60 protein-coding genes, 2 tRNA genes and 1 riboswitch (2 of these 63 running past the window's edge) are annotated in these 54774 nt (G+C 70.8%); of the genes, 38 read left to right on the plus strand and 24 right to left on the minus strand.

Going from position 1 to position 54774, the window contains the following annotated elements; translation table 11 throughout:
• From mnmA to IT072_RS09500, 11 genes are all read left to right on the plus strand, one after another.
• On the plus strand, nucleotides 1-969 hold the 3' portion of the coding sequence (gene mnmA / locus IT072_RS09450) for a tRNA 2-thiouridine(34) synthase MnmA (RefSeq protein WP_223360702.1). It extends 132 nt beyond the left edge of the window; the window shows 969 of its 1101 coding nt (coding positions 133-1101); its start codon lies off the left edge, out of view; its stop codon occupies nucleotides 967-969.
• A gap of 46 nt (nucleotides 970-1015) precedes the next feature.
• Entirely contained in the window at nucleotides 1016-3403 is a 2388-nt protein-coding gene (ligA, locus tag IT072_RS09455) for an NAD-dependent DNA ligase LigA (RefSeq protein WP_223360703.1), read from the plus strand.
• Between the two features lie 231 nt (nucleotides 3404-3634).
• The gene (locus IT072_RS09460; RefSeq protein WP_223360704.1) at nucleotides 3635-4864 is read left to right on the plus strand and encodes an alpha/beta hydrolase; all 1230 of its coding nucleotides are present in this window, start codon (nucleotides 3635-3637) and stop codon (nucleotides 4862-4864) included.
• Nucleotides 4865-4891: 27 nt separating this feature from the next.
• The gene (locus tag IT072_RS09465) at nucleotides 4892-6643 is read left to right on the plus strand and encodes an alkaline phosphatase family protein (protein ID WP_223360705.1); all 1752 of its coding nucleotides are present in this window, start codon (nucleotides 4892-4894) and stop codon (nucleotides 6641-6643) included.
• 62 nt (nucleotides 6644-6705) lie between these two features.
• Entirely contained in the window at nucleotides 6706-7002 is a 297-nt protein-coding gene (gene gatC / locus IT072_RS09470; RefSeq protein WP_223360706.1) for an Asp-tRNA(Asn)/Glu-tRNA(Gln) amidotransferase subunit GatC, read from the plus strand.
• A gap of 2 nt (nucleotides 7003-7004) precedes the next feature.
• Nucleotides 7005-8552, plus strand: a complete 1548-nt coding sequence (gene gatA / locus IT072_RS09475) for an Asp-tRNA(Asn)/Glu-tRNA(Gln) amidotransferase subunit GatA (RefSeq protein WP_223360707.1) — start codon at nucleotides 7005-7007, stop codon at nucleotides 8550-8552.
• Entirely contained in the window at nucleotides 8552-10051 is a 1500-nt protein-coding gene (gene gatB, locus IT072_RS09480; RefSeq protein ID WP_223360708.1) for an Asp-tRNA(Asn)/Glu-tRNA(Gln) amidotransferase subunit GatB, read from the plus strand. Before gatA ends, gatB begins: the two co-directional genes overlap by 1 nt.
• Before the next feature lie 105 nt (nucleotides 10052-10156).
• Nucleotides 10157-10714, plus strand: a complete 558-nt coding sequence (locus IT072_RS09485) for a YbaK/EbsC family protein (RefSeq protein WP_223360709.1) — start codon at nucleotides 10157-10159, stop codon at nucleotides 10712-10714.
• On the plus strand, nucleotides 10711-11628 hold the full coding sequence (locus tag IT072_RS09490) for an oxygenase MpaB family protein (RefSeq protein ID WP_223360710.1): 918 nt from the start codon (nucleotides 10711-10713) through the stop codon (nucleotides 11626-11628). Before IT072_RS09485 ends, IT072_RS09490 begins: the two co-directional genes overlap by 4 nt.
• Before the next feature lie 81 nt (nucleotides 11629-11709).
• Nucleotides 11710-13443 carry an APC family permease gene (locus tag IT072_RS09495; protein WP_223360711.1) on the plus strand — a complete coding sequence of 578 codons (1734 nt, stop codon included), beginning with the start codon at nucleotides 11710-11712 and terminating at the stop codon, nucleotides 13441-13443.
• Between the two features lie 53 nt (nucleotides 13444-13496).
• A complete protein-coding gene (locus IT072_RS09500) occupies nucleotides 13497-13931 on the plus strand; it encodes a PaaI family thioesterase (protein ID WP_223360939.1) in 435 nt (144 codons plus the stop codon).
• Between the two features lie 24 nt (nucleotides 13932-13955).
• On the opposite strand, the gene IT072_RS09505 is transcribed toward IT072_RS09500, so the two are convergent.
• Together IT072_RS09505 and IT072_RS09510 are read right to left on the minus strand one after the other, a co-directional pair.
• Nucleotides 13956-15680 (minus strand): long-chain-fatty-acid--CoA ligase, encoded by a 1725-nt coding sequence (locus IT072_RS09505; protein WP_223360712.1) that lies wholly within the window; start codon nucleotides 15678-15680, stop codon nucleotides 13956-13958.
• Complete coding sequence (locus IT072_RS09510; protein ID WP_223360713.1) at nucleotides 15649-16314, minus strand: SDR family oxidoreductase; 666 nt, start codon at nucleotides 16312-16314, stop codon at nucleotides 15649-15651. Before IT072_RS09510 ends, IT072_RS09505 begins: the two co-directional genes overlap by 32 nt.
• 85 nt (nucleotides 16315-16399) lie before the next feature.
• Here IT072_RS09510 and IT072_RS09515 point away from each other — a divergent pair, with 85 nt between their 5' ends.
• The 7 genes from IT072_RS09515 to IT072_RS09545 all read left to right on the plus strand — a co-directional run bounded on the left by IT072_RS09515 (nucleotide 16400) and on the right by IT072_RS09545 (nucleotide 21107).
• Nucleotides 16400-16705, plus strand: coding sequence for a DUF6412 domain-containing protein (locus tag IT072_RS09515; RefSeq protein WP_223360714.1), 306 nt, complete (start codon nucleotides 16400-16402; stop codon nucleotides 16703-16705).
• Between the two features lie 68 nt (nucleotides 16706-16773).
• A complete protein-coding gene (locus IT072_RS09520; protein ID WP_223360715.1) occupies nucleotides 16774-17547 on the plus strand; it encodes a YidC/Oxa1 family membrane protein insertase in 774 nt (257 codons plus the stop codon).
• Nucleotides 17548-17561: 14 nt separating this feature from the next.
• On the plus strand, nucleotides 17562-18092 hold the full coding sequence (locus tag IT072_RS09525; protein WP_223360716.1) for a GNAT family N-acetyltransferase: 531 nt from the start codon (nucleotides 17562-17564) through the stop codon (nucleotides 18090-18092).
• Complete coding sequence (locus IT072_RS09530; RefSeq protein ID WP_223360717.1) at nucleotides 18067-18393, plus strand: hypothetical protein; 327 nt, start codon at nucleotides 18067-18069, stop codon at nucleotides 18391-18393. The genes IT072_RS09525 and IT072_RS09530 overlap by 26 nt, the downstream gene beginning before the upstream one ends.
• Before the next feature lie 88 nt (nucleotides 18394-18481).
• Entirely contained in the window at nucleotides 18482-19807 is a 1326-nt protein-coding gene (locus IT072_RS09535; RefSeq protein ID WP_223360718.1) for an MFS transporter, read from the plus strand.
• Nucleotides 19808-19818: 11 nt separating this feature from the next.
• Complete coding sequence (locus IT072_RS09540) at nucleotides 19819-20388, plus strand: DUF1697 domain-containing protein (protein ID WP_223360719.1); 570 nt, start codon at nucleotides 19819-19821, stop codon at nucleotides 20386-20388.
• A gap of 50 nt (nucleotides 20389-20438) precedes the next feature.
• Nucleotides 20439-21107 (plus strand): hypothetical protein, encoded by a 669-nt coding sequence (locus IT072_RS09545; RefSeq protein ID WP_223360720.1) that lies wholly within the window; start codon nucleotides 20439-20441, stop codon nucleotides 21105-21107.
• A gap of 42 nt (nucleotides 21108-21149) precedes the next feature.
• Here IT072_RS09545 and IT072_RS09550 read toward each other — a convergent pair whose 3' ends face one another.
• Nucleotides 21150-22154, minus strand: coding sequence for an aldo/keto reductase family protein (locus IT072_RS09550; RefSeq protein ID WP_223360721.1), 1005 nt, complete (start codon nucleotides 22152-22154; stop codon nucleotides 21150-21152).
• 56 nt (nucleotides 22155-22210) lie between these two features.
• Between IT072_RS09550 and IT072_RS09555 the strand changes: the two genes are divergently transcribed.
• The gene (locus IT072_RS09555) at nucleotides 22211-23485 is read left to right on the plus strand and encodes a DNA polymerase IV (RefSeq protein WP_223360722.1); all 1275 of its coding nucleotides are present in this window, start codon (nucleotides 22211-22213) and stop codon (nucleotides 23483-23485) included.
• A 3-nt stretch (nucleotides 23486-23488) separates the two neighbouring features.
• Here the strand turns inward: IT072_RS09555 and IT072_RS09560 are convergent, their stop codons facing one another.
• Together IT072_RS09560 and IT072_RS09565 are read right to left on the minus strand one after the other, a co-directional pair.
• Nucleotides 23489-23764, minus strand: coding sequence for a hypothetical protein (locus IT072_RS09560; RefSeq protein ID WP_223360723.1), 276 nt, complete (start codon nucleotides 23762-23764; stop codon nucleotides 23489-23491).
• A gap of 699 nt (nucleotides 23765-24463) precedes the next feature.
• The gene (locus IT072_RS09565) at nucleotides 24464-25381 is read right to left on the minus strand and encodes an endonuclease/exonuclease/phosphatase family protein (RefSeq protein ID WP_223360724.1); all 918 of its coding nucleotides are present in this window, start codon (nucleotides 25379-25381) and stop codon (nucleotides 24464-24466) included.
• 105 nt (nucleotides 25382-25486) lie between these two features.
• On the opposite strand from IT072_RS09565, the gene IT072_RS09570 reads away from it, so the two are divergent.
• The 6 genes from IT072_RS09570 to IT072_RS09595 all read left to right on the plus strand — a co-directional run bounded on the left by IT072_RS09570 (nucleotide 25487) and on the right by IT072_RS09595 (nucleotide 29797).
• Nucleotides 25487-25813: a GerW family sporulation protein gene (locus IT072_RS09570; protein ID WP_223360725.1), complete on the plus strand. Its 327-nt coding sequence runs from the start codon at nucleotides 25487-25489 to the stop codon at nucleotides 25811-25813.
• 46 nt (nucleotides 25814-25859) lie between these two features.
• A riboswitch (TPP riboswitch) is annotated at nucleotides 25860-25970 on the plus strand.
• A 35-nt stretch (nucleotides 25971-26005) separates the two neighbouring features.
• Nucleotides 26006-26626, plus strand: coding sequence for an ECF transporter S component (locus IT072_RS09575; RefSeq protein ID WP_223360726.1), 621 nt, complete (start codon nucleotides 26006-26008; stop codon nucleotides 26624-26626).
• Between the two features lie 2 nt (nucleotides 26627-26628).
• A complete protein-coding gene (locus IT072_RS09580; RefSeq protein ID WP_223360940.1) occupies nucleotides 26629-28155 on the plus strand; it encodes an ABC transporter ATP-binding protein in 1527 nt (508 codons plus the stop codon).
• On the plus strand, nucleotides 28152-28931 hold the full coding sequence (locus IT072_RS09585; RefSeq protein ID WP_223360727.1) for an energy-coupling factor transporter transmembrane component T family protein: 780 nt from the start codon (nucleotides 28152-28154) through the stop codon (nucleotides 28929-28931). Before IT072_RS09580 ends, IT072_RS09585 begins: the two co-directional genes overlap by 4 nt.
• Nucleotides 28915-29520 carry an ATP-binding protein gene (locus tag IT072_RS09590; protein WP_223360728.1) on the plus strand — a complete coding sequence of 202 codons (606 nt, stop codon included), beginning with the start codon at nucleotides 28915-28917 and terminating at the stop codon, nucleotides 29518-29520. The genes IT072_RS09585 and IT072_RS09590 overlap by 17 nt, the downstream gene beginning before the upstream one ends.
• Before the next feature lie 10 nt (nucleotides 29521-29530).
• Entirely contained in the window at nucleotides 29531-29797 is a 267-nt protein-coding gene (locus IT072_RS09595; protein WP_223360729.1) for a hypothetical protein, read from the plus strand.
• 40 nt (nucleotides 29798-29837) lie between these two features.
• Here IT072_RS09595 and IT072_RS09600 read toward each other — a convergent pair whose 3' ends face one another.
• The 4 genes from IT072_RS09600 to IT072_RS09615 all read right to left on the minus strand — a co-directional run bounded on the left by IT072_RS09600 (nucleotide 29838) and on the right by IT072_RS09615 (nucleotide 33637).
• Nucleotides 29838-30191 carry a metallopeptidase family protein gene (locus IT072_RS09600; RefSeq protein WP_374758243.1) on the minus strand — a complete coding sequence of 118 codons (354 nt, stop codon included), beginning with the start codon at nucleotides 30189-30191 and terminating at the stop codon, nucleotides 29838-29840.
• Between the two features lie 2 nt (nucleotides 30192-30193).
• Nucleotides 30194-31258 (minus strand): hypothetical protein, encoded by a 1065-nt coding sequence (locus tag IT072_RS09605; RefSeq protein WP_223360730.1) that lies wholly within the window; start codon nucleotides 31256-31258, stop codon nucleotides 30194-30196.
• A gap of 39 nt (nucleotides 31259-31297) precedes the next feature.
• On the minus strand, nucleotides 31298-32068 hold the full coding sequence (locus IT072_RS09610; protein WP_223360731.1) for a hypothetical protein: 771 nt from the start codon (nucleotides 32066-32068) through the stop codon (nucleotides 31298-31300).
• 318 nt (nucleotides 32069-32386) lie between these two features.
• Complete coding sequence (locus IT072_RS09615) at nucleotides 32387-33637, minus strand: MFS transporter (protein ID WP_223360732.1); 1251 nt, start codon at nucleotides 33635-33637, stop codon at nucleotides 32387-32389.
• 75 nt (nucleotides 33638-33712) lie between these two features.
• On the opposite strand from IT072_RS09615, the gene IT072_RS09620 reads away from it, so the two are divergent.
• The gene (locus tag IT072_RS09620; RefSeq protein WP_223360733.1) at nucleotides 33713-34255 is read left to right on the plus strand and encodes an ArsR/SmtB family transcription factor; all 543 of its coding nucleotides are present in this window, start codon (nucleotides 33713-33715) and stop codon (nucleotides 34253-34255) included.
• A gap of 168 nt (nucleotides 34256-34423) precedes the next feature.
• Here the strand turns inward: IT072_RS09620 and IT072_RS09625 are convergent.
• From IT072_RS09625 to IT072_RS09635, 3 genes are all read right to left on the minus strand, one after another.
• Nucleotides 34424-34499 (minus strand) — tRNA-His (locus IT072_RS09625).
• 48 nt (nucleotides 34500-34547) lie between these two features.
• The gene (gene orn, locus IT072_RS09630; RefSeq protein WP_223360734.1) at nucleotides 34548-35171 is read right to left on the minus strand and encodes an oligoribonuclease; all 624 of its coding nucleotides are present in this window, start codon (nucleotides 35169-35171) and stop codon (nucleotides 34548-34550) included.
• Nucleotides 35172-35181: 10 nt separating this feature from the next.
• Complete coding sequence (locus tag IT072_RS09635) at nucleotides 35182-35994, minus strand: SGNH/GDSL hydrolase family protein (protein WP_223360735.1); 813 nt, start codon at nucleotides 35992-35994, stop codon at nucleotides 35182-35184.
• Between the two features lie 95 nt (nucleotides 35995-36089).
• On the opposite strand from IT072_RS09635, the gene IT072_RS09640 reads away from it, so the two are divergent.
• A complete protein-coding gene (locus IT072_RS09640) occupies nucleotides 36090-36392 on the plus strand; it encodes a glutaredoxin family protein (RefSeq protein ID WP_223360736.1) in 303 nt (100 codons plus the stop codon).
• Between the two features lie 110 nt (nucleotides 36393-36502).
• Here the strand turns inward: IT072_RS09640 and IT072_RS09645 are convergent, their stop codons facing one another.
• The gene (locus IT072_RS09645; RefSeq protein WP_223360737.1) at nucleotides 36503-36970 is read right to left on the minus strand and encodes a MarR family winged helix-turn-helix transcriptional regulator; all 468 of its coding nucleotides are present in this window, start codon (nucleotides 36968-36970) and stop codon (nucleotides 36503-36505) included.
• Between the two features lie 78 nt (nucleotides 36971-37048).
• Here IT072_RS09645 and IT072_RS09650 point away from each other — a divergent pair, with 78 nt between their 5' ends.
• On the plus strand, nucleotides 37049-37699 hold the full coding sequence (locus tag IT072_RS09650) for an NADPH-dependent FMN reductase (RefSeq protein WP_223360738.1): 651 nt from the start codon (nucleotides 37049-37051) through the stop codon (nucleotides 37697-37699).
• Nucleotides 37700-37701: 2 nt separating this feature from the next.
• On the plus strand, nucleotides 37702-38007 hold the full coding sequence (locus IT072_RS09655) for a putative quinol monooxygenase (protein WP_223360739.1): 306 nt from the start codon (nucleotides 37702-37704) through the stop codon (nucleotides 38005-38007).
• Nucleotides 38008-38132: 125 nt separating this feature from the next.
• Here the strand turns inward: IT072_RS09655 and IT072_RS09660 are convergent.
• Both IT072_RS09660 and IT072_RS09665 read right to left on the minus strand, forming a co-directional pair.
• Nucleotides 38133-38205, minus strand: a tRNA-Arg gene (locus tag IT072_RS09660).
• A 63-nt stretch (nucleotides 38206-38268) separates the two neighbouring features.
• A complete protein-coding gene (locus tag IT072_RS09665; protein WP_223360942.1) occupies nucleotides 38269-39573 on the minus strand; it encodes an MFS transporter in 1305 nt (434 codons plus the stop codon).
• A 170-nt stretch (nucleotides 39574-39743) separates the two neighbouring features.
• On the opposite strand from IT072_RS09665, the gene IT072_RS09670 reads away from it, so the two are divergent.
• Complete coding sequence (locus tag IT072_RS09670; protein ID WP_223360740.1) at nucleotides 39744-40598, plus strand: LysR substrate-binding domain-containing protein; 855 nt, start codon at nucleotides 39744-39746, stop codon at nucleotides 40596-40598.
• A gap of 12 nt (nucleotides 40599-40610) precedes the next feature.
• On the opposite strand, the gene IT072_RS09675 is transcribed toward IT072_RS09670, so the two are convergent.
• Entirely contained in the window at nucleotides 40611-41828 is a 1218-nt protein-coding gene (locus IT072_RS09675; RefSeq protein WP_223360741.1) for a cation:proton antiporter, read from the minus strand.
• Nucleotides 41829-41908: 80 nt separating this feature from the next.
• Between IT072_RS09675 and nadE the strand changes: the two genes are divergently transcribed.
• Nucleotides 41909-42751 carry an ammonia-dependent NAD(+) synthetase gene (gene nadE, locus IT072_RS09680; RefSeq protein WP_223360742.1) on the plus strand — a complete coding sequence of 281 codons (843 nt, stop codon included), beginning with the start codon at nucleotides 41909-41911 and terminating at the stop codon, nucleotides 42749-42751.
• Between the two features lie 97 nt (nucleotides 42752-42848).
• Here nadE and IT072_RS09685 read toward each other — a convergent pair whose 3' ends face one another.
• On the minus strand, nucleotides 42849-43538 hold the full coding sequence (locus tag IT072_RS09685) for a hypothetical protein (protein ID WP_223360743.1): 690 nt from the start codon (nucleotides 43536-43538) through the stop codon (nucleotides 42849-42851).
• A 181-nt stretch (nucleotides 43539-43719) separates the two neighbouring features.
• On the opposite strand from IT072_RS09685, the gene IT072_RS09690 reads away from it, so the two are divergent.
• The 4 genes from IT072_RS09690 to IT072_RS09705 all read left to right on the plus strand — a co-directional run bounded on the left by IT072_RS09690 (nucleotide 43720) and on the right by IT072_RS09705 (nucleotide 46852).
• A complete protein-coding gene (locus IT072_RS09690; RefSeq protein WP_223360744.1) occupies nucleotides 43720-44076 on the plus strand; it encodes a single-stranded DNA-binding protein in 357 nt (118 codons plus the stop codon).
• Nucleotides 44077-44086: 10 nt separating this feature from the next.
• The gene (locus tag IT072_RS09695; protein ID WP_223360745.1) at nucleotides 44087-44572 is read left to right on the plus strand and encodes a DUF6993 domain-containing protein; all 486 of its coding nucleotides are present in this window, start codon (nucleotides 44087-44089) and stop codon (nucleotides 44570-44572) included.
• Between the two features lie 101 nt (nucleotides 44573-44673).
• Nucleotides 44674-46356 carry an energy-dependent translational throttle protein EttA gene (gene ettA, locus IT072_RS09700; protein WP_223360746.1) on the plus strand — a complete coding sequence of 561 codons (1683 nt, stop codon included), beginning with the start codon at nucleotides 44674-44676 and terminating at the stop codon, nucleotides 46354-46356.
• 19 nt (nucleotides 46357-46375) lie between these two features.
• Nucleotides 46376-46852 carry an acyl-CoA thioesterase gene (locus tag IT072_RS09705; protein WP_223360747.1) on the plus strand — a complete coding sequence of 159 codons (477 nt, stop codon included), beginning with the start codon at nucleotides 46376-46378 and terminating at the stop codon, nucleotides 46850-46852.
• 36 nt (nucleotides 46853-46888) lie between these two features.
• Here IT072_RS09705 and IT072_RS09710 read toward each other — a convergent pair whose 3' ends face one another.
• Together IT072_RS09710 and IT072_RS09715 are read right to left on the minus strand one after the other, a co-directional pair.
• Complete coding sequence (locus tag IT072_RS09710; RefSeq protein ID WP_223360748.1) at nucleotides 46889-47410, minus strand: DUF2231 domain-containing protein; 522 nt, start codon at nucleotides 47408-47410, stop codon at nucleotides 46889-46891.
• Nucleotides 47411-47432: 22 nt separating this feature from the next.
• On the minus strand, nucleotides 47433-47882 hold the full coding sequence (locus IT072_RS09715) for a QcrA and Rieske domain-containing protein (RefSeq protein WP_223360749.1): 450 nt from the start codon (nucleotides 47880-47882) through the stop codon (nucleotides 47433-47435).
• Nucleotides 47883-48023: 141 nt separating this feature from the next.
• Between IT072_RS09715 and IT072_RS09720 the strand changes: the two genes are divergently transcribed.
• Together IT072_RS09720 and IT072_RS09725 are read left to right on the plus strand one after the other, a co-directional pair.
• On the plus strand, nucleotides 48024-48536 hold the full coding sequence (locus IT072_RS09720) for a sigma-70 family RNA polymerase sigma factor (protein WP_223360750.1): 513 nt from the start codon (nucleotides 48024-48026) through the stop codon (nucleotides 48534-48536).
• Complete coding sequence (locus IT072_RS09725; RefSeq protein ID WP_223360751.1) at nucleotides 48533-49231, plus strand: anti-sigma factor family protein; 699 nt, start codon at nucleotides 48533-48535, stop codon at nucleotides 49229-49231. Before IT072_RS09720 ends, IT072_RS09725 begins: the two co-directional genes overlap by 4 nt.
• 12 nt (nucleotides 49232-49243) lie before the next feature.
• Here the strand turns inward: IT072_RS09725 and IT072_RS09730 are convergent, their stop codons facing one another.
• On the minus strand, nucleotides 49244-50119 hold the full coding sequence (locus IT072_RS09730) for an acyl-CoA thioesterase (protein WP_223360752.1): 876 nt from the start codon (nucleotides 50117-50119) through the stop codon (nucleotides 49244-49246).
• Between the two features lie 39 nt (nucleotides 50120-50158).
• On the opposite strand from IT072_RS09730, the gene IT072_RS09735 reads away from it, so the two are divergent.
• Nucleotides 50159-50845, plus strand: a complete 687-nt coding sequence (locus IT072_RS09735; RefSeq protein WP_223360753.1) for a hypothetical protein — start codon at nucleotides 50159-50161, stop codon at nucleotides 50843-50845.
• Between the two features lie 25 nt (nucleotides 50846-50870).
• Here the strand turns inward: IT072_RS09735 and IT072_RS09740 are convergent, their stop codons facing one another.
• The 4 genes in view from IT072_RS09740 to IT072_RS09755 are tightly spaced (at most 43 nt apart) and all read right to left on the minus strand, a layout consistent with a single transcriptional unit that may run on beyond the window.
• Nucleotides 50871-52520, minus strand: a complete 1650-nt coding sequence (locus tag IT072_RS09740) for an FAD-binding dehydrogenase (protein ID WP_223360754.1) — start codon at nucleotides 52518-52520, stop codon at nucleotides 50871-50873.
• A gap of 33 nt (nucleotides 52521-52553) precedes the next feature.
• The gene (locus IT072_RS09745) at nucleotides 52554-52961 is read right to left on the minus strand and encodes a globin (protein ID WP_223360755.1); all 408 of its coding nucleotides are present in this window, start codon (nucleotides 52959-52961) and stop codon (nucleotides 52554-52556) included.
• Nucleotide 52962: 1 nt separating this feature from the next.
• On the minus strand, nucleotides 52963-54189 hold the full coding sequence (locus IT072_RS09750) for a mechanosensitive ion channel domain-containing protein (RefSeq protein WP_223360756.1): 1227 nt from the start codon (nucleotides 54187-54189) through the stop codon (nucleotides 52963-52965).
• Between the two features lie 43 nt (nucleotides 54190-54232).
• Nucleotides 54233-54774 carry the 3' portion of a response regulator gene (locus IT072_RS09755; RefSeq protein WP_223360757.1) on the minus strand. Its footprint extends 136 nt past the window's final position, so 542 of the gene's 678 nt are visible here — the last part of the coding sequence; the start codon falls outside the window, past its right edge; it ends in the stop codon at nucleotides 54233-54235.

A 54774-nucleotide genomic window follows, 5' to 3' on the forward strand; every position in this document is an offset into this window, starting at 1 on the left:
AGCCGCGGGTGCTGCACCATCGAGGACTCGATGGACGCGCAGCGCGCTGCGAACATCATCGGGATCCCGTACTACGTGTGGGACTTCTCCGAGCGCTTCAAGCTCGACGTCGTCGACGACTTCATCGCCGAGTACGCCGCGGGCCGCACGCCGAACCCCTGCATGCGCTGCAACGAGCGCATCAAGTTCGCCGCGCTGCTCGAGAAGGCGCTCGACCTCGGGTTCGACGCCGTGTGCACCGGGCACTACGCGGCCGTCGTCACCGACGAGCACGGCAATCGCGAGCTGCACCGCGCGAGCGCGTGGGCGAAGGACCAGTCGTACGTGCTCGGCGTGCTCACCGCCGACCAGCTGGCCCACGCGATGTTCCCCCTCGGAGCCACCCCGTCGAAGGCGGAGGTGCGCGCCGAGGCGGAGGCCCGCGGGCTCAGCGTCGCCAACAAGCCCGACTCGCACGACATCTGCTTCATCCCCGACGGCGACACGCGCGGCTGGCTCGCCGAGCGCGTGGGCGCCGAGCAGGGCGAGATTCTCGACCGCGACGGCAACAGGCTGGGCACGCACGAGGGAGCGCACGCGTTCACCGTGGGGCAGCGCAAGGGCCTGAACATCGGCTACCCGTCGCCGGACGGGCGACCCCGGTTCGTGCTCGAGGTGCGCCCGAAGGACAACACCGTCGTCGTCGGCCCGAAGGAGGCCCTCGACATCGCGGAGATCGCGGGATCGCGCTTCACCTGGGCGGGCCTCCCGCCCGCCGACCCCGGCACGCCCTTCGACTGCGACGTGCAGATCCGAGCCCACGCCGATCCCGTTCCGGCGCGTGCGTGGGTCGCCGGGGGCGAGTTCGTCGTGCGTCCGCTGATCCCGCTGGACGGCGTCGCGCCGGGCCAGACCGCCGTGGTCTACGTCGGCACGCGCGTGCTGGGCCAGACGACGATCGACCGCACGGTCTCCGCCGTCCCCGCTTGAGCGGGAGGCTCGATCGCTGTCGGCGGTCCTCTCTAGAATCGTCAGGGTGAGCGACACCTCTGAGACGAGTGACACCCCCGTCGACCGTGAGCCGGTCGAGTTCGATGGGCTCGATTTCGCTGCGGCGCGGGCCGAGGCGGAGCGGCTGGCCGAGCGCATCGAGGGGGCGCGCGTCGCGTACTACGGCGACGGCGATTCGGCGCTCTCCGACGCCGAGTACGACGCCGACTTCCACCGGCTCGAGGCCATCGAGCGCGCCTTCCCCGAGCTCGCCGGGCAGGACAGCCCCACACAGCAGGTCGGCGCGACCGTCGCCTCCGTCGGCTTCCCCGAGCACGAGCACGCCGAGCGGATGCTCAGCCTCGACAACGTCTTCTCGATCGACGAGTTCCGCGAGTGGGCCGCCAAGACCGCGGCTGCGGCCGGCCGGCCGGTGCGCTGGTTGACCGAGCTCAAGATCGACGGTCTCGCGATCAGCCTCGCCTACCGCGACGGGGTGCTCGAGACCGCGACGACCCGCGGTGACGGCCGGGTCGGCGAGGACATCACGGAGAACGTCGAGTGGATCCCCGCGATCCCGCGCCGCCTGACGGGCTCCGGCTTCCCGCCCTTCTTCGAGGTGCGGGGCGAGGTGTTCCTCGCGACGGCCGACTTCGAGGCGCTGAACGAGCGTCAGCGCGCCCTGCAGACCGCCTTCGAGGCCGAGGAGCGCGCCAAGGGCCGACCGGAGGACAGGATCAAGACGCGGTACCCGGAGTTCGCGAATGCGCGCAACACGGCGGCGGGCAGCCTCCGCCAACGTCGCGAGAACAAGAGCCCCTTCGAACTGGAGCTGATGCGCGAGCGCCTCGGCCGTCTCTCGCTCTACCTGCACGGGATCGGCGCCTGGCAGCATCCCGGCGTCGTCGCGCAGTCGGAGATCTACGACCTGATCGCCGGCTGGGGCCTCCCCGTCTCGCCGCACTCGCGCGTGTTCGACACCGTCGACGACGTCGCCGGGTACATCGCCGACCGCGGAGAGCACCGGCACGACGTCGAGCACGAGATCGACGGGATCGTGGTCAAGGTGGACGAGCTGGAGCTGCACGTCGAGCTCGGCGCGACCAGCCGGGCGCCGCGGTGGGCGATCGCGTACAAATACCCGCCCGAGGAGGTGCACACCACGCTGCTCGACATCGTCGTCGGCGTCGGCCGCACCGGTCGCGCGACGCCGTATGCCGTGATGGAGCCGGTCAAGGTCGCCGGCTCGACGGTGCGCCAGGCGACTCTCCACAACCAGCAGGTCGTGCGGGCGAAGGGCGTGATGATCGGCGACACCGTCGTGCTGCGCAAGGCGGGAGACGTCATCCCCGAGATCCTCGGCGCCGTCGAGCAGCTGCGCGACGGCACGCAGGTCGAGTGGCACATGCCGGAGGTCTGCCCGGAGTGCGGCACTCCGCTGCGGCCGATGAAGGAGGGCGACATCGACCTCCGCTGTCCGAACGCGCAGTCGTGCCCCGCCCAGGTGCGCGGTCGGGTCGAGCACATCGGGTCCCGGGGCGGCCTCGACATCGAGGCGCTGGGTGAGGTCACGGCGGCAGCGCTCACGCAGCCGGTCGTCCCGGCCACTCCGCCGCTGGTGACCGAGGCCCGGCTGTTCGATCTCGACATCGACGAACTCGTGCCCGTCGAGGTGCTCGTCCGTGACTCCGAGACCGGTGAGGTCAAGCTCGACGAAGCCACCGGCGAGCCGATCCGGCGGTCCCCCTTCCAGCGTCTCGGGGCGAAGACCTATCCGCCCGGCACGGAGGAGCTCGACCCGGCCGAGCGCCGTCGGCTCGGCATCCGCAAGGACTACCAGCCCGTTCTGCCGTCGGAGGCCGCGACGAAGCTGCTCGCCGAGCTCGAGCGCGCCAAGACCAAGCCGCTCTGGCGCCTCCTCGTCTCCCTCAACATCCGGCACGTCGGCCCGGTCGCCGCACGCGCGCTCGCCGACTACTTCGGCTCGCTCGACGCGATCCGCGCGGCGACGCGGGAGGAGCTGGCGCAGGTCGACGGAGTGGGCGGCATCATCGCCGACGCCGTCATCGACTGGTTCGGCGTCGACTGGCACGTCGATATCGTCGACCGGTGGACGCGCGCCGGTGTGCAGTTCGCCACCCCGGGCCACCCGGGGCCGGGCGCGGCGGCCGAGGCCGGTGGTGTGCTCGCCGGGCTCACGGTCGTCGCCACCGGCTCGCTCGACGGGTACACGCGCGAGGGGGCCCAGGAGGCGATCATCGCGGCGGGCGGCAAGGCGGCGTCGAGCGTCTCGAAGAAGACCGATTTCGTCGCCGCGGGGCCGGGAGCGGGGTCGAAACTCGCGAAGGCCGAGGAGCTCGGATTGCGCGTGCTCGACGCCGCGCAGTTCCGGATCCTCGTCGAAAAGGGTCCGGACGCGCTCGAAACCGTGTGAATCGGTCAGCCAAAGCGCGGACAGGATTTCAAGTCTCCCCCTGAATCGGGGGTAGAACGTCCTGCCGACGTCCATGTTTTCCCCGATAGCATCGAAGAGTGCGCTCACCCGGTGCGCACTGCAAGGGCTTAGCTCGCTCGCTCTCGGAGGGACCCGGACGGAGTGCTGGTCGGCTTTGCAGCTGTCTCTATCGTTACCTCGGCAGTCTCGGGACTGACCGGGGCCTTCGTCGTGCCCGCAGACAGCGCGCCCGTCTCCGCCGTCTCGACCGTTGCAGCCGTCTCCGCGGCCGGCGTCACCTCCGGTTCCTCCGCGTCGGGCCAGACCGCTGCCGCCGCGGCGGCGAGCACATTCGGCCGCCTCGCCGATGTCAGTGCATCCGCCCTCCCGGCCTACCTGTCCGGCCATCGGGCGGAGATCGACAAGCTCATCTCGGATCCTCCCGCCGCGAGCGACGTCAGCCGCGTCTGGTCCCTGCTCGACAGCAAGCAGCAGGCCGTGCTGCTCTCCGAGACGCCGCACCTCGTCGGCAACCTGGAGGGCGTGCCGTACAGCGTCCGCGGTAAGGCGAACGCGCTCGACCTCTCGCGCACGATCGCGACCGCCACAGCCGACCTCAAGACGGAGCGCGGCAAGACGGAGCGGCTGGCCCTGCAGCGTCAGCTGACCACGCTCGGCAATGTGAAGACGGCGCTGGCGAAGAAGGGCGGTGTGAAGCGCACGCTCGTCTCGCTGGACACCTCCGAGAACGCGAAGGCGGCGATCGTCGTCGGCGACCTCAGCACCGCGAAGTACGTCAGTGTCCTGGTTCCCGGGATGTACATGTCGGTCGGGGAGCAGATCGAGGCGTGGGCGGAGGTCGCGCAGGACCTCCACGATCAGGAGACCGGCTTCCTCAAGCGCCTCCAGGGCCCGCGGGCCGGGTCGACCGTCCCGGGTGTCGCGGTCGTCGCGTGGATCGGCTACCAGACGCCCGTGCTCACGAACATCGGCGGGCTGGAGCTCGCACAGCAGGGCGCCGACAGCCTGGAGCGCACGCTCGAGGGCATCACGAGCCTCCGGGCGGCCGACCCGCCGTACCTCAGCGTGTTCGCCCACTCGTACGGGTCGACGGCCGCGCTGCTCGCGCTCGAGCGCGGCACGGTCGAGGTGGACGCGCTGGCGCTGATGGGTTCGCCCGGGAGCGACGCGCAGTCCGTGAAGGATCTGTCGGTGCGCGACGGCAATGTCTTCGTCGGCGAGGCGCCGATGGACCCGATCGTCGACAGCGCGTTCTTCGGCAGCGACCCCGGATCGTCGTCGTACGGCGCGAAGCGGATGGGCGTCTCCGGTGCCGTCGACCCCCTGACGCATCGCACCCTGGCCGGATCCAGCGGTCACAACGAGTACTTCACGGCGGGGACGGAGTGCATGCGCAACCTCGCGATGATCGGGATCGATCAGGGCCGCCTCGTGCTCTGAGCGATCCGTGCCCGCATAATGGACGGGATGGGATCGGACGACGAGCAGCAGGAGAGGCGCGGGTCGTCGCGCCGCGACTTCCTCAAAGGTGCGGGGCTGGTGGCGGCGGGGGCCGTTGCCGGCGGCGCCGGGGGAGCGGCGGCCGGAGCAGCGTACGCGTCCCGCGCCGTGCCGGGCGAGGCGCCGCGTGCGGAGCCGGGCGAGGAGTTTCCACCGCTGCCGCCCCGGGCGAAGCCGGGCTTCGACCATCTCGTGGTGCTGATGTACGAGAACCGCTCGTTCGACAACCTCCTGGGCTGGCTCTACGACGAGAAGACCCTGCCGGAGGGCAAGCGCTTCGACGGGCTGGCGTTCGGCGAGTACAGCAACCCGGATCCGAACGGCGGTCCGGACATCCCGGTGCACGCCTACGACGGCACCACCGACTTCGTGATGCGGCAGCCGTCCCCGGACCCGGGCGAGGTCTATCCGCACGTCAACACCCAGCTGTTCGGCATCGTCGACCCGCCGTCGAACGCCGACGCGCTGGTGAAGGACATGCAGCCGCCCTACAACGCGCCGCAGCCGGGCCAGAGGCCGACGATGTCCGGCTTCGTGAAGGACTACATCGGAGTGCTGCGCAAAGACACCGGGCAGGAGCCGGGCGTCGACGACTACCGGCGCATCATGGGCGCTTTCACGCCCGACATGCTCCCCGTCTTCTCGACGCTCGCCCGGCAGTTCGCCGTGTACGACGACTGGCATTGCGCCGTGCCGTCGCAGACGTTCTGCAACCGCTCCTTCTTCCACGCCTCCACCTCCCACGGCTACGTCGACAACGGCGGCGACGGCGGGCTCCGCAAGTGGTTCGATCCCGCCAACGACGCGCCGACGATCTTCAACCGGCTGGAGGAGGCAGGGCGTACCTGGCGGGTCTACTACGACGACCGTCAGCTGATCTCGCTCACCGGCTTCATCCACGCCCCGGCGCTCGAGCCGTACTGGCGGACCAATTTCCGCACGATGTCCCACTTCTACAAGGACGTGGCGGAGGGCACCCTGCCCGACTACGCGTTCGTCGAGCCGCGGCTGCTGTACGACCACAACGACATGCATCCGCCGGGCGGCCCGATGACGGAGGAGGACGTCGCGGGCGGCATCGTCGTCGGCGGCGCCATCTCCGACGTGCGTGCGGGCGATCTGCTGCTGCACAACGTGTACTCGGCCATCCGTTCCTCGCGCAGTGCGAAAGGCTCCAACGCGCTCAACACGATGCTGCTGGTCACGTTCGACGAGCACGGCGGCACGTACGACCACGTTCCTCCCGGGCCGGCGACCCCGCCCGACCAGACCGGACCGGGCGAGAACGGCTTCATGTTCGACCGGCTCGGACTGCGCGTCCCCGCCATCGCGATCTCCGCGTACACCGAGCGCGGGTCCATCCTCCACGAGGAGATGCACCACGCGGCCGTGATCGCGACGCTGTGCGAGAAGTACGGGCTCGATAATCTGACCGAGCGCGACCGCGGCGCCCGCACGCTCCGCGACGCCGTCAATCTGTCGACTCCGCGCCAGCCCGGCACCTGGCCGGACACGCACCCGCAGTACCTGCCGTCGAATCCGGAGTCGGACGCCCCGCAGCCGGGTGACCAGGACCGTCCGCTGAGCCCGCCGGGGGTGGGGCTGGTCGGGCTGCTGACGGCGCGCTACGGTCAGCCGGGGGACGGCATCCCGGTCACCTACCAGGAGGCCTACGACGCCGTGCACCGTCTCGGCCTCGGGCTCTTCGGCGAGCAATAGAATCGATACGGGCCGCCGGGCGCACCCGCGGCACCTCACCACACCGATACTCACGGAGACGCATGTCTGAAATCAGCGCAGAACAAGTCGCGCACCTGGCGAACCTCGCCAGGATCGACCTCAGCCAGGAAGAGATCGAGAGCCTCACGAACGAGCTCGGCCAGATCGTGGAGTCGGTCGCCAAGGTGCAGGAGGTCGCCGGGCCGGACGTGCCCGCGACGAGTCACCCGCTGCCTCTGACCAACGTGTTCCGCCGCGACGAGGTCGCGCCCTCGCTGACGGTCGACCAGGCGCTCTCCGGCGCCCCCGCACGCGACGGCGACCGCTTCAAGGTCGCCGCCATCCTGGACGAGGAGTGACCGTGACGGATCTGACCCGGCTCAGCGCCGCCGCCCTGGCCGACCTGCTCACGGCGCGGGAGGTCTCGTCCGTCGAGGCGACGCGCGCGCACCTCGACCGCATCGAGGCCGTCGATGCGGACGTGCACGCCTACCTGCACGTCGCAGGGGAGAAAGCGCTCCGCACCGCCGCCGAGATCGATGGCCGTCGCGCGTCCGGCGACGCCCTCGGGCCGCTCGCCGGTGTGCCGGTCGCGATCAAGGATGTGCTCGCCACCAACGACATGCCGTCGACCTCCGGCTCGAAGATCCTCGAGGGCTGGCTGCCGCCGTACGACGCCACCGTGGTCCGCAAGCTGCGCGAGGCCGACCTGGTTCCGCTCGGCAAGACGAACATGGACGAGTTCGCGATGGGCTCCTCCACCGAGCACTCGGCGTACGGCCCGACCCGCAACCCCTGGGATCTCGAGCGGATCCCGGGCGGATCGGGTGGAGGCTCGGCCGCGGCCGTGGCCGCCTTCGAGGCGCCGTTCGCCCTGGGCTCCGACACGGGAGGCTCGATCCGCCAGCCCGCCGCGGTGACCGGCTCGGTGGGCGTCAAGCCGACCTATGGCGGCGTCAGCCGCTACGGCGCGATCGCGCTGGCGAGCTCGCTCGACCAGGTCGGCCCGGTCTCGCGCACCGTGCTCGACGCCGGTCTGCTGCACGACGTCATCGCCGGGCACGACCCGCTCGACTCCACGTCGCTCACCGACACCTGGCCGTCCATGGCCGCCGCAGCGCGCGCGGGCCTGGCGGACGGCGCCCTGCGCGGCGTGCGCGTCGGCGTCATCACGGAGCTCGCCGGCGAGGGCTTCCAGCCCGGCGTCAAGCAGCGCTTCGACGAGGCGGTCGCGCTCCTGGAGGGTGCCGGCGCCGAGGTCGTCGAGGTGAGCGCCCCGAGCTTCGAGTACGCCGTCGCCGCGTACTATCTCATCCTCCCGGCCGAGGCGTCCAGCAACCTGGCGCGCTTCGACTCCGTGCGCTTCGGCCTCCGTGTCGACCCGCAGGAGGGCCCGGTCACCGTCGAGCGCGTCATGTCCGCCACTCGCGAGGCCGGCTTCGGCCCCGAGGTCAAGCGCCGTATCATCCTCGGCACGTATGCCCTCAGCGCGGGATACTACGACGCCTACTACGGCAGCGCGCAGAAGGTCCGCACGCTGATCCAGCGCGACTTCTCCGCCGCGTTCGAGAAGGTCGACGTGCTCGTCAGCCCGAGCGCCCCGACGACGGCCTTCAAGCTGGGCGAGAAGCTGGCCGACCCGATGGCGATGTACCTCAACGACATCACCACCATCCCGGCCAACCTCGCCGGCGTCCCCGGGATGGGGCTGCCGATCGGTCTCGCGCCGGAGGACGGCCTCCCGGTGGGTATGCAGCTGATGGCGCCGGCCCGTGCCGATGCGCGGCTCTACACGATCGGAGCCGCGCTCGAGCGGCTGCTGGAGCAGAAGTGGGGGCGCACCCTGCTGAGCCAGGCGCCGGACCTGGCCGCCACCGAGATGTTCGCGAGCGAAGAGGGAGCCGTCTGATGGCCGGAACGGAACTGATGGACTTCGACAAAGCCCTCGAGCTGTTCGAGCCGGTGCTCGGCTTCGAGGTGCACGTCGAACTGAACACCAAGACGAAGATGTTCTGCGGCTGCGCGAACGAGTTCGGCTCGGGCGCCAACACCAACACCTGCCCGACGTGCCTCGGGTTGCCCGGCGGACTGCCGCAGGTGAACGAGAAGGCGATCGAGTCGAGCATCCGTCTCGGTCTCGCCCTCGGCTGCGACATCGCCGAGTCGAGCCGCTTCGCGCGCAAGAACTACTTCTACCCGGACACGGCGAAGAACTTCCAGACGTCGCAGTACGACGAGCCGATCGCCCATGACGGGTCGGTCACCATCGAGCTCGAGTCGGGCCGCGAGGTCACGGTGCTCATCGAGCGCGCGCACATGGAGGAGGACGCCGGCAAGCTCACGCACGTCGGCGGAGCCACCGGACGCATCCAGGGCGCCGACTATTCGCTGGTCGACTACAACCGCGGCGGAGTGCCGCTGGTCGAGATCGTCACGCGGATGATCGAGGGCGCCGAGCACGACGCCCCCGAGATCGGCCGCACCTACGTGCGGGCCATCCGCGACATCGTGAAGGCGCTCGGCGTCTCGAACGCGCGCATGGAGGAGGGCAACGTGCGCTGCGACGCCAATGTGTCGCTCCGCCGCCGCGGCTCCGACCAGCTGGGCACGCGCACCGAGACCAAGAACGTCAACTCCCTGCGTTCCGTCGAGCGCGCGGTGCGCTACGAGATCCAGCGCCAGGCGGCGATCCTGGAGGCCGGTGGCACGATCACGCAAGAGACGCGCCACTGGCACGAGGACACGGGCACCACCAGCGCCGGCCGCCCCAAGAGCGACGCCGACGACTACCGGTACTTCCCCGAGCCGGATCTGGTCCCCGTGGCTCCGAGCCGCGAGTGGGTCGAGGAGCTGCGCGGCACCCTGCCCGAGCAGCCTGCGGCCCGCCGCAAGCGTCTCGCGGCCGACTGGGGCTTCACCGCTCTGGAGTTCCAGGACGTGGAGAACGCCGACCTGCTCGACGAGGTCGAGGCGACCGTCGCCGCGGGTGCGACCGCGGCGGCTGCGCGCAAGTGGTGGACCGGCGAGATCGCCCGTCTGGCGAACGCGTCGAACGTCCCGGCGGGAACGCTGGTGAGCCCGGAGCACGTCGCCGAGCTGGCCGGCCTCGTCGAGGCGGGAACGCTCACCGACCGCCTCGCGCGCCAGGTGCTGGAGGGTGTGGTCGCCGGCGAGGGCCGGCCGCAGGAGGTCGTGGACGCCCGCGGACTCGCGGTCGTCTCCGACGACGGCGCGCTCATCGCGGCGATCGACGAGGCGCTGGCCGCTCAGCCGGACGTGCTCGCGAAGATCCGCGACGGCAAGGTGCAGGCCGCCGGCGCCGTCATCGGCGCGGTCATGAAGGCCATGAAAGGCCAGGCCGACGCCGCCCGCGTGCGTGAGCTCGTCCTGGAGCGCTCCGCGCAGTAGGAGGCACGGACCATACCGGCGGAGCCCCGCACGCGCCCAGGTGTGCGGGGCTCCGCCGTGCCCGGCTCAGGGACAGTGCGCAGGTTCGGGCGGCAGAGTGGGCGCATGGGCGTCTTCACTCTGGGTGGGTTGACCTCGGTCCCCGCCGCCTCACGCACCGACCTGCTCGCACCCGCCGTTCTCGACGCGCTGACGGTGCGCGGCCTGCTCGACGACGTGGGAGTGGTCGAGATCGACCCCGGCGTCTCCGACACCGCCGCCACCCGGGAGCGATTCGGCCTGGATGCGGCGACGCTCGCCAATTGCGTGGTCGTCGGCGGCAGACGCGAAGGGGCCGAGCGCATCGCGGCGTGCGTCGTCCTGTCGACGACCCGCGCCGACGTCAACGGCACGGTGAAGCGTCTGCTCGACGTGCGCAAGGCGTCCTTCCTGCCGATGGACCGCGCTGTCGAGCTGACCGGGATGGAGTACGGCGGGATCACCCCCATCGGGCTGCCGGCCGACTGGCCGGTGCTCGTCGACGCGCGCGTCGGGCGGGCGGATGTCGTGATCGTGGGGTCGGGCGTCCGCCGGTCGAAGATCCTCGTGCCCGGACGGCTGCTCGCCGCGCTGCCGCAGGCACGGATCGTCGACGGGCTCGGGACGGAGATCCCGGCAGCATGAGCGGCTTCCTCGCTCCGGTGCGATCGCGCCTGGTCGAGACGCTCGCGGGCCGTTCCGATGTCGTCCCTGAATGGATCCTCCGGCTGGAGGACGGCGACGACGCCGGCTACTTCGGTCCCGGCAGCGCCGCTTGGGTGGTGCACGGCGGGATGCCGACGCTGGTCGCCGGCATCCGCGCGTTGCTGCTGCAAGCCCTCCACCTCGGGGCGCTCGCGGGGGTGCGGGAGTTCTCCCGCTATCGCGAGGATCCGCTCGGCCGGCTGGCCGGGACGATCCGATGGATCCACACCGTGACCTACGGCAGCACCGGGCAGGCGATCGCCGGGTCCGAGATGGTGCGGTCGCTGCACCGCCGCGTGGCGGGCACCTTCGTCGACGGTCACGGCATCACGCGGCCCTATTCGGCCGAGGACCCCGAACTGGCCCGGTGGGTCCACCTGGCCTTCACCGACGCCTTCCTGACCGCGCACGAGAGGTGGGGCGGACCCATCCCGGGCGGCGCCGACGGCTATGTCGCAGAGTGGACGCGCGCCGCCCGGTTGATGGGCGTGGACGACGCGCCGGGCACGGCGGCCGGCCTGCGCTCGGCCATCGGCGCCGTGACGGAGGCGGGCGACCTGCGCGGAGGACCCGAGGTGGACGAGATCGTCCGCTTCATCCGCCGTCCTCCGGTGCGGCGCCTGCTCCGCCCGTCGTACCGGGTGCTGTTCCGTGCCGCCGTCTCGACGCTGGAGCCGCGTCACCGGCAGCTCCTCGGCTTCCCGGAGCGACCCTCCGAGCGCCTGCTCCCGCTCGATCGGGCGACGGCTGCGGTGCTGCGCGGGGCGGGCGGCCTCCTCGGTCCGCAGACCCAGGCGGAGCTCGCCGCCCGCCGCCGTCTGAGCAGACTGTCAGAAGATCGCGGCGACGCGTAGCGACCCGTCGGCTCCGAACGGAGTTACGCTGTCTCCTGCGCCCGCTCGGAGGTGAGCGGACCTCATGTACCGGAGGTGCACATGACCGCGACCGTTCCGCAGAGACCGGACGACATCGAGTCGAAGGGGTTGAAGGACGGCGCGCTCGGACTCGTGTCCAGCGTCGTCGTCGGTGTCGCATCCACGGCCCCGGCCTACAGCTTGGCCGCGAGCCTCGGATTCATCGTCGTCGGCGGCACGCTCGCCGCCGGGGTGAAGGCGCCCGGGATCGTCCTCCTGGCGTTCGTGCCGATGTACCTGATCGCCGTCGCCTACCAGGAGCTCAACAAGGCCGAGCCGGACTGCGGCACCACCTTCACCTGGGCCACCCGGGCGTTCGGACCGGTGACCGGCTGGATGGGCGGATGGGGGATCATCGTCGCGGACGTGATCGTCATGGCCAACCTGGCCCAGATCGCCGGCTCCTACTCGTTCACGTTCGTCGGCAGCTTCGGGCTGCCGGCGGTCTCGGCCCTGGCGTCCAACGTCGTCGCGACGACCATCGCCGGCCTGATCTGGATCGCGCTCATGACGTGGATCTGCTATCGCGGCATCGAGATCTCCGCCCGGCTGCAGTACGTGCTGCTGGGCTTCGAGGTCGTCATCCTGATCTTCTTCGCGGTGTTCGCGCTGGTTCGGGTGTACACGGGCACCGCCGAGCCGTACTCGCTCATCCCGCAATGGGACTGGTTCAATCCGTTCACGCTCGACTTCGCCAAGACCATCGCCCCGGCGATGCTGACGGCGATCTTCATCTACTGGGGCTGGGACACGGCGGTGTCGATCAACGAGGAGACGAAGGACCCGGGCAAGACCCCCGGCCGCGCAGCGGTGATCAGCACCCTGCTGCTGCTCGGCACCTACGCCGTCGTCACCGTCGCGACCGTGGCCTTCGCGGGCGTCGGGGACAAGGGCATCGGCCTCGCGAACCCCGCCAACTCCGGCGACGTCTTCTCGGCCATCGGCCCGACCCTGTTCGGCGGGGGAGTCGTCGGCTCGATCCTGATGGCTCTCCTGGGCTTCTCGATCCTGACCTCCGCCTCGGCGTCCACGCAGACCACGATCCTGCCGACCGCGCGCACCGCGCTCTCGATGGCGGCGTACAAGGCCATCCCGACGCAGTTCGCCCGCATCCACCCGAAGTTCCTCACCCCCACCTGGGCGACGATCGGGATGGGACTCGTCTCGGCGCTCTTCTACCTGATCTTCACCTTCATCAGCTCGTCGCTGCTGAACGCGCTGATCGGCTCCATCGGCTTGATGATCGCCTTCTACTACGGGCTCACCGGGTTCGCCTGCGTGTGGTTCTACCGCAAGACGCTCTTCACCTCCTTCCGCCATGTCGTCATGCGCGGCGTCTTCCCGTTCGTCGGAGGCGTCATGCTGCTGGCGGTGTTCGTCTACGGCCTCATCAGCTTCTCGGCGCCGGACTGGCTGACGGACGACAACGGCAAGAACGTCACGATCTTCGGCATCGGCGCCGAGGCCGTGGTCGGCGTCGGCGGCCTGCTGATCGGCCTCGTGCTGATGGCCATCTGGTGGTGGCGCAAGCCGGACTACTTCCGCGGCAAGACCCTTCCGAAGCGATCGCACGCCCTCGTGCTCGCGCCGGCGGGGGTGCCGACCTTCGGCCTCCCCGACTCGACGCCGGCCCGCACCGTCATCGCGCCCGACCGGTCGAATCTTCCCCCTGGGCAGATCCCGCTCAATGCTGAAACACTGGAGCCGATCGAGCCGACCGACGGCCCGGCGACCCCGCGAGAGGACGGCACGTGACGGAACGCCGGCGCATCGTCGAATGGGAGGACCCGGCGCCGGGAGTGGCGGTGATGCCCACGATGTCGGGGCTCGACTACCTCCGGGCGATGATCGCCGGCGAACTGCCCCCGCCGCCCATCGCGGCGCTGATGCGCATGACCCTCACGCAGGCGGACATCGGAACGGCCACGTTCGTCTGCGAGCCCGACGAGTCGCACTACAACCCCATCGGCACCGTGCACGGCGGCCTCGTGTGCACCCTCCTCGACTCGGTGCTCGGCTGCGCGGTCCAGTCGACGCTGGCCCCGGGGCAGGGCTACACGTCCATCGAGATCAACGTCAACTACCTGCGGCCCGTGCTGGCCGATTCCGGTCCCCTCACCTGCGTCGGCACCGTGACCAAACCCGGCAACCGTGTCGCCTTCGCCGACGGGGTCGTCACCGATCGGGCCGGCAAGGTGGTGGCCACGGCGACCGGCTCGCTGCTGGTGTTCCCGATCGGGTGACCGTGGACGACCCCGGCGCGGCCCCTACCCCAGCAGCTGCTCCCGCACCGCGCGGCGGATGACCTTGCCCACGATGGAGCGTGGGAGGTCGTCGACCTGGACGACGGACTTCGGCACCTTGTACGCGGTCAGAGTGTCGCGCGCGTAGGCGCGGATGGCCGCTTCGTCGAAGGAAGCACCGGGCTCCATGACGACGGCTGCGACGACCTTCTCGCCGCTGTGCGCGTCCGGGAGACCCACCACGGCCACGTCGGCGACGCCCTCGAACGAGCGGAGGGCGTCCTCCACCTCGGTGGGCGCGATATTGAAGCCGCCCGAGATGATGAGCTCCTTGATGCGGTCGACGATGCGGACGAAGCCGTCCTCGTCCATGGTGGCGATGTCCCCGGTGCGGAACCAGCCGTCCGCCGTGAGCACCTTGGCGGTCTCATCCGGCTTGCGCCAGTAGCCCGAGAACACCTGAGGTCCGCGGGCGAGCAGCTCGCCCTCCTCGCCGAACGCGCGATCGGTCTGCGGGTCCTCCGGATCCGCGATGCGCAGCTCGGTGCTGGAGAGAGGGAGCCCGACGGTGCCCGCCTTGCGCCCGTCGCTCACGGGGTTGGCCATGAGCACCGGCGAGCACTCCGAGAGGCCGTAGCCCTCCACGAGGTAGCCTCCGGTGCGCTTCTCCCACTCGCCGACCACATCCTGGGGCAGGGCCATGGCGCCGGAGATGGCGATGTCGATGCCCGCGAGCGAGACCTTCCGCTTGTCGGCGGCCTGGACGAGGCGGTCGTAGATCGGCGGGACGGCCGGGAGGAACGTGGCCGGGCGCTTCTTGACGACATCGAGCACCAGGTCCGGGTCGAACTTCGGGAAGAGCACCAGCCGGGCGCCCATGCTCATCGCGAAGGTGAGGCACAGGGTGAGCCCGTAGGCGTGGAACAGGGGGAGGACCGCGTACACCACGGATCGACCGCGCTCGACGGCGGGGACCCAGGCGCGGGCCTGCGCCGCGTTGACCGTGAGGTTGGCGTGCGAGAGCATCGCGCCCTTCGGCAGCCCGGTCGTCCCGCTGGTGTACTGGATGAGCGCGAGATCGTCCGCCTGCGGCCGCGGCGACGAGGCCTTCAGCTTGCGGCCGGAGAGCAGCTGCTCCCAGGTGACCGTGCCCGAGACCTTGGTCGTCAGAGCCTCCCGGGCCTCGCGGGCCTTACGGACGGGGAGACGCAGGGCGAACCGCTTGCCCGCCGGCATCGCCGTCGTCATGTCGACCGAGATCACGGTGCTGACGCCGAGGTCGGCGGGGAGGTCCTGCACCGTCGCGGCGACCTTGTCCCAGACGATGGCGACGGTCGCGCCGTGGTCCTCGAACTGGTGGCGGAGTTCGCGCGGAGTGTAGAGCGGGTTGTGCTCGATCACAACGGCGCCCAGCCGCAGCGCGGCGTAGAAGGCGACGACGTGCTGCGGGCAGTTCGGCAGCACGAGCGCTACGCGGTCGCCCTTGCGGACGCCGCGCTTGCGGAGACCCTCGGCGGCGCGCGCGATCTGCTCGCCGAGCTCGGCGTACGTCGTGGTCGCGCCGAAGAACTCGAGAGCCACGTGGCTGCCGTAGGTCTTCACGGACTCGTCGATCAGGTGGGCGAGGGAACCGGCGGGGACGTCGACGTCGGCCGGGACGCCGGGCGCGTAGCTCGCGACCCAGGGGCGTTCGCTGTAGATGCTCACGCGCGCAAGCCTACGCGGGCGCGGCGAGGGCCCGTACGGCATCGTCCAGCGGGGTGTCGCCCGAGACGACCTCCCACACCTTCCCGATCGTGCCGGGCTCGGCGAGGCAGGCGGCGATGAGCCGGGCGACGTCCTCGCGTGGGATGCTGCCGCGCTCGACGGACTCGCCGAGCGTCACCCGGCCCGTGCCCTCGTCGAACGTGAGCGCGCCGGGTCGCAGGATGGTCCACTCGAGCCCCGAGCGCCGCAGTGCGTCGTCCGCGTCGCGCTTCGCGTCCACGTAGGCGCGCCAGTCGGGCGCGGCGTCGTCGGCCACCGGGTTGTCGACGCCCCAGGCGGACACCTGGACGAAGCGGCGGATGCCCGCCCTCGCCGCGGCCTCCGCCGACTTCACGGAGCCGAGGTAGTCCACCGTGCGCTTGCGCTCGACGCCCGAGCCGCCTCCCGCGCCGGCCGAGAACACGACCGCGTCGCAGCCCTCGAAGGCCGCAGCGAGCGCGTCGACGTCGGCGGTCTCGATGTCGACCAGCACGCCGTTGCCCCCGAGTCGGTACACGTCCTCCGCGTGTTCGTCGTTGCGCACGACCCCGACGAAGTCGTCCCCCTGGTCGTAGAGCACCCGCATGAGCTGCTGGGCGACTTTTCCGTGGGCACCGACGATCGCTACTCGAGACATGACTCCATCTTGCTCCCTCTCCGGCGGGGTGCGCTCACGGCGAACGTGCACAGACATCCGCGCGGGATTTTGTTAGCGTCGTCACATGTCGGCCGTCCTGGAGCTCCTCGCGCATCTCGTCGCGTCGGCCCTGGGCGTCTCGTGGAGCGTGAGCGGCCCGGCGGGCATCATCGCCGCCGCCGGAGTGGCGGGCGCCATCGGCCTGGTCGCGGCCGTCGCCGCCACGTCGCTGCGTTCCGTCGCCGCCCTCGCCGCCTCGCTGCGCGGGCGCACGGTCTGGTCCCGGCCCGCCGAGCCCGAGGTGGCCGCGCGCGTCGAGAGCGCCTCCCACCCCGACACCGACGGGCGCCCGCGCCCGCGAGCGCCGGGATCCCTCCTGCCGGCCGTGTAGTCGGGGCGTGCTGCCCCTGCACTCGGCCAGACGACTCCACGTCCGTCCGACAGCAGGGAAACACACCCATGGACCTCTTCTCCTGGCCGCCCGTCGCGGCCCTCCTCGACGGGGCGTACCGCCTCGTCACCGGCGTCTCCGACGCCGTCGAACCCTTCGCCGGCACTGCGGCCGGCATCGTCGCGATCATCGTGCTCACGATGCTCGTCCGCGCGATCCTCCTCCCCGTCGGTGTCAGCCAGGTGCGCGCGGAGTATGTGCGCCGCCGGTTGGCGCCGCAGCTCGCCGCCCTCCAGAAGAAGCACGGGGCCGACCGCGAGAAGCTCGCACAGGCGACCGTGGAGCTCTATCGGAGGGAGCGCACGTCGCCCTTCGCCGGGATGCTCCCGCTGCTGGCGCAGATCCCGGTCATCTCCCTCGTGTACGCGGTCTTCACGCACGCGACCATCGCCGGACACCCGAACGAACTGCTGGGGGAACGCGCGTTCGGGGCCCCGCTCGGCACGAGCTTCCTGGGACTGACGGGAGCGGGACCGGTCTGGCCGGCGATGGGTGTCTACCTCGCCGTGCTGGCACTCATCGCGGTCGTGACGACAGTCTCCCGCCGCGTGCTCGCCCTCCCGCAGCCCGAAGGGAGCGCCGCGCCGTCGGGGATGGTGCGCGCGCTGTCCTTCCTGCCCTACGTCACGGTGGTCTTCGCGGCGTTCGTCCCGCTGGCGGCGGCCGTGTACATTCTGACCTCGACGGCGTGGACCGTCGCGGAACGCTGGCTGCTGCGTCGCCTTCTCGACCCCGCGCGCCGTCGACCGGAGGGGACGGCCACGCCATCGACGTCGCACTGACCCCTGTCCCCGAGTTGACGACGGAGCGTCTGCGCCTCGTCCCGCTCGGCCCCGAACACCTCGAGGGGACCTGGGTCGCGCTCCAGGATCCGGAGGTGCTCCGCCTCACGGGCACCCACGCCTCCTTCACCCGCGACGGCGTCGCCGCGTGGCTCGCCGGACTCTCCGCGCGCGACGACCGGGCGGACTGGGCGATCCTCCGCGCGGGCGACGACGAGCACATCGGCGAGGTCGTTCTCAACGATCCGGACGCCGACAACCGCTCCGCCGGATTCCGCATCGCTCTCGGCGCGCCGCGCTGGTTCGGAGCGGGCTACGGGACCGAGGCAACCCGCGCGGTGCTCGCGCACGCCTTCACCACGCTCGGCCTGCACCGGGTCGAGCTGGAGGTCTACGCCTTCAACCCCCGCGCGCAGCGGGCCTACGAGAAGGCCGGATTCGAGCTCGAGGGCCGGCGGCGCGACGCCCTCCGGTGGGACGGCGAATGGGTCGACACGCTCGTGATGGGATGCTTATCGAATGTGGAGACGCAGCAGGAGGACTGACGGTCGCGACGAGTCGGAGGGCGGCGCCGGGGGCGGTGCCGGCGCCCTCGGCGTCGGGGTGCAGGTCTACGTGCGCGAGAGCGATCCGCCCGCCGGCGACGACTGGGTCGGCGAGCCGACGGGCGTGATCGTCGCACCGGGGGAGCGGAGCCTGCGCAGCGTGTCCCTCCCCGCCGACCGCCTGACGACGTGGGTGGTCGCGTTCGGCGAGCCGCAGTATCGGCGCGACGGACGCGGCCCCGTGGAGACGGCGACGATGCCCGCCTCCCGCCTCGTCGCGGCCGAACCCGTCGGTGACTGATCTTCCGTCGACGCCATCTCTCATTGATATTGGATGTCGCCTATAGGATCCGTTATGATCCTGCATACGCAACATCGAAGGAGATGACGTGACGAACGACCACGCCACCGACACGCGCGAGGAGAGCCGCAACCTCCGCCGTACCGCCGTCGCCGGGATCATCGGCAGCACCGTGGAGTATTACGACTTCACCCTCTACGGGCTCGCGGCGGCCCTGGTCTTCGGGCCGCTGTTCTTCCCCGGGCAGGACCCGGCCACCCAGGTCATCAGCTCGCTCCTGACGTTCGCCGTCGGGTACCTCGGCCGCCCCGTCGGAGGCCTGCTCTTCAGCCACTTCGGCGATCGGTTCGGACGCAAGCCCATGCTCGTCGGCACCCTGATCCTCATGGGTGCCGCGACCGTCGCGATCGGTCTGCTGCCGACGTACGGTGCGATCGGGGTGTGGGCGCCGATCCTCCTCGGCGGCTGCCGGGTGCTGCAGGGGATGGGGGCCGGCGCCGAATACGTCGGCGCTCTGGTGATGATGGCGGAGAGCGGTGACCGCCGTCGCTACGGACTGCGCGTCTCGCTGCCCGGAATGGGCGTCTTCGCGGGCATCGTGCTGGCGACCGGAGTGTTCGCGGTCATCGCGACGCTGCCCGAGGAGTCGCTGCTGACGTGGGGCTGGCGGGTGCCGTTCCTGGCGAGCGTCGTCACCCTGGCGATCGGGATGTGGATCCGCGTCGGCATCCGCGAGACCGAGGAGTTCCAGCGGCTGGCGACGGAGAAGCGCACCACACGGCTCCCCGTCTGGGAGGCGATCCGCACCCAGTGGCGCGAGATCCTGATCGGGTTCGGCCTGAACGGACCGTATCTGGCGTTCTCGTCGTTGACGCAGGTGTACCTGCTCTCGTACCTCACCGGCCCGCTCGGGCTCCCCGCCGGGATCGGGCTCACGGCGAACCTCGTGTCGTCGGCGCTCGCGATCGGAACCGTTCCGCTGTTCGGCTGGCTCGGCGACCGCCTCGGCCGCGGCCGGGTCTGGCTCTTCGGGTCCGGTGTGTTCGTCCTGTTCGGGGTGGCGGTGTTCGGCCTCCTCGCCACCGGCGACCCGATCGTCATCATGGGGGTGATGGTCGTCGGGATCAGCCTCGGGCTGGCCTCGATGTATGCGGTGCAGGGCGCGATCCTGACCGCGTTGTTCGAGCCGCAGCACCGTCTGACCGGTGTGGTCCTGGTGCGCGAGCCCACTGCGGCCCTCGTCGCGGGGCCGGCGCCCGCCTTCGCAGCGTGGCTCGTGCTCGCAGCGGGCGGCGCGACGTGGCCGGTCGGTGCGCTCTACATCCTCAGCGCGCTCGTCGCGGCCGGTTCCCTGTTCGCGCTGCGCGGGCGCTCGGCCCACGCAGCGTCTGCGGCGGTGGGCGCGGCCTCCTGAGGCGACGTGCGATGCTGGAGGGACCGACGACGGTGAGGAGCACGATGCTGGGTGTGGGTCTGGTCCGGGGGATCAACGTCGGCGGCGCGGCGCGTGTGTCGAAGAGTGAGCTCTCGGGGGCTTTCGAGGACGCGGGGCTCGCCGACGTGACGACGCTCCTCCAGAGCGGCAACGTCGTGTTCTCGACGACGTCCGCGCCCTCCGCGGACACCGCCGCCGCCGTCGAGACGGCGCTGCATGCCCGTTCCGGAGTTCGGGCGCGCGTGCTCCTCCTGACCGAGCGGCGCTTCCGCGACGTTGCCGCCGCCAACCCGCTCACGCGCATCGCCGCCGACGACTCGCGGTTGGTGGTGACCTTCCTCGACCACGACCTCCCGGACGATCTCGAACTCCCGTCGGAGGAGGCGACGGCGCCGGAACGGATCGTCGCGGGTGACCGTGCGCTGTACCAGTGGTGTCCGCTCGGCGTGTCGAAGTCGGTCGTCCCCGCAGCCTTCTGGCGAGCGGTGGGCCCGCTGGCGACGACCCGCAACCAGCGCACGGTGGCTCGGCTCCTCGCCGAGCTCGATCGGCGGGCCTGAGACCGAGGCGGCCTCTGTTCCGGCGAGGCGGGCGATCCTACAATGACGGCATGTTCGTCGAGGGCACGCTTCGATGGCAGGTCACCGAGGACTGTCCCTGGGACCTGCTGATGGCCCTCGCCGTGCGCGATCTCGCCGGCCTCGGCGCGGCGGGGGATCCGGTGCTGCCGCGGCTGACCCCGGCCCTCGCGCCGGTTCTCCGGGCGAACACCGGCTCGCATCCCGTGCATCCGTCGCTCGGCGGCGGGCACGGCCGGAGCGCGCGCCGTGTACCGGGAGTGCCCGGAGAAGACCCGCTCGCCGAGCAGTGGCGCGCCTGGTTCGAGGTCGCCGTCGACCGCGAGCGGCGCCCGGCGGGCGGGATGCTCCGCCCGCCGCACTTCGAGGCCTTCGACCGCGCCCTCGAACTGCAGGACGTCGTCATCGAGCACTACGACGTCGCGTCGACGTGGGCTCACGAACGCCACGCCGAGTACGTGCAGGCGAGCCTGCTGAACCATGCTCGGCGGGCAGCCGACATCGTCGACGTGGTGCGCGAGCGCGAGCACGAGCTGCGGCGCCAGGCCGGGTACTTCCGGCTCGACATCGACGTGCTGCCCCTGTCGAGCTCCGGCGCCTGGATCGTCGGGCCGCACACGGTGGTCGTCAGCGCCAGCCTGCGCGATGACTCGGGCGCGTTCCGCGACTGGTTCCGGCCGCTGGTGTCCGCGCTCGTCTGAGGCGGGCACCGGCGGCCGGACCGGATCCGGTCGCCGGTCCGCTCAGGCGGGGCGCGTGGCCGGCGAGATCGTCTGCGCGGGGTCGGTCTCGGCCACGTCTCCGATCGCCTCGTCGATGCGGGCGAGCACGTCGCCCGACAGGCGGACGCCCGCGGCGGCCGCGTTCGAGGCGACCTGTTCCGGGCGGGATGCTCCCACGATCGCTCCCGCGACGTTGGGGTTCTGCAGCACCCAGGCCACGGCGAGCTGCGCCATCGTGATGCCGAGTTCGTCGGCGATCGGGCGGAGCCTCTGCACCGCCGTCAGCACGTCGTCGCGCAGGAAGCTCTTGATCGCGTTCGCCCCGCCCTTCTCGTCGGCGGCACGGCTGCCCGCGGGCGGCTGCTCGCCCGGCGTGTACTTGCCGGTGAGCACGCCCTGCGCGACCGGGGACCAGACGATCTGGGAGATGCCGAGCTCCGCCGAGGCCGGCACGACCTCCTTCTCGATGACGCGCCAGAGCATGGAGTACTGCGGCTGGTTCGAGATCAACGAGAAGCCCAGCTGCTTCGCCAGGGCGTGGCCGGCACGCAGCTGCTCCGCGGACCACTCGCTCACGCCGATGTAGAGCGCCTTGCCCGCGCGCACGATGTCGGCGAAGGCCTGCATCGTCTCCTCGAGCGGTGTCTCGTAGTCGTAGCGGTGAGCCTGGTAGAGGTCGACATAGTCGGTTCCGAGACGCTCGAGCGATCCGTCGATCGACTCCAGGATGTGCTTGCGCGAGAGGCCGACGTCGTTGGGCCCCTGGGGCCCGGTCGGCCAGTAGACCTTGGTGAAGATCTCGAGCGACGCGCGGCGCTCGCCCTTCAGCGCGTCGCCGAGCACCTTCTCCGCCGCGGTGTTCGCGTAGGCGTCGGCCGTGTCGAAGGTGGTGATGCCGGCGTCGAGAGCGGCGCGGACGCTGCGGGCGGCGGTGTCGTTCTCGACCTGGGAGGCGTGGGTCAGCCAGTTGCCGTAGATGATCTCCGAGATCTTGAGCCCGGAGTTGCCGAGGTATCTGAATTCCATGCGGATCACGCTACTCGTCGGCGGCGCTGTCGGCGGAAGGTGGCATCCTGGAGGGTGTGGGACGAGCGGATGGCAGCGACCGGCGGGTGACGACCGCGGCGGTCGACGACTCCACGGCCACCGTACTGCACGTCGACATGGACGCCTTCTTCGCCTCCGTCGAACTGCTCGACCGCCCGGACGCCCGCGGCAAGCCCGCGATCGTCGGCCACGCCGGGGGCCGAGGCGTGGTCACGAGCGCGACCTACGAGGCCCGGCGCTTCGGCGTGCGCAGTGCGATGCCGATGTCCCAGGCGCTACGGCTGTGCCCGACGGCGATCATCCTGCCGCCGCACTACGAGAAGTACACCGAGTACTCGGCCCGGGTGATGGAGATCTTCCACGAGGTGACCCCGCTGGTGGAGCCCCTCAGCATCGACGAGGCGTTCCTCGACGTGGCCGGCGCACGGCGTCTGCTCGGCTCCCCGCGCCGCATCGCCGAGCTGATCCGGGCGCGGGTCCACGAGGAGACCGGCCTGACGTGCTCCGTCGGCGTCGCCGGTACCAAGTTCATGGCCAAGCTCGCCTCGGGTCGCGCCAAGCCCGACGGGCTCCTGGTCATCCCGCCCGCCGATACCCTTGCCTACCTGCGCCCGCTGCCGGTCGGCGCGCTCTGGGGCGTCGGCGCCAGCACTCAGGCCTCGCTCGAGCGGATGGGGATGCGCACGGTCGCCGACCTCGCCGACGCGCCGCTGAGCGTGCTCGAACGCGCCGTCGGGCAGGCCGGCGCTCGCCGCCTCCACGATCTCGCGAACGGCCGCGACGCCCGCCGCGTCATCACCGAGACCCGCGAGAAGAGCGTCGGCCACGAGAACACGTTCGGCGTCGACGTCGACGAGCCGGACGTCCTGCGCCGGGAGTTCCTCCGGCTCTCCGGGCGGGTGGGAGAGCGTCTGCGTCGCCACGGGCTGGTCGGCCGGACCGTCGCGATCAAGGTCCGCTTCTCCGACTTCCGCACCATCACCCGGTCCCGCACGCTCGCCGAACCCACCAACGTCGGCCGCCGACTCTTCGAGGAGGCCTGGCAGATCTTCGAGGCCCTCGACCTCGACGTGCACGCCACCCCGATCCGTCTCATCGGTGTCCGCGCCGAGCAGCTCCTCGACGCCGGCGGCGACGCGCTCGCCCTCTGGGACCCGGACGAGGAGTGGCGCGAGACCGAACGCGCCCTCGATGCCGTCAGCGCCCGCTTCGGACGCGGCACCATCGGCCCCGCCTCCCTCGTCCGCCGCTCCCGCGAGGCCGAGGACGAGTCGAAGGACGGCCGCAACCCGCGCTGGGTGAGCGACTGAGTCTCAGAGCGGCAGCACGAACAGTGTCACCACCGCGCTCACGGTGAAGAGCACACCGTTGACCGCAGCGAGTGCCAGCAGGAGCCCCGCTCTCCCTGTCGTCCGCAGCATCACCGCGTAGCGCACCACGTTGATGAGAGCGACGCTCGCGAGGATGGGGAACAGCATCGCGGGGACGACGAGCGCGGCCACGACGAGGAGCGTCACCGCCACGACCGCACCGATGCCTTCCGTGCGCGGATTCATCGTCGTGCGCGTCGGCCGGCGGTCATCGCTCACCCGATTCCACAGCGGGTGTCACCGTGCGCTGCGACGGATGTGCCGACGACGCGAGCGCAGTAGATCGGTTCTTGAAAACCGGCTACGAGAGCGAATCGGAACTTGTATGCGCCGTACGCGTATCCGCCACCACCGCTGACTCCCGCGGCGGAACTCGTACGTCCGACGTAGGACCATCCGATGAACGATGTCGACCCTCCTCCATCGACATAGCGCGCGCTCGTGACGGTTGCTCCGTTGTAACAGATCTGGCCCGTCGTCCACATGCTACCCAGGGTCTGACCGATCGAATTGTAGAAGGCGGATCGGGCAGTGTACGAGTAGCACCCTGAGGCCGCACGGGAACGAGCATCGCGCTCGCGCTCGAACTGATCGCTTGTCGTTGAGACAGTTGCGACCTCGCTCGCGGCGCGCACGAGCGCTTGCTCTCCGGAGGACATCGCGTCGAAGGTGGACTGCGGTTCGGGGCTGACTGCGAGCTGAGCGAGCAGTCGGCGGGCTTCTCCATCAGTGGCGATCATGGGGGAGGCGGCTGCTGGCAGTGTGGGACCCAGTGACAGGACGAAGGCGACCACGGCCGCTGCGGTCACAGTGACAGAGCATCTGAGTTTTGGCATGACGATTCCTTTCGGTCATCACCTTTGATGACGTGTGTCAAGAATGTCAGATCTGGAGGATTTAATCGACAGCGTCGACGTTCTACCGCAACCCCACCTCGATCCCGCGGTGGTCGCTCCCGTTCTCCGGGAGCACGACGCTGCTCACCGTGGCGAGGCCGCGGGTCAGGGCGTGGTCGAGGCGGGCGGCGGGGAAGGAGGCGGGCCAGGTGAAGCCGAGTCCGAGCTCGCTGTCCGGCTTCTCGCCGAGTTGGGTGAGGAGCGGCGCCAGCGTGCGGTCGGTGGTGGCGGTGTTGAAGTCGCCGATCACGAGCAGGCGGGTCGCGTCGTCGCCGGCGATCGTGCCGCTCAGCTCCTTCAGCATCTCGTCGCGGGTGGCGCTTTCGCCGGGGCGCACCGAGGCGAGGTGCACAGCGTAGACGCGGGTGATCCCTCCCGGGGTGTCGACGTCGACGCGGAGGGCGCGGTCCCAGCCGAGGCCGAGGTCGAGGCGCTGCTCGCCGGAGAGCGGGTGGGTGCTCCAGAGACCGACGGTGCCGACGATGGCCCGATACGGGTAAGCGGGGTCGAGCACGTCGGAGACGGCGGAGCGTGTGGTCGCGTCGAGTTCCTGGAGCGCGATCAGGTCGGGGGAGCGGGCGGCCAGATCGCGGGCGATGCTCGCTGCTTCGGGGTTGCCGGCGCGGATGTTCTCGCTCACGACGGTGAAGGCGGGGGCGCCGACCGAGGCGGCCGGCAGCATCGCGGTGCCGAACAACGACCACCAGACGGCCGCCGCGGTGGCGACGCCGAGACCGGCGAACAGGGACAGCCGGAACAGTGCGGAGAGGCCGAGCACGGCGATCAGCGCGGCCGCCCAGGGCAGGAACGACTCGACGAGGGAGGCGGCGCCGCCGATGTCGGGGAGCATCCCGTGCCAGAGCAGCAGTGCGGCGACCGCCAGTGCTGCGATCCCGGTGAGGACGCCTCGGGGGCGGCGGCGGGTACGGGACGATGGCACCCGATCGATTATTCCGGCCCCGTTGCTGAGAAGCCGCCGCGAACGCCGGGAAGAGGCTGCGAAGCGCCCTGGTCATCCTGGGAGGGCGGCGGGTACGGTGAGGGCATGACCAACATCTCGCTCAAACTCGCCGAGACCGTCAGCTCGTCGGGCGTCAAGTCCGTGTACGGCGAGCCCGTCGTCATCGACGGCACGACGATCGTGCCCGTCGCCGCCGTGCAGTTCGGATTCGGGGCCGGGGGCACCGACGACGAGGAAGGCCCGGGCGGGGGCGGTGGTGGGGGAGTCGCGATCCCGTTCGGCGCCTATGTGAGCGACGCGGCGGGCGTGCGTTTCCGGCCGAACCTCATCACGCTGCTGGCGGTGGCGATCCCGTTCGTGTGGGTCGCCGGTCACGCCTGGTCGCGCGTCATCCGCGCGCTGAAGAAGTAGACGCGGACGCGGTGACGTCACCGGCGGCGTGACGTCGCACTAGACTGATCGCGAACACGGGAGTCCGGTGAGCCGGGCTGAGAGGAAGCTTCTCCAAGCTTCGACCGTCGAACCTGATCTGGATCATGCCAGCGCAGGGAGGCCATCTCTGAATCCCGTGCCCTCTTTTCCACGAGCGAAAGGGCACGAACAGTGCACGCAACCATCACTCCGTCCGCGACGCGCTCCGCACGCGTCCTCCGCTGGCGTGTCGTCGACATCGTCGTCGCCAGCGTCGTGGCCGTCGCCGCCGGCGTCGTCTTCTGGGTTTGGGGGCAGGTGCAGAACCCGATCTCCGGACCGGTCAGCGCCGTGCTGCCGGGCTTCCAGGGTCTCCTCAACGGCCCCTGGCTGTTCGCCGGCGTTCTCACGGCGCTGATCGTCCGCAAGCCGGGCGCCGCACTGTACGGCGAGCTCGTCGCGGCCATCGTGTCGGCGCTGATCGGGACGCAGTGGGGCTTCGCGACGCTGCTCTCGGGCCTCGTGCAGGGCCTCGGTGCCGAGATCGTCTTCGCGATCCTCCTCTACGCGAACTGGAAGCTCGTCCCGGCCATCCTCGCCGGCGCCGGCGCCGGGCTCGCCGAGTCCGTCCTCGACCTCCTGTACTGGTACCCGGGCGCCAAGCCGGAGTTCGCGATCGTCTACACCATCACGACGACGCTCTCCGGAGCGCTCGTCGCCGGGCTGCTGTCGTGGCTGCTCGTCCGCGCGCTCGCCAGGACCGGGGCCCTGAGCCGGTTCGCGGCCGGGCGCGAAGTGACGGGGCGGGTCTGACCATCGCCTCCGTCACCCTGGGACAGCCGGTCCCGGCCGCCGTTCGGGTCGGCGGCTGGGGCTGGCGTTACTCCGGGCGGTCCGCGTGGGCCGTCCGCGACCTCGCGCTTACCATCGAGCCCGGTGAGCGGGTGCTCCTCCTCGGGGCCTCGGGCGCGGGCAAGAGCACGGTCCTCGCCGGACTCGCCGGTGTGCTCGGCGGGGACGACGATGGCGAGTCCGAAGGGCTGATGGAGGTCGACGGTCGCCAGCCTGCTCGGGCGCGCGGGACGACCGGCCTCCTGCTGCAGGATCCGGACGCGCAGGTGATCCTCGCGCGCGTCGGTGACGACGTCGCCTTCGCGTGCGAGAACCTCGGCGTCCCTCGGGAGCAGATCTGGCCGCGCGTGCGTGCCGCCCTGGCCGCCGTCGGACTCACGGTGCCGCTCGACCACCCCACGTCGCAGCTCTCGGGCGGTCAGAAGCAGCGTCTCGCCCTGGCCGGGCTGCTGGCGATGCGTCCCGGCCTCCTCCTGCTGGACGAGCCGACCGCGAACCTGGACCCCGACGGGGTGCACGAGGTGCGGGACGCCGTCGCCGCTGCGCTGGACGCGACGGGCGCGACCCTGGTGGTCGTCGAGCACCGCGTCGCGGTGTGGCGCGATCTCGTCGACCGCGTCATCGTCCTGGCGGCGGACGGCGGCGTGCTTGCGGACGGTCATCCCGACGCTGTGCTCGCGGACGCGGGGAGCACTCTGCGGAGCGCGGGCGTGTGGCTGCCGGACGACATCGTCCCGAAGGCGCCGACCGTGACCCTGGGCGAAGCCCTGCTCACCGCGCGCGAGCTGGCCTTCGGCCGCGGCCCGGCCGTCGCCCGTCGGCGACGGAGACGTCGATCCGAGCGTCGCTCTCCGTCGGTCGTCGCGCTTCCCGAGCGAGTGTCCGTCGATCTCGCCGAGGGCTCCGCGATCGCCCTCACCGGGCGCAACGGCGCGGGCAAGTCGACGCTGGCCTTGACCTTGGGCGGCCTCCTGCCGGTGCTCGGGGGCGCCCTGCGAGCCGAGCCGGCCCTCGCCGCCGGGGCGGGCGCGGCGCCGGAGGGCTGGCGCTCCCGCGACCTGCTGACCCGGATCGGCAGCGTGTTCCAGAACCCGGAGCACCAGCTGGTCGCCTCCACCGTGCGCGACGAGCTGGCGGCGGGGCCGCGAGCGCTCGGGCTCACCGAGCGGGAGATCCGCGACCGCGTCGACGACCTCCTGGACCGGCTGGCGTTGAGCGCTGTGGCGGACGCCAACCCGTTCACGCTCTCCGGCGGGCAGAAGCGACGGCTGTCGGTCGGCACAGCGCTGGCGACCCGGCCGCGGCTGCTCGTGCTCGACGAGCCGACGTTCGGGCAGGACGCGAACACGTGGCGCGGGCTGGTGCGCACCATCGCCGAGCTCCGCGGCTCCGGCCACTCGATCGTGACGGCGACGCACGACACCGAGTTCATCGCCGCGATCGGCGCCACGGACCTTCCGCTCGGGTCGGCACGGGAGGTGGCGGCGTGACCCTGCTCGAACCCGTCCGCAGCGGACCGCTCGCGACGCTCAACCCCGTCGCCAAGCTGGGTGCCGCCCTCATCGTCACCGCGGTGCTCCTGGTCTCCATCGATCCGGTCTCGGCCGCCGTCGCGCTCGCGCTGGAGCTGGTGCTCGTCGCGTTCTCCGGCATCCCGGCGCGTGTGCTGCTGCTGCGCACGGCACCGATCTGGATCGCGGCGCCCCTCGCCGGGCTGACGACCGCGCTCTACGGCCGCACAGCCGGCACCGTCTATCTGCAGTGGTGGGCTGTGGAGGTGAGCGACGGCTCGCTCCTGCTGGGGCTGGCGACGATGCTCCGCATCCTGGCCATCGGCCTGCCCGCCGTCCTGCTCTTCATCACGATCGATCCGACCGATCTCGCCGACGGGTTGGCGCAGCTGCTGCGACTTCCCGCGCGTTTCGTGCTCGGGGGGCTCGCCGGGCTCCGACTCGTGGGTCTCTTCGCCGAGGACTGGCGGGCGCTGACCCTCGCCCGGCGCGCCCGCGGGATCGCCGAGAGCGGTGCACTGCGGCGCATGCTCGGTCAATCGTTCGCGCTCTTCGTGCTCTCCATCCGTCGCGGCAGCAAACTGGCGACGGCGATGGAGGCGCGGGGATTCGGGTCCGCCTCGGCGCGCACGTGGGCGCGGCCGTCGGTGTTCCGCGGGCGGGACTGGGGGGCCCTCGTGGTTGCCGTTGCCGTCGCAGGAGCGGCGGTGGCGGTCGCCGTCGTCGTCGGGAGCTGGAATGTCCTGGGACGCTGAGCGGGAGCGGCTGGACGCCGCCGTGCGCGCAGCGGTCGCCGCGGCGGACGGTCGTGCGCCCGTCGTGCTGATCGACGGGCCGAGCGGAGCGGGCAAGAGCTCGCTCGCCGATGACCTCCTGCGCGCGTGGCCGGCTACCGGACGGCCCCGACTGGTGCGCATGGACGACCTCTATCCGGGATGGGACGGCCTGGACGCGGGAAGCGCCGCTCTCGGTCGCGACCTGCTCCTCCCGCTCCGCGCCACCGGTGCCGGCCACTGGCGGCGCTGGGACTGGGCGGGCGATCGGCCGGCGGAGCGGGTCGCGGTGCACGGCGCGGACCCGCTGATCGTGGAGGGGTGCGGGACGCTGGCCCGGGCGAACGTCTCCGCGGCGGACCTCGCCCTGTGGCTCGATGCCGACGACACGCTCCGCAAACGGAGGGCACTCGACCGCGACGGTGAGACCTTCGCCCAGAACTGGGACCGCTGGCAGGCCGAGTTCGAGGCGTACCTGCGGCGCGAGCGTCCCCGCGACTCCGCGACGCTGCGTCTGGATGTGACGGACTGGCCGCTCGGCGCGGCCCGCGTGCCGAGCGCGGAGGACTAACCTGGAGACCATGAGCGAATCACAGGCACACGATCCCGAGTACATCGTCGAGTACGCCGATGGTCCGCTGGTCGGCACCGCCGAGCGCCGGTACCTGGTCGACGGCAAGGTGGACGAGCGGATCGGCGCCGTCGCCGCGGTCGAGGGACTGGAGTCCCTGTTCTGGTACGTGGCCGGCGCGGAGCGGGAGGTCAACGGCGAGAAGCACGTGACGTACCACTTCGATGCACCCGACAGCGACCCGGTCGAGGCCGACAAGGACGAGGAGTCCCTCTAGAGTCCGTCGAGCGTCGTAGCGCGGCTCCGGTCGGGACGCGCTACGCCCAGCCCAGCTCGTGCAGGCGTTCGTCGTCGATGCCGTAGAAGTGCGCGATCTCGTGCACCAGCGTGACGTGGATCTCGTCCCGCAGCTCGTCGACCGTCTCGCAGATCGCGAGCAGCGGCTCCCGGTACAGGATGATGCGGTCGGGCATCTCGCCGAAGCCGTAGGAGTCGCGCTCGGTCAGGGCGACACCGTCGTAGAGGCCGAGGAGGTCGAGTGAGCCGTCCTCCGGGCGGTCCTCGACCACGAACACCACGTTGTCGAGGCCGTCGATCATTTCGTCCGGCAGCTGGTCGAGCTCCTCGGTGACGAGGGCCTCGAACGCGTCGGCGTCGAGCGGGAGGCCCACGGTCACCACGCGTCCGCGACGGCGGCGTGCAGGTCGAGCAGGCCGGTGGTGCGCTCGCTCGGTCCGCGCCCGAAGCCGCACTCGGTCGCGACGCCGAATCGTGCCTGCGCGGTGGACGCCGCCGCGATCCTCCGGCGGGCGCCCTCCTCGCCGTCCTCGTGGTGCAGCAGTCCGAGGTAGAGCTCGGTGGTCTCCGGAACGGCGACGTCGCGCAGGGGAGAGAAGAACTCCGTGTCGTCGCGATCGATCGGCACGGGCAGGTGGACCCAGCTGATGCGTCGGCCCGCGCCCTCGACGATGCCGCGGGTGACGGCGGCGAGCCAGCCCGCGTCGGCGGGCTGCACGAAGTGGTGCTCCTCGACGTCGCCGTAGCAGAGGTGGAAGCCCACCTCGACGTCGTCGGGGACGGCACGCGCTTGGCGGATCGACCGTTCGACGACGCCGTCGAGGACGTCGGTGAACCACGGCTCGATGCGACCCTCCAGCAGGGCGAACTCGACCGCCGTGTCCCACTGGATCGCGAGACGCTCGTGCGGGATGCCGTCGACGATGCGGGCGAGCTCACCGAGGAGTGCGCGCTCGTAGGCGGCCTCGAAGGCGGCCCGGTCCTCGGGGACGATGAAGGCGCCGGCGATCGCGGCCGGGGTCGGGAGGGAGACCTGGAATCGCGTCGCGGGCGCGAGCACCCCGTCGTCGACGAGGCGGGCGAAGGTCGCGAACGACTCGAGTGCGGCGGAGGCGTAGCCGAGGTCGGGGAAGACCAGATCGGCCGCCTGCACACCGGCGTCCACGCGGAACGGCCGTCCGTCGAAGGTGTCCCGCAAGAAGAACGGCTCGATCGGCAGGCGCGACAGGCCGGCCATGGTGTCGAAGCGGCGGGTCTGGAACTGGATCCAGTAGAACCGCTCGCCGACCTCGCCGTCCGGGATGCGGCGCATCCGGTCGCCGAGGTGCGCTCCGACGGTGCGGAGGACGGTCTCGGCATCGGGGAGGTTGACGCTGCCGACGAGGTGGGCGCCACGGACCTCCGCGGCGCCGACGGACGAGTGCGGGGGAACGGTGCTCACCCGCGCGAGTCTACCGACACCGCGCGGGCGCGCGCCCGCTCAGTACCAGTTGACGGACTGCGAGTGCGACCAGGCCGAGCACGGGGTGCCGTACGAGCGCGAGATGTAGTCGAGGCCCCACTTCACCTGGGTGGTGGCGTTGGTCGCCCAGTCGGTGCCGAAGCTGGCCATCTTGCTGCCGGGGAGTGCCTGCGGGATGCCGGTGGCGCCGCTGCTGCCGTTGGAGGCCTGGTAGTTCCAGCCGGACTCCTTCTGCCAGAGGCTGCTGAGGCACTGGAACTGGTCGTCGCCCCAGCCGTACTGCGAGGAGGCGATGCTGCGCGCGGCGGACTTGGCACCGTCCGGGGTGTTCGCGGCGGCGGCCGCGGCTGCGGCGGCCTCGGCGGCGACCCGGTCGGCCTCGGCGCCTGCGGCGGCCAGCGCGGTGGTGGCGGCTTTCGTGGCGTCGATGGTCGTGCGCAGCCTGCTGTCGTCGAGCTTCGCGTACGAGTCGAGGCCCGCGATCGCGGTCTTGGCCGCGGAAGCGTCGGTCTTTGTCTCGTTGGCCGCGACGGTGGTCTGTGCGCTGGCGAGCGTCTGCTTCGCCTCCGCCTCGAGGCGGTCGCGCACGATCTTGTCGTAGATGGAGAGCTGCTCGCGGTGCAGCCCGGTCGAGTCGGAGAGCTCCCGGGTCGAGCGTTCGCTCTGCTGCTGGGCGCTGAGCGCGGGGCCGATGAGACTGGCCGACATGAGGACGGCGGCGGCGCCGGTGACGATGCGGCCGAAGGGGATGTCGGTCTTCTGGATGGCGTTGCGAAGGGTGCTGAGCATTCGGTTCCTGGGTCGGGCTTCCCCGCCCTGGTGGCCTCCCCGGGCTCCGGGCAGGCGCGACCGTGCCGCGAGGGGGTGCGGCGGGCGGGCTGGAACCCGCGTCGGCACGCACGGAAGCGCCCGGTGGACCCGTGGTCCCGAGGGCGCGCGACGTGCGGCGCGGGGTGCGTCACGACGACGGAAAGGCGTCCGGGTTCGAGGGGGGTCGGGGAGGGCGCACGCGGCGTGACACGGACGGCGTTCGATGCCGTCGACCAGCTACGTTAGGCCGTCACTCTGGACGATCGGGGCATGATCCCTGGCAAAGTCGTGTACGTGTCACCGTTCTGCCGGTGGGTCGGCCGCCTCGACCGCGGCCCGTTCCGCCTCGTCCATGCGTCGATCCGTGACCCAGATCATCCCTGTGAGGAGGCACAGGACGATGACCCCGGCGCCGAGGAACACGGCCCTGAGGCCGAGCACTTCCGCGACGATCCCGCCCGCGGCGGTACCGAGCGGGATGGTTCCCCACGCGAGGAGCCGGTACGCGCTGTTGAGGCGGCCGAGCAGGCGGTGCGGGGTCACCCGCTGGCGCAGCGACACCGTGATCACGTTCCAGATGGAGACGGTCACGCCGCCGACGAAGAAGGCCGCGCCGATGATCCACGGGCTGGTCGTGAACGCCGGGGTCGCGACGGTGAGGACGGAGCCGGCGATCGTGAGGGCGAGCGCGCGCGAGCGACCGAGCAGGCGTTCAGCGCCCTCGGCGAGGAACGTGCCGAGCACGCTGCCGAGGGCCGAGGCGGTGAGCAGGGCGCCGTAGGCCGGATCGTCCAGCCGCATGGCGGACCTCGATCCGACGGCGTACACCACGAACACGCTGAACACCGCGCTGCTCGCGAAATTGAAGCCGCCCACCAGGAAGGCCAGCACGCGCAGGACGGTGTTGCTCCAGAGAAAGCGCAGACCCTCGCCGATGTCTGCTCGGATGGTCGTCGTTCCGGGGCGGTCGACGCGGAACGCCCCGCGCACCAGGAGCAGCAGCGCGATGGCTGCGACCCAGAGGGCGACCGGCGCTCCGAATGCCAGCCCCACCCCCGCGGCGACGAGAAAGCCGCCGAGGGGCGGCCCGATGAACTGGTTGGCGGCGAGTTCCGCCGCATACAGCCTCCCGTTCGCTCGGGAGAGGGCGTCACGGCCGACCAGCTGGGGGAGGATCGACTGCGAGGAGGTGTCGTACAGCGTCTCCGCCGTCCCGACACAGACCGCGGCGATGTACAGCAGCCAGATGGATCCGACACCGGCGACAGCCGCAGCCGTGAGCGCCGCCAGCAGGGTCGCTCGGGCGATGTTCGCGCCGATCATGATCGCGCGGCGGTCCAGCCGGTCGGCGAGGGCCCCGGCCGTGAGCGCGAACAGCAGCCAGGGGAGTGAGAAGGCGAAACCCAGTCCGGCGATCAGCAGGGGGGAATCGGTGAAGCGGACGGCCACGAGCGGCAGCGCCACCTTCATCACGCCATCGGCCAGGTTGGAGAACGCCGCCGACGTCCACAGCGTCCAGAAGGGAGCGCCCAGTCGTCTCGAGGTCACGAGTGCAGCATCGCACACTGATTGAGGAAACTCAATCGATAGGAGAAACCTCTATCACTTGCGTAGACTGGGCGCATGGACCGCGACCCGACCATCGACCCGGAGGCCAAGCGCCGTCCGGCGACGGTCAAGGAGATCAAAGCGATGTCGCATCCGCTGCGGGTGCGCATCCTGCGGCTGTGCGGGGATCGTGAGCTGACCAACAAGCAACTCGCCGACCGCCTCGGCGTCGACGCTGGCACAGTCCTCTACCACGTGCGGCAACTCGTCGACGTGGGCTTCCTGGAGCCGGTCGGGGTGCGCTCGGGGGAGAGCGGCGCGCTCGAGAAGCCGTATCGGTCCACCGGGCGCACCTGGTGGTTGTCCGTCGGCCTGGACGACCTCGACCTGGGTGAGGGCTTAGCACCGGTGGATGCGTTTCAGCAGGAACTCGCCGACGCCGGCCCGCGCTCGATCGCCACGTACGCCCGCTTCGCCCTGCACCTCTCCCCGGAGGATGTCGCCGAGCTGGACCGCCGCATCGTCGCCGTCATCGACGAGTTCGTGGAGACCGACGCCGAGCGCACGGGCCGGCCGCTGCACGGCGGCCTGTTCCTGCTGCACCGCTCCGCGGAGTAGCGGCCCACCTCGTCGCGCTTCGCGCGACGACTGCTGCGCTTCGGGACGACTGCGCCCTGGCGCCGCACCGCACACGTCCCGAGGCGCCGCGCTCGCCCGTCCCGGTCGCATGCGAAACGCGCCGGCGCATGCGAAACGCCCCGGCCATCTCTGACCGGGGCGTTCCTCTGGGGTGAGTAACGGGGCTTGAACCCGCGACCTCCTGGACCACAACCAGGCGCTCTACCAACTGAGCTATACCCACCATGTCCGCGACCGTTTCAGGTGACCCGGTCGAGGCAACTCATCGATTCTAGTACATTCGCGGCGCCCATTTTTCCACGACGGCCGCGGCGACCTCCTGGGTCTGCTCCGTGGTGGGTCCTGGCTCGCCGACGAAGGCCGCGCCGCGGTAGTAGTCGAGTTCGCGGATGGATTCGAGGATGTCGGCGAGGGCGCGGTGTCCGCCGTTCTTGCCGGGCGCGTTGAAGTAGACGCGGGGGAACCAGCGGCGCGAGAGCTCCTTGATCGAGGAGACGTCGACGTTGCGGTAGTGGAGGTGGTTGTCGAGGCGCGGCATGTACTTCGCGAGGAACATGCGGTCGGTGCCGATCGTGTTGCCGGCGAGCGGGGCGGTGCGGGCGTTGGGGACGAACTTCAGGACGTACTCGAGCACCTCGTATTCGGCTTCGCCGAGGCTCTTGCCGTTCGGGATCTCCTCGATGAGGCCGGAGGTCGTGTGCATGTCGCGGACGAAGTCGTTCATGTTCTCGAACGCCGAGGTGTCGGGCTTGATGACGATGCTGAGTCCGGGGTCGAGAACGTTCAGCTCGAAGTCGGTGATGACGACCGCGATCTCGACCAGTTCGTCGACCTCGAGGTCGAGTCCGGTCATCTCGCAGTCGATCCAGACCAGTCGATCCGAGGAGTTAGACATGCTCCCGAGTCTAGTGCGGCCCTCCGACGGCTCGCGGCACGGGGCGGGGGACGGGGTGTTTGGGGTCCATCCCGTCGCCGGCGGAGATGTGGCGGAGCCGGCGACCGGCCCAGGGGAGCGCGTACACGCGCAACCAGGTGCGGAACGGGATCTCGCCGGACGGGTGCTCCGCCGGGATGCCGCCCGTGTCGGATCCGGCGAGCGGCGCGGTCTCCGCATAGGGGACTCCGAGCGTGTGGGCGGCGAGGCTGGCGAGCGTGCGGTGGCCGCGCGAGCTCAGGTGCACGCGGTCGGAGGCCCACATCGCGGGCTCGCGGAACTCGCGCACGCCCCACACGTCGAGCACGGTGGCCTGCTGGTCCCGAGCGATGGTCCAGATGTTGGCGTTGAACACGGCGGCGCGTCCCCGGAACGGCTTGAGGAAGAACGCGAAGTGCGGGTCGAACAGGTTCGCGAGCAGCACGGTCGCGCCGGCGTCGCGCAGTGCTCGCACTCCGGTCTCGAGGCGGCTGGCGAGCGCATCCGGGTCGGCGGTGGGGCTCATGAGGTCGTTCCCGCCGATGAGGACGGAGACGAGGTCGGGGCGCATGGCGACCGCGTGCGGAACCTGATCGGTCACGACGTCGGAGATGCGGCGCCCCCGCACGGCGAGGTTGGCGAATTCGAGGGATCGTCCGGCGAGGTGCGCGTGCCCGTCCAGGATCCCGGCGAGCCGGTCCGCCCAGCCCAGCCACGATCCCGTCCGGTTCGGCACCGCGTCGCAGAGCCCTTCGGTGATCGAGTCTCCGAGGGCGACGTACCGAGAGAAGCTGGACCGGCTCACGCTGCGATTGTCGGCCGCGCGGGTGACGTGCGGGTGACATCGCGCCGAGACGGGCGGGATCGTCGTCGCCTGTTCGCCGGACGTACACTGACAGCGTGGATTCGTCACCGTCCGTTGCCCCGGACGTCACCGGGGGGATCGCCCTCACGCTGTACTCGTCAGCGTTCTGCGAACCATGCATGCAGACCCGGGCCGTGCTCGCGGAGGCTGTGCGTCTCGTGCCGGCGCTCTCCGTCACCGAGCTCGACGTCACTCGCGCCCTCGATCGCGCCGAGCGCGACGGCATCCGCTCCACGCCGACCGTCATCGTGAACGACGCCGCGGGCGCGGAGGTGTTCCGCGCCGAAGGGGTGCCGACGCTTCAGCAGGTGCTGGTGGCGGCGGCGAAGGCGGTCTGAGCGGACCGTCCGCCCACTCCGGGGCCGCATTCTGCCGCTTCGGCGCGGTCATTCCGGCGTTTCGCGACCCCTCGGTGGGATGGTTGCCTGGGTCCGACCGGGCATGGTCCTCACGCGCACGAACCGTCCTCGACCGCGATGCCGTCCTCGGTGGAATCCACGACGCGAGCGAGCAGATCATGCAGCGTGCGCCGTTCCTCGCTGGACAGCGGCGCGAGTAGCTCGTCCTCGATCTGGCCGAGCCGGATGTGCGCGGCCTCCACGGCGGCCTCGCCGTCGGTGGTGAGTTCGACGAGATGGCGGCGCCGGTCTGCGGGGTCCCGACGCCGCAGAATCAGCCCGCAGTCCTCGAGATGGGAAAGCAGCGCGACCAGGTTGCTGGCGTCCATGCCCAACGCGGCCCCGATGTCCTGCTGGCTGGCGTGCTCGCGTTCGTTCAGCACCGTCAGCACCAGAAGCTGCCGCTGGCGCAATCCGCCCGGCTCGGCCTCGCGTTCCAGCCTCCGCCGGCCCATCCGTGCCAGCCGGGTCACCAACGGCATCGTCGTGCCGTCGAAGGTCGCCCTCTCCTTGCGCATATCCCGATAATAGCTGCATACTGCAATCATTGGTAGTTTGAATGCATATGTTGCATCCATCGGGATCGAGGAGCTGGGATGTCGAAGTTGAAGATCATCGTGGGGAGCACGCGGCCCACGCGTATGGCGGACCGGGTGGCTCCGTGGGTCACCGCGGCCGCACGAGCCCACTCCGGGTTCGAGGTGGAGGTGCTCGACCTCATGGAATGGGATCTGCCGCTCTTCGCCGAGCATTTCGGCACGCTGGGCGATCCGGCGGACCCGACGTACTCGCAACCGTTGGTGAAGCGATGGAATCGGACGATCGCGGACGGCGATGCTTTCCTCATCATCACGCCGGAGTACAACCACAGCGTCCCGGCCGCGTTGAAGAACGCCATCGACACCGTGTGGGCATCCAACGCGTTCCGCAACAAGCCCGTCGCATTCGTCGGCTACAGTGCAGGCATCGGTGGAGGCATCCGCTCCATCGAGCACCTTGTGCAGATCGCCGTGGAAGCCGAAGCCGTCCCTCTGCGCTCCGCCGTCATCGTGCCGTTCGTCAACGACGCGTTCGGAGACGATGGCCTTCCCACGAACCCGATCACGACCGCGGGCCTCAGCCTGCTGCTCGAGGATCTGGCATGGTGGTCGACCGCCCTTGAACGGGCTCGCGCTGCGGGAGAGCTGCCCCCCGCCCGAGCCCGCCTGCGCCCCCTCCTCGCCGCTGCGGCCGGGAAAGCCTCCTGAACATGGCCCCCGACGAGCCCATCCGCGTCATCATCCGGCTCACCGCCGACCGGGAGCACATCGAGGATGCCGCACGACTCCTGGACAGCATCGTGGAACCTTCCCGGGCGAACCCGGACTGTCTCGAGTTCCGCGTTTTCCGTGACGCAGGCGACCCGGCCGTGTTCACCCTCTATGAACACTGGACCAGCTTCGCCGCCAACCGCGTGCACGCGGGCATGGACTACATGGCCGAATTCGTCGCCACCAGCGACGAGATCTTCACTTCTGAAGCCACCTTCGTCCACGAGATCAACGCCATCGCCTGATCATTCGACGTCCAGCCGATCGATGCGAGGGCGGCGTTGGCGTTCGGCGTGGGGGTGCCCCCGGCAGGAATCGAACCTGCGACCGAGGGATGAGGAGCACCGGGAGGTCTGTTCCGGCGTGGGGGTGCCCCCGGCAGGAATCGAACCTGCGACCAAGAGATTAGAAGGCTCCTGCTCTATCCGCTGAGCTACGGGGGCGCGGCATCCACGATACCGCAGCGGATGCGCCTGCCCGCTCCACGCCGCTTGGCGAGGTGGGGTTCACAGGGTCGCGCCGGTCTTGCCCGCGCGGTTCACGATGGCGATGGTGGGGCGGCGGCCGCGGAGGCCGAAGCGGAGGCGGAGGCTGGCCTGGCGGGCGATGAGGACACCGATGACCACGGCCGCCGCTGCGGGGACTGCGCCGGAGATCATCATGGCGAGGTGCGGGCCGATGGCCTCGACGAGCCAGCCCATCACGGGGCCTCCGATAGCCTGGCCGCCGAGCAGGACGAGGATGTAGAGGGAGATGACACGGCCGCGGATCTGCACGTTGGACGACATCTGCACCAGCGAGTTCGCGGCGGTGATGAAGAGCAGGTTGCCGACGCCGATGCCGACCAGGAGCACGCTGAACGCGATCTCGCCGGGGGCGAAGCCGGCGAGTGCCTGGACGATGCCCAGCCCTGCCGCCGCTCCGACGACCATGGAGAGGCGCACGCTGGTGCGGCGGGTGGAGGCGAGAGCACCTGCCAGTGCGCCCGCGGCGACGAGGGCGTTGAACATCCCGTAGCCTTGCGCGCCGACGCCGTAGACGTCGTTGGCGTACGCGGCGAGGAACACGGGCATGTTGAACGCGAAGACGGCGATGATCGCGACCATGACGACGGTCCAGAAGATGACAGGCTTGCGCCGGACGTACCGTATCCCCTCGGCGAGCTGACCCTTCGTGCGCGGAGCTGCGGGGGAGTGGTGCAGCTGATCGCGGCGCAGCGTGCACAGGGCGCCGACGACGGCGAGGCAGGCGGCGGCGTTGATCACGAACGACCATCCCCCTCCGACGGCCGTGATGAGGAGGCCCGCCGCGGCAGGGCCGATCAGCCCGCCGAGCTGGAAGATCGACGAGTTGAGGCTGATGGCGTTGCGCAGGTAGGTCGGACCGACGAGCTCGTTGACGAAGACCTGTCTGGCCGGATTGTCGACCACCGTGACGAGGCCCAGCAGGAACGAGATCAGGTAGACGTGCCACACCTGCACGCTCCCGGTGAGTGTCAGCACGGCGAGTGTCGCGGCCAGGGCGGACGCCGTCGACTGGGTGATGATGAGCAGCTTCTGCTTGGAGTACCGGTCGGTGAGCACGCCGCCGTAGAGGCCGAGGACCAGCATCGGGGTGAACTGCATGAAGACCGTGATGCCGACGGCCGCGACGCTTCCGGAGAGCTGGAGCACCAGCCAGTCCATCGCGATGCGCTGCATCCAGACGGCGGTGTTGGCGACGAGGTTGCTCGTGGCGAAGATGCGGTAGTTGCGCACTCGCAGTGAGACGAAGGTCTCCCGCCACGGGGGGCGCGTGCTGAGCACGGGCATGGGGCCGGTCGGCGGGGCTGCTGCGGTGGAGGTCGCCACGTGTTTCCTTGGTGTCGTATCGAGAGTGTCTGGTTCCGTATGAGCGGGCTCCTTCGACTGTACGTCGCGGCGGGGTATTGTTCTGCCAAATCGAAGCTATAACTCCTATTGGCATTCCGAATGGATAGACGATGTTCGACCCCGTACTGCTCCGCACCTTCCTCGCCGTCGCCGACACCCGCAGCTTCACCCGTGCGGCGGGGGCGCTCGGCATCAGTCAGCCGACGGTGAGCCAGCACGTGCGGCGCCTCGAGGAGGCGGCGAAGCGCCAGCTCGTCGCGCGGGACACCCGCGAGGTGCGGCTGACCGACAACGGGGACGCGATGGCAGGGTTCGCGCGCACGATCCTCGCGGCGCACGCCGAGGCCGACCGCTACTTCAGCGGGTCGGCGATGCGCGGGCGCCTGCGGTTCGGTGCAGCGGACGATCTTGCCATCACGACTCTGCCTCGCATCCTGCGCCACTTCCGGCAGCAGCACCCGCAGATCAATCTCGAGCTCACGGTCGATCAGTCGGGGCCGCTGCACCGGCGGCTGAAGGCGGGTCATCTCGATCTCATCTTCATCAAGCAGAACCCGGGGACGACCGAGGGCACCGTCGTCGCGACGGACGAGCTGGTGTGGATGGGCCAGGAGAAGACCGCGGTCGATCCTGCGCAGCCGTTGCCGCTGATCGCCTATCAGGGCACGAGTCTCAGCCGTCAGGCGGCGATCGACGCGCTGGAGCAGGCGGGGCGGACCTGGCGCATCACCTGCAACACGCGCGAGGTGAACGGCGTGCTCGCCGCGGTTCGGGCCGGCATCGGGGTCGCCGTGTTCCCGCGGTCGCTCATCCCGACCGACCTGGTGAAGGTCACCAACCGCTTCTCGCTCCCGGAGCTCGGGCACGTCGACTTCACGCTGTTGTCGAATCCGGCGGCCGCGCGCGAGCCCGTCGAGGCGCTGACCACGGCGATCCTGGCCCGGGCGGTCACGCGGGTCCCCTGATCCGGTCAGCGCTCACCCGACAATGGGCACTTCGTCGTGGTCGGCGGGCCGGGCCCCTCCGTCCGACGAGCCCCGCCGCAGCAGGAGCGCGAGCAGCGGGAACAGCAGGACGGACAGCATCCCTGCGCCCACGAGCGCGGTGGCCGTGCCGGACGGGACGTCGCCGTCCTCCACGCCGATCGACATGACGGCCACGATGATCGGCAGACCGGTCGCGCTGAACAGGGTGAGGGAGGCGCGGTCGGCGAGGGTGGAGCCGCGGGGAGCGGCGAGGGAGCCAGGCAGGCCCCGGACGATCAGCAGCAGCACCAGGAAGATCGGCAGCAGGAGGAGGGACCGCGGGTCGGCGAGGAGGGCGCCGAGGTCGAAACCGACGCCCGTGTTGATGAAGAAGATCGGCACGAAGACGCCGAACGCGACGGCCTCCAGCTTGCCGTCGACGAGCTTCCTGTCCGGTTCGTCGGCGCCGGACAGGAGGATGCGGCAGACGACCCCGGCGGCGAACGCCCCGAGCAGCATGTCGAGGCCCAGCGCCAGGCTGAGGCCGATCAGCGCGGCGATCACCAGCACGACGAACCGCACGGCGAACTGCCCGCTGGTGTGCAGCGTGGCCCGCACGAGGCGGTGGAAGCCGCGGTGGCCTCCCCGCGAGGCGAACCAGATGGCCGCGGCCGAGACGACCGCGAACCCCACCAGGACGAGCGCGGCGGTCACCGGGCGCCGCCCGCTGAGGAAGAGGGAGATCGCCAGCAGCGGGCCGAACTCGCCGACGGCGCCGACGGCGGTCACGGCGAGGCCGAACGGGGTGCGCAGCTCACCGGCGTCGCGGAGGACGGGCATGAGCGTTCCGAGGGCGGTGGAGGTCAGCGCGATGCCGATGTAGACCGCCGCGATGAACGAGGGCGCCAGCACGGCGGCGAGGAGCACGCCGGCGACCAGGGAGACCAGCCATCCCAGCGACGCGCGGCGCAACGGGCGCCCGCGGATCGCCGAGAAGTCGATCTCATTGCCCGCCATGAAGAACAGGAACGCCAGACCGATGTTCGCGAAGGCGGCCAGCCCTCCGCTCTCGGGCACCCAGCCGAGCAGGCTCGGGCCGACCAGGAGGCCGAGCACGATCTCGAAGACGACGAGCGGGATGGCGGCGACGCGGCCGACGATGCGGGCGAGCACGGGCGCCACGACCGCGAGCACGGGCACGATCACGATCGTCGCGATGGAGGCGTTCATGGGCCGATGATAACGGCGGCCCTCCGCGGTCCGGAAGGACCGTTCACACAGCGGAAACGCGGCGGGGATATCGTTGGCGCATGCGCGAATTGCAGGCACGGATCATCGAAGAGCTCAATGTCAGCCCCGTCATCGACGCCGCGGCGGAGGTCGAGAGACGGGTCGACTTCCTCGTCCGCTACCTCACGGAGACCGGCGCCGCCGGGTTCGTGCTCGGCATCAGCGGCGGCCAGGACTCCTCCCTCGCCGGACGGCTCAGCCAGCTGGCTGTCGAGCGGCTCGCCGAGCGCGGCGTCGACGCCGAGTTCATCGCCGTACGCCTGCCCTACGCGGTGCAGCACGACGAGGACGACGCGCAGCTCGCCCTCTCCTTCATCCGCCCGCAGCGAACGGTGACGTTCAACATCCAGCGCGGTACCGACGGCATCGAGGACGAGTACGCGGACGCGGTCGGCGACGAGCTGACCGACTTCAACAAGGGCAACGTGAAGGCCCGCATGCGCATGGTCGCGCAGTACGCCATCGCGGGTCAGCGACGCCTGCTGGTCGTCGGGACGGACCACGCGGCGGAGGCGGTGACGGGCTTCTTCACGAAGTACGGAGACGGCGGGACCGACGTGCTGCCGCTGACCGGCCTGTCGAAGCGGCAGGGCAAGGCGCTCCTCCAGCACCTGGAGGCCCCGGCCCGCCTGTACGAGAAGGCGCCTACGGCCGACCTGCTCGATCAGAACCCGGGCCAGACGGACGAGGACAACCTCGGTCTCAGCTACGCGACCATCGACGACTTCCTCGAGGGGAAGGACGTGCCGGAGGAGGCGGCAGCCGCCATCGAGGCGCGGTACCTCGCGACCGAGCACAAGCGGCGGGTGCCCGCGAGCATGTTCGATGACTGGTGGCACCGCCGCGGCGACTACAGCGTCTGAGACGCGCGTCTCAGACGCGCGAAAAAGGGGCGCCGACTGGGAAGTCGGCGCCCCTCTTTCGCGCGAGGTGGTCGTGTGCTCCGGAACTCCGGAAGGATCAGACGGGCTGGCCCAGGCGCGTGGTCGGGGCGGTGTCGTTCCCGGCCTCCGAGTCGCTCGGCGTCGTGAGCACGCCGAGCGGGCCGCTGTCGGCGGTGGTCTCGGCGTTCGCCGGTGCGGGGACGAACTGCTCGTGGTGCTGCTGGGCGACCCACGCATCCTGCTGCTGCAGGAGGCTGCGGTCGGTGTCGGTGTTCTCGAAGCGCCAGCGCTCGAGGTCGCTCTGGAAGATCTTGCGGGCGCGCCGCGGGTTGTTCTGCCACTCGATGAGGCGATCCCGGAACTCGGCGACGGCCGGATCGAGCTGGTATCCGAAGGTGGCCGAGGCGCGCTTCATCTCCGCGAGCTGGTGGCCCGCCCAGTTGGCGGCGATGCCGGCACCCTTGATGGGGAGCAGGCGCACGAGGATGTCGGCCTGGCCGACGGCCCGGTCAGAGAGCACCTGCTCGCCCGGGGTGAGGGAGTTCCAGACGGAGGCCTCGGTCGCGGCGTCGACGAGTGCGGCGATCGCGGAGGCCTTCTGCTGCCGGTCGGTGCGCCGCAGCAGCCCGCGCAGGGCGCCGCGCGCGATCCATGCGGCGAGCAGGCCGGACACGATGACGGCGACGGCGAGGACCGCGCCGGAGAAGATCACCGGGCGTGTGGCCGGTGCGAGGAGCCAATCGACGAAATCATTCCACCACTGCATGCGCCGATGCTAACCGCGCGGGGGGCCGGGGGAGCGCAGCCGCCGCGCTGTGTCGCGCATCCGTCCACAGACCGGCCCGGGCGGGAGTTCTCCACGGATTCGCGGGTCGGCGCCGCTCGGTCCGGCGCACCCGCGAGGCTGGAGGAACGGTCGACACGATGTCGGTGCGAAGGGAGGCGGGATGGACGGATCGATCACCGTGCGCGGGGTGGTGACCACGAGGCCTCGGCACCTGAGGACGGCGGACGGGTTGGCGGTGGCGTCCTTCCGCATCCTGTCGGTGCGCTCGGCGGGGTCGAGCCACCGCAGCTGGTTCACGGTCACCGCCCTGCGGCGCCTGGCGGATGCCGTGGAACGCTCCCTCGCTCCCGGCGACGCGGTCCTCGTGACGGGGAGGCTGCGCGTGCGCGAGTGGACCGGTACCGCTCGCGGATCGACGGCCGAGGTCGAGGCGGAGGCGATCGGGCTCGAAGTCGGTGCCGGGCGCTTCTCGCCTGCGTCGGCGGCTCCCGACGCTTCCCCAGCGAATGATCGATAACGTGGACCCTATGACGCGACGCCCCGTTGCCCCTGCTCTCGCCGCCCTCGCTCTGGCGTTCTCGGCCGCTCTCGCGCTGACGGGCTGCGTCCCGGGCGCCACGCCCTCCTCCACCCCGACGGCGAGCGCGACACCGACCGCGACCTCGACGGCGGCGGCCGAGGCGAAGCTGATCCCGGGTGGCACGGCAGCGCAGAACCTGCCGTTCTTCGACCAGGTCAATAAGGCGACGCTCGCGGCCAACCCGGAGGCGAAGGGGCGCGACTTCATCGACGCCCTGGTCGCGGCCGGGTTCACGAAGGCGGACATGCAGGTGACCGTCGACACGACCACCATCGGGCTGAAAGCGAACAGCATCCAGTTCTCGGTCAAGATGGGCGACACCTGCCTCATCGGCCAGAACGGCGCCGATGCGGGCGGCTACAACAGCATGGTGACACCGGTGCTCTCCACCGGAGCCTGCCTCATCGGGCAGACGCGCGCCATCGACTGGTGACCTCGGGGCTCCGGCGCGCCTCAGCCGGTATCCTCGTACAGGGCGACGGTCGGACGGACTCCGACGTGCGCCAGCGGACGACAGGGAGTTAGAGAAGAAACGTGGCCGAATACATTTACTCGATGGTGCGCGCCCGCAAGGCGGTCGGCGACAAGGTCATCCTGGACGACGTCACCATGGCGTTCCTCCCGGGCGCCAAGATCGGTGTGGTCGGCCCGAACGGCGCCGGTAAGTCCACGATCCTGAAGATCATGGCCGGGCTCGACACCCCCTCCAACGGCGAGGCGAAGCTGACCCCCGGCTACACCGTGGGCATCCTCATGCAGGAGCCGCTGCTCGACGAGAGCAAGACCGTGCTCGAGAACGTCCAGGAGGGCGTCGGCGAGATCAAGGGCAAGGTCGACCGGTTCAACGAGATCTCCGGTCTGCTGGCCGACCCGGACGCCGACTTCGACACGCTCCTGGCCGAGATGGGCACGCTGCAGGAGCAGATCGACGCCGCAGACGCGTGGGACCTCGACTCGCAGCTCGAGCAGGCGATGGACGCCCTGCGCTGCCCGCCGGGGGATTGGCCGGTCAACACCCTCTCAGGCGGTGAGAAGCGCCGCGTCGCGCTCTGCAAGCTCCTCCTCCAGAAGCCCGACCTCCTGCTCCTCGACGAGCCCACCAACCACCTCGACGCCGAGAGCGTGCTCTGGCTCGAGCAGCACCTGGCCAAGTACCACGGCGCCGTGCTCGCCGTGACCCACGACCGGTACTTCCTCGACCACGTGGCCGAGTGGATCGCCGAGGTCGACCGCGGCCACCTCTACCCGTACGAAGGCAACTACTCCACGTATCTGGAGAAGAAGCGCGAGCGTCTCGCGGTGCAGGGCAAGAAAGACGCCAAGCTCGCCAAGCGCCTCTCGGAGGAGCTGGACTGGGTGCGCAGCAATGCGAAGGGCCGGCAGGCCAAGTCGAAGGCGCGTCTGGCCCGCTACGAGGAGATGGCGGCGGAGGCGGAGCGGACCCGCAAGCTCGACTTCGAGGAGATCCAGATCCCGCCGGGCCCGCGCCTGGGCCAGATCGTGATCGACGCGAAGAACCTGGAGAAGGGCTTCGGCGACCGCAAGCTCATCGACGGCCTCACGTTCACGCTCCCGCGCAACGGCATCGTCGGCGTGATCGGCCCGAACGGCGTCGGCAAGACCACGCTGTTCAAGACCATCGTCGGGCTCGAGCCCCTGGACGGCGGCGACCTGAAGGTCGGCGAGACCGTGCAGATCTCGTACGTCGACCAGACCCGCGGCGGCATCGACCCGAACAAGAACGTCTGGGAGGTCGTGTCCGACGGCCTGGACTACATCCAGGTCGGCAAGACGGAGGTGCCGTCGCGCGCCTACGTCTCCACCTTCGGGTTCAAGGGGCCGGACCAGCAGAAGAAGTCGGGCGTGCTGTCGGGCGGTGAGCGCAACCGCCTCAACCTCGCGCTGACGCTCAAGCAGGGCGGCAACCTCCTCCTGCTCGACGAGCCGACCAACGACCTCGACGTGGAGACCCTGTCGAGCCTGGAGAACGCGCTGCTCGAGTTCCCCGGCTGCGCCGTGGTCATCACCCACGACCGGTGGTTCCTCGACCGCATCGCGACCCACATCCTCGCCTACGAGGGGACCGAGGAGGACCCGGCCAACTGGTACTGGTTCGAGGGCAACTTCGAGGCGTACGAGGAGAACAAGCTCGAACGTCTCGGCCCCGACGCCGCGAAGCCCAACCGCTCCGCGTACCGCAAGCTGACGCGCGACTAGTCGCGACCGGAGGAGACCCATGCGACTGCACGTGCCGATCAAGCTCCGCTGGAGCGACCTGGATGCGTACGGGCACGTCAACAACGCCGAGATGCTGCGCCTCCTCGAAGAGGCGCGCATCGAGGCGTTCTGGGTCACGGACGACGCCGAGGCGGCGGTCGGAGGGTCGACCGCCGTCCTCGACGGGCGACCCGGCGCCGACACGCTCACCCTGATCGCCCGTCAGGAGATCGAGTACCTCGCGCCCATCCCGTACCTGCGGCCGCCGGTCGACGTGCAGCTCTGGATCGGCCGCCTGGGCGGCGCGAGTCTCGAGGTCTGCTACGAGGTGTGGTCGCCGGAAGGCATGGAGCCGCGCACGCTGTTCTCGCGGGCGGCGACGACGATCGTGCTGGTGGACGCCGTGAGCCAGCGCCCGCGGCGCATCAGCGACACCGAGCGCGCGGCCTGGGAGCCCTACCTGGACGAGCCGGTGCAGTTCGCCAAGCGCGGCTGAGCATCCCACTCGTCTCGACGCCCGGTCGCCGCGGGCTCAGGGCGACGGTGTCGGTGTCGGCGCTGTCGGCAGCGGCGTCGGGGAGAACGAGTTCTCCCAGATCGCCCGCGAGCCGGCTTCGCCGATGAGAACGACGTCGACGACGGTGCCCGCGGCCAGCACCGCCGCGACGACCGCCAGCGCGACCACGACGACGATGCGCACCGTGCGCGACGGCCGCCGCTCACGGCCGGGCCGATCGACGAAGAAGAACCACGCCCACTGCAGCGCGCTGAACACGAACAGGGCGATCACCCACGGGTACAGCGTCTGACCGAGCGCGGCGTGCTCCCGGATCAGCGGGGTGGACGGCACCCGCGCCTCCAGCCACTCGCCCGCGTCCGTCACGATCGGCACGAGCACGACGTTGGCCAGTGCGAGCAGGGGCGTCACGATCCCGAGCCGGCGGCGTGCGGCGGGCCAGAGCGGCACCACCAGCGCGCACAGGGCCGTCAGCGGCACGAGCACGACCACGACGTGCACCAGCAGCACGTGGAGCGGGAGACCGTTGACCTCCATGAACGGCTCGCCTCCCGGCCCGCTAGTTCGTCACCGTGACCGTGTCGCCGCTCACGGTCGCCGTGAGCTTGGGGAGGGGGTCGCGCGCCGGCCCGTTGATCACGTCGCCCGTCGCGGCGTCGAACGTCGAACCGTGGCACGGGCAGTCGAACTCCTTGCCCTGCGGCGCGACGGTGCAGCCCTGGTGCGTGCAGACCGCGCTGAAGGCGACGACGGTGCCGGCGGTGGGTTGCGCGACCACGACGGGTGCCGAGCCGATCGACGCGGAGACCGCTCCGCCGACCGGGATGGACGAGAGCGCGACCGTGGTGGAGCCTCCCGACCCGCCCGAGCCGCCCGTTCCGCCCGTGCCTCCCGACCCGCCCGCCCCGGCGGAGGTGCAGGCGGCGAGCAGCAGGGTCCCGGCCCCGGCGGCGGTTGCCCCGCCGAGCTGGACGAGGGTGCGACGGGTGAGCGGGGTGGAGTCGGTCATGACAGGATCCTCTCGGTCGGCGTAGCGTCTTCCTCACCGTATGCACGGAGGAGCGCCTCGTTCGGTTCATCCTGCGCCGGATTCCGATGAACTTTCCGAGTGTCCGCATCGTGTATCACGTGACCAGGAGCGGAGGTGGGCATGCCCAACGACGACGCGCGTCTGCTGCGGGAACTGCACGAACAGCACTCGCAGGCCGTGTGGCGCTACGTCGTGCACCTCACCGGCGATCGCGCCCTCGCCGACGACGTCGTGCAGGAGACCCTGCTGCGCGCGTGGAGACGGCCGGCAGTGCTCGACCAATCGCAGCACTCGGCCCGCGCCTGGCTGTTCACGGTGGCGCGCAATCTGGTGATCGACACGAAGCGCAGCGCGCACGACCAGCACGAGATCGGCACGGACGTCCTGCCCGAGAGGGCGACGGCCTCCGATGAGGCCGATGCGGTGCTGGACGCGTGGCTCGTGTCCGACGCCCTGGCGGAGCTCTCCGCCGAGCACCGGTCGGTGATCGTCCACGCCTACTACGGCGGCAGATCGATCGCCGAGATCGCGCGCGAGCTGGAGGTGCCGGAGGGAACCGTCAAATCGCGCCTCCACTACGGTCTGCGAGCGCTCCGGCTCGCGTTGCAGGAGAGAGGGGTGACGGAGCGATGACGACGCACGACGAGTTCGCGACGTGGGACGCGTCCTACGTCCTGGGCGCGCTGTCGCCGGCGGACCGGAGGGCCTTCGAGGAGCACCTGCGGGCGTGCGACAGCTGTTCTGCCGCCGTGGCCGAGCTCGCCGGTGTTCCCGGACTCCTCGGACTGCTGCCGCGTGAGCAGGGGATGGCGGCGCTGTCCGCCGACGCGCCTGAGCCGGGCGGAGTCGGTGCAGAGGTGCTGCCGCTCCTGGTGAAGCGAGCCCGGCGCCAGCGGCTGCGCACGCGCTGGCTCACCGCCGGGGTGGCGGCCGCGGCCGCGGTCCTGCTGGTGGGGGTGCTCTCCGTCGTGCTGCCGTCCGTGATCGGCACCTCCGCTCCCGAGGCGAAGCCGATCGCGATGGAGCAGGTCGAGCCGAGCGCGCTGAGCGCCGACCTGCGCCTGACCTCCGAGCCGTGGGGGACCCGTATCGACTCGCGCTGCAGCTATGCGGACGTGGGTGGCGGCCACGGCACGCGCTCCTGGACGTACGCGATGGTCGTGACCGATCGGGAGGGACGGCAGACGCAGGTGTCCACCTGGACGGCCCAGGAGGGGACGACCGTCGTCCCGACCGCGACGACGAGTGTCGCCCTGGCCGACATCGCGGCCATCGACATCCGCGCCGCCGGCGACGGAACGGTGCTCCTGCGCAGCACCTTCGGCTGATCGGCCGCGCGTTCAGCCCCGGCCGTCGGGGACGCGCAGCATCGCCTCCTGCGCGACGCTCGCCACCAGGCGCCCGTCGCGGCTGAAGATGCGGCCGAGGGCGAGACCGCGGCCGCCGCTCGCGCTGGGGGACTCCTGCACGTAGAGCAGCCACTCGTCGACCCGTGCAGGGCGGTGCCACCACATCGCGTGGTCGAGGCTGGCGGCCTTGAGCCCGGGGGTCGCCCAGGCGACGCCGTGGCGGCGCATGATCGACTCCATGATCGTGTAGTCGCTCGCGTAGGCGAGCGCCGCCCGGTGCAACGACGGGTCGTCGGGGAGGTCGCCGATCGTGCGGAACCAGACCGCTTGGTGTGCGACGTGCTCGCCCTCGACGCTCAGATAGACCGGCGACGTCACGTGGCGCATGTCGAACGGGCGCTGGCTCGCCCAGTACTGCGCGACGGGATGCTGGACGTCCTCCAGGCTGTCCGCCGACGACGGGAGCGACTCGGGCTCCGGCAGCCCCTGGGGCATCGGCACCTGGTGCTCGAGCCCCTCGTCCTCGTCCTGGAACGACGCGATCATCGAGAGGATCGGGAGGCCGTTCTGATACGCCTGCGTGCGGCGCGTGGAGAACGAGCGGCCGTCGTGGATGCGGTCGACGGAGAAGGTGATGGGCAGGTTCACGTCTCCCGGCCGGAGGAAGTAGCCGTGCATCGAGTGGATGCTGCGGTCGTCGGCGACGGTGCGGGTGGCCGCGACGATCGACTGGGCGAGCACCTGGCCGCCGAAGACGCGGCCCAGCGGCATCCACTGCGACGGGCCCGTGAAGATGTCCTCGCTGGTGCGGGCGCCGGTGTCGGTGAGATCGAGTGCCGTCAGAAGGGATGCCAGGGGCTCGCTCACAGTGTCTCCGTCCGATGTCTCTAGTAGTTTAGAGGTCCGATGAACCAGTCGTTTTCCCTCGTTGACAGCCTCGCCGTCGCCGACCTCCAGACCTATCTGTCGAGGGCGGCCCGTGTGGAGGAGGGCTCCGTGCGCCTGATCGCAGGATCGGGCGTGCTGGCGGTCTACACCGCCATCCTGTATCCGCGGGGGCTGCTCGATCAGACGCCGACCGTGCTGGGACTCCGGACGTTCGCGACCGGGGACGACGTGGAGTTCGACGCCGTCGTCCCGATCCGCTCGCTGCTCGACCGGCTCGCGCGGGCGCGGGAGGCCGCCGGATCCGACGGCGAAGCGGTGGGGCCGATCGAGTTGCGGCTCCCGCTCGAGGTCTCGACCGTCACCTGGGCGGGAATCTCGCCGCCGCGCGGCGGCTGGCGGCCCGTCGGGGAGGCGAGCTACGAGCTCCTGGAGGCGACCGCGAAGGCGGGGATCGCCGAGGTGGCGGACGCTGTGCCGACCGGAACCGGGGAGCAGTTGGTGCAGCGGGTGCGCGCCGAGGTGTGGGGGCGCCCCATCGACGGCCTCGAGTACGTGCCGGCCGGGGCGGCGTTCGCGGCGGAGAGCCTGGGCTTCCTCGACGCTGCGGAGCCGGTGTCGGTGCTCGAGACCGGCACCTGGACGCGCCTGACGACCGAGCGCGGCCACACGCTGATCCGCCGGCAGGCCTGGTCGCTGCGGATGTGACCGGCGCGGCCCGCGGTCCGGTCGCTCAGACCGCCCGTGCCGCCGCCCGCCCGGCCGTCCGCCCCGAGAAGAGGCAGCCGCCGAGGAAGGTCCCCTCCAGCGCGCGGTAGCCGTGCACCCCGCCACCGCCGAAACCGCTGGCCTCGCCCGCCGCGTACAGGCCGGGCACCGGCTCTCCGTCGGCCCCCAGCACTCGTGCGTCGAGGTCCGTCTCGATCCCGCCCAGGCTCTTCCGGGTCAGAATGTGCAGCTTCACCGCGATCAGGGGGCCGGCCTTCGGATCCTGCAGCCGGTGCGGGCTCGCCACGCGGATGAGCTTGTCGCCGCGGTAGGCACGGGCGGATCGGATCGCCGCGAGCTGCAGATCCTTGCCGAAGTCGTTGTCCAGTTCACGGTCGCGCTCCTGCACGTGCCGCGTCACCAGCCCGGTGTCGAGCGGCACGTCGCTCAGCCGTCGCATCCCCACGAGCAGCTCGTCGAGGGTGTCGGCGACGACGAAGTCGGCACCCTTCTCTTTGAAGGCCTCGATCGGACCGGGTGCCCCTGGCCCGACACGCGAAGCGAGCAGGCGGAGGTCCTTGCCGGTCAGATCGGGGTTCTGCTCGCTGCCCGAGAGCGCGAACTCCTTCTCGATGATCTTCTGGGTGAGGACGAACCAGCTGTAGTCCGAGCCGATCCTGCGCAGGTGCTCCAGCGTCCCGAGCGTGTCGAAGCCGGGGAACAGGGGAGCGGGCAGCCGGTCGCCGCGCGCGTCGAGCCAGAGGGACGACGGACCGGGGAGGATGCGGATGCCGTGTCGCTGCCACACCGGGTCCCAGTTCTGGATGCCCTCGGTGTAGTGCCACATCCGGTCGCCGTTGATGAGGTGTGCACCGGCCGCCTCCGCGATGCCGAGCATGCGGCCGTCGACGTGCGCCGGCACGCCCGACAGCATCACCTCCGGGGGAGGGCCCAGGCGCTCCGGCCAGGCGGCCCGCACCAGGTCGTGATTGCCGCCGATGCCGCCACTGGCGACGATGACGGCGGGCGCGCGGAGTTCGAACTCCCCCGCCACGTCGCGGTTGCTCGCGGCACCCCGCGCGGCCGTGTCGGGCTCAAGGACCGCGCCGCGCACGCCGGTCACCCGCCCATCCTCGACGATGAGCTCATCGACGCGGTGCCGGTGCAGGAGCCGCGCTCGACCCGAGGCGACGCCCGCCTGCACGCGCTTCACGAACGGGTCGACGACGCCCGGCCCGGTTCCCCAGGTGATGTGGAACCGGGGGACGGAGTTGCCGTGTCCGCCGGCTGCGCCGCTGCCGCGCTCCGCCCACCCGACGATCGGGAAGAAGCGGACGCCCTTCTCGTGCAGCCAGGCGCGTTTCTCACCCGCGGCGAACTGCAGGTACGCCTCGGCCCAGCGCTTCGGCCAGTGGTCCTCGTCGCGGTCGAATCCGGCCGAGCCGAACCAGTCCTGCCGCGCGAGGGCCAGCGAGTCGTGCACGCCCATCCGCCGCTGCTCGGGCGAGTCGATCAGGAAGAGGCCGCCGAACGACCACCACGCCTGTCCGCCGAGGGAGGCCGGTGGCTCCTGGTCGACGATCGTCACCCGCTTCCCGGCGTCGAGCAGCTCACCGGCGGCGACGAGACCGGCCAGACCGGCTCCCACGACGAGGGCATCGGGTTCGTTCGTCAAGGCGTGTCTCCTTCGGCACGTCGGGATCGAGGGCTACTCCTCGAATGTGTTGACCATAGCGAACGCGGCCCGCTCCAGGTAGCTCCAGAGCGTCTCCTCCTGCAGCGGCGGGAGGTCCAGCTCGTCGACGGCCGTGCGCATGTGGGTGAGCCAGCGGTCGCGCGCGTCGGGGTTGACCCGGAACGGCAGGTGCCGCATACGCAGCCGCGGGTGGCCGCGCTCTTGGCTGTAGGTGCCGGGGCCGCCCCAGTACTGCTCGAGGAACAGGGTGAGCCGTTCCGCGGCCGGACCGAGGTCTTCCTCGGGGTACATCGGCTTCAGCACCGGGTCGTCGGCGACGCCGCGGTAGAAGGCGTCCACGAGGCGGCGGAAGGTCTCATGGCCGCCCACCTGCTCGTAGAAGGACGGACCGGAGGGCGGTCCGACGGGGATGCTCGTCATGTCACTCCGCGGGAGGCTCGGTGGGAGGCTGGGGGGAGGTGCTCGGTGCGGGCTTCTCGGGGGGTGTCGCTTTCGGGGCAGGCCCGGTCTTCGGCTTCGAGACGGGCTTCTCGGCCGGCGCGGCCTTCTCGGCGTGCGGCTGCGTCGGCGTGCGCGGTATCGTCGCCGCAGACGCGCCCGGCGTGATGCGGATCGCGTTCGGGTTCGCCGCTGCGCGCTTCGCGGCGGCCCGCGCTTTGCGGCCGGTGAGCGGCTTCTCCGGGAGGGTCTGCACGGGCCGGGTGCGCGGGGGCTTCGCTCCGCTCACACTGCCGGCGCTGTCGAACCCGCTCAGCACGACGGCCGAGAGCGACGGCAGCGTCACGCCCATCTCGTCGAGCGCGTGCTTGAGCTGCGCACGCAACTCGCGCGAGACGTCGTCCTTGGCGGTCGTGCGCGTCTTCAGCACGATGCGGATGACGATGGCGTCGGCCGAGATCGACTCCAGACCCCACAGCTCGGGTTTTTCGAGGATGCGCGAACGCCACTTGGGGTTCGTCGCGAGCGCCGTCGCGGTGGCGAGCATCTTCTCCTGCACGGCCTCGATGTCGGTGTCGTACGGCACGGCGAGGTCGATGATGACCCGCGACCAGCCCTGCGACATGTTGCCGACGCGCACGATCTCGCCGTTGCGGACGAACCAGAGCGTGCCGTTCACGTCCCGCACCTGCGTGATCCGGATGCCGACCGCCTCCACGACTCCCGTCGCCGAGCCCAGGTCGACGACGTCGCCGACGCCGAGCTGGTCCTCCATGACCATGAAGAGGCCGTTCAGCACGTCTTTGACGATGTTCTGCGCGCCGAAACCGAGGCCGGCGCCGATCGCGGCGGTGAGGAGGGCGAACGAGCCCAGCACCTCGGACGCGAACACGTTGAGTACCAGGATGATCGCGATCACGCCGACGGTGACGTTGACGATGTTGCTGAGCACGGAGCCGAGGGTGCGGGTGCGCTGCACGACACGGACCGCCGCCAAGGGGGACGCGACGAGCGCCTGCGTGTCGGTGACGTTCTGGCCCTTCTTCACCCCGCTGACGATCTGCTTGACGACGCGGCGGATGAGCACTCGCAGCAACCAGCTCAGGACGAAGGCGCCCGCGATGATCAGGGCGGCCGTGAGCACTTTCCACCCGGCCGCGACGGCCCAGCCGCCCAGGTCGACCCAGAAGTCGGTCTTCATGATTCCCATACGTGTCAGAGCCTACCGAGCCTCGCCTTGGCGCGGCCTGGGTTCAGCGCTCGACGAGGCCGTTGTCGTAGGCGAAGATCACCGCGTGCACCCGGTCGCGCAGGTGCAGTTTGGCGAGCACGCGCCCCACATGGGTCTTAACGGTCGACTCGGTGAGGAAGAACTTCGCGCCGATCTCGCCGTTGGTGAGGCCGTCCGCCATCGCGAGCAGGATCTCCCGCTCGCGCGGGGTCAGGGCCGCCGTCACGTCGACTCCCGCCGCCGTGTCCGTCGCCGACGCCGGGAGGCGGTCGGCGAACAGCTCGAGCATCGACCGCGTCACCCGGCCGGTGACGGCGGCATCTCCGGCCGCGACCGCGCGGATCGCCGCGATCAGCTCGGCGGGGCGGGCATCCTTCAGCAGGAACCCGCTCGCGCCCGCTCGGAGCCCGCCGAACGCGTACTCGTCGAGGTCGAACGTGGTGAGGATGATGATGCGCGCGTCGGGGTTGGCGGCGACGATGCGCCTGGTCGCCTCGATCCCGTCCATCGCCGGCATGCGCACGTCCATCAGGATCACGTCGGGGCGCGTCTCGACCGCGAGCC

Source organism: Leifsonia sp. ZF2019, from assembly GCF_019924635.1.
Taxonomy (GTDB): Bacteria; Actinomycetota; Actinomycetes; order Actinomycetales; family Microbacteriaceae; genus Leifsonia.

Bases quoted from the DNA above. Each gene is read 5' to 3' on its own strand.
- IT072_RS09595 (WP_223360729.1), top strand. From the start codon at position 29,531: ATGAGCGAATCACAGGCACACGATCCCGAGTACATCGTCGAGTACGCC.
- IT072_RS09665 (WP_223360942.1), bottom strand. From the start codon at position 39,573: ATGCCCGTGCTCAGCACGCGCCCCCCGTGGCGGGAGACCTTCGTCTCA.
- IT072_RS09550 (WP_223360721.1), bottom strand. From the start codon at position 22,154: ATGGAATTCAGATACCTCGGCAACTCCGGGCTCAAGATCTCGGAGATC.
- IT072_RS09500 (WP_223360939.1), top strand. From the start codon at position 13,497: ATGCCCACGATGTCGGGGCTCGACTACCTCCGGGCGATGATCGCCGGC.
- IT072_RS09495 (WP_223360711.1), top strand. From the start codon at position 11,710: ATGACCGCGACCGTTCCGCAGAGACCGGACGACATCGAGTCGAAGGGG.
- IT072_RS09515 (WP_223360714.1), top strand. From the start codon at position 16,400: ATGTCGGCCGTCCTGGAGCTCCTCGCGCATCTCGTCGCGTCGGCCCTG.
- IT072_RS09715 (WP_223360749.1), bottom strand. From the start codon at position 47,882: ATGACCGACTCCACCCCGCTCACCCGTCGCACCCTCGTCCAGCTCGGC.
- IT072_RS09705 (WP_223360747.1), top strand. From the start codon at position 46,376: ATGCGACTGCACGTGCCGATCAAGCTCCGCTGGAGCGACCTGGATGCG.
- IT072_RS09530 (WP_223360717.1), top strand. From the start codon at position 18,067: ATGTGGAGACGCAGCAGGAGGACTGACGGTCGCGACGAGTCGGAGGGC.
- IT072_RS09540 (WP_223360719.1), top strand. From the start codon at position 19,819: ATGCTGGAGGGACCGACGACGGTGAGGAGCACGATGCTGGGTGTGGGT.
- IT072_RS09725 (WP_223360751.1), top strand. From the start codon at position 48,533: ATGACGACGCACGACGAGTTCGCGACGTGGGACGCGTCCTACGTCCTG.
- IT072_RS09570 (WP_223360725.1), top strand. From the start codon at position 25,487: ATGACCAACATCTCGCTCAAACTCGCCGAGACCGTCAGCTCGTCGGGC.
- IT072_RS09620 (WP_223360733.1), top strand. From the start codon at position 33,713: ATGGACCGCGACCCGACCATCGACCCGGAGGCCAAGCGCCGTCCGGCG.
- IT072_RS09505 (WP_223360712.1), bottom strand. From the start codon at position 15,680: ATGCCGTACGGGCCCTCGCCGCGCCCGCGTAGGCTTGCGCGCGTGAGC.
- IT072_RS09510 (WP_223360713.1), bottom strand. From the start codon at position 16,314: ATGTCTCGAGTAGCGATCGTCGGTGCCCACGGAAAAGTCGCCCAGCAG.
- nadE (WP_223360742.1), top strand. From the start codon at position 41,909: ATGCGCGAATTGCAGGCACGGATCATCGAAGAGCTCAATGTCAGCCCC.
- IT072_RS09675 (WP_223360741.1), bottom strand. From the start codon at position 41,828: ATGAACGCCTCCATCGCGACGATCGTGATCGTGCCCGTGCTCGCGGTC.
- IT072_RS09750 (WP_223360756.1), bottom strand. From the start codon at position 54,189: ATGGGAATCATGAAGACCGACTTCTGGGTCGACCTGGGCGGCTGGGCC.
- IT072_RS09490 (WP_223360710.1), top strand. From the start codon at position 10,711: ATGAGCGGCTTCCTCGCTCCGGTGCGATCGCGCCTGGTCGAGACGCTC.
- gatC (WP_223360706.1), top strand. From the start codon at position 6,706: ATGTCTGAAATCAGCGCAGAACAAGTCGCGCACCTGGCGAACCTCGCC.
- IT072_RS09695 (WP_223360745.1), top strand. From the start codon at position 44,087: ATGACGCGACGCCCCGTTGCCCCTGCTCTCGCCGCCCTCGCTCTGGCG.
- IT072_RS09545 (WP_223360720.1), top strand. From the start codon at position 20,439: ATGTTCGTCGAGGGCACGCTTCGATGGCAGGTCACCGAGGACTGTCCC.
- orn (WP_223360734.1), bottom strand. From the start codon at position 35,171: ATGTCTAACTCCTCGGATCGACTGGTCTGGATCGACTGCGAGATGACC.
- IT072_RS09520 (WP_223360715.1), top strand. From the start codon at position 16,774: ATGGACCTCTTCTCCTGGCCGCCCGTCGCGGCCCTCCTCGACGGGGCG.
- gatB (WP_223360708.1), top strand. From the start codon at position 8,552: ATGGCCGGAACGGAACTGATGGACTTCGACAAAGCCCTCGAGCTGTTC.
- IT072_RS09670 (WP_223360740.1), top strand. From the start codon at position 39,744: ATGTTCGACCCCGTACTGCTCCGCACCTTCCTCGCCGTCGCCGACACC.
- IT072_RS09590 (WP_223360728.1), top strand. From the start codon at position 28,915: ATGTCCTGGGACGCTGAGCGGGAGCGGCTGGACGCCGCCGTGCGCGCA.
- IT072_RS09610 (WP_223360731.1), bottom strand. From the start codon at position 32,068: ATGCTCAGCACCCTTCGCAACGCCATCCAGAAGACCGACATCCCCTTC.
- IT072_RS09655 (WP_223360739.1), top strand. From the start codon at position 37,702: ATGGCCCCCGACGAGCCCATCCGCGTCATCATCCGGCTCACCGCCGAC.
- IT072_RS09720 (WP_223360750.1), top strand. From the start codon at position 48,024: ATGCCCAACGACGACGCGCGTCTGCTGCGGGAACTGCACGAACAGCAC.
- IT072_RS09735 (WP_223360753.1), top strand. From the start codon at position 50,159: ATGAACCAGTCGTTTTCCCTCGTTGACAGCCTCGCCGTCGCCGACCTC.
- IT072_RS09650 (WP_223360738.1), top strand. From the start codon at position 37,049: ATGTCGAAGTTGAAGATCATCGTGGGGAGCACGCGGCCCACGCGTATG.
- IT072_RS09485 (WP_223360709.1), top strand. From the start codon at position 10,157: ATGGGCGTCTTCACTCTGGGTGGGTTGACCTCGGTCCCCGCCGCCTCA.
- IT072_RS09710 (WP_223360748.1), bottom strand. From the start codon at position 47,410: ATGGAGGTCAACGGTCTCCCGCTCCACGTGCTGCTGGTGCACGTCGTG.
- IT072_RS09745 (WP_223360755.1), bottom strand. From the start codon at position 52,961: ATGACGAGCATCCCCGTCGGACCGCCCTCCGGTCCGTCCTTCTACGAG.
- IT072_RS09465 (WP_223360705.1), top strand. From the start codon at position 4,892: ATGGGATCGGACGACGAGCAGCAGGAGAGGCGCGGGTCGTCGCGCCGC.
- IT072_RS09690 (WP_223360744.1), top strand. From the start codon at position 43,720: ATGGACGGATCGATCACCGTGCGCGGGGTGGTGACCACGAGGCCTCGG.
- IT072_RS09645 (WP_223360737.1), bottom strand. From the start codon at position 36,970: ATGCGCAAGGAGAGGGCGACCTTCGACGGCACGACGATGCCGTTGGTG.
- IT072_RS09685 (WP_223360743.1), bottom strand. From the start codon at position 43,538: ATGCAGTGGTGGAATGATTTCGTCGATTGGCTCCTCGCACCGGCCACA.